The sequence below is a fragment of the Lactococcus sp. S64 genome (genome assembly GCF_016516525.1).
Taxonomy (GTDB): Bacteria; Bacillota; Bacilli; order Lactobacillales; family Streptococcaceae; genus Lactococcus; species Lactococcus lactis.
The window spans coordinates 1-57,671 of sequence record NZ_JACVUQ010000010.1 but is presented as its reverse complement, the minus strand read 5'-3'; the positions used below and the strand labels follow the sequence as shown (position 1 = coordinate 57,671).

Annotated in this window: 60 protein-coding genes, 1 pseudogene and 1 riboswitch (1 of these 62 running past the window's edge); of the genes and pseudogenes, 3 read left to right on the top strand and 58 right to left on the bottom strand. The window is 33.7% G+C overall.

What is annotated here, in order from left to right:
* From IAE51_RS10310 to IAE51_RS10190, 25 genes are all read right to left on the bottom strand, one after another.
* On the bottom strand, positions 1–144 hold the 5' end (the start) of the coding sequence (locus tag IAE51_RS10310) for a hypothetical protein (RefSeq protein WP_200095333.1). The gene continues 213 nt to the left of window position 1, outside the view; the window shows 144 of its 357 coding nt (coding positions 1–144); its start codon is at positions 142–144; its stop codon lies off the left edge, out of view.
* The gene (locus IAE51_RS10305; protein WP_200095332.1) at positions 144–422 is read right to left on the bottom strand and encodes a hypothetical protein; all 279 of its coding nucleotides are present in this window, start codon (positions 420–422) and stop codon (positions 144–146) included. The genes IAE51_RS10310 and IAE51_RS10305 overlap by 1 nt, the downstream gene beginning before the upstream one ends.
* A gap of 51 nt (positions 423–473) precedes the next feature.
* Entirely contained in the window at positions 474–764 is a 291-nt protein-coding gene (locus tag IAE51_RS10300) for a WXG100 family type VII secretion target (protein ID WP_200095331.1), read from the bottom strand.
* Positions 765–1,237: 473 nt separating this feature from the next.
* On the bottom strand, positions 1,238–1,600 hold the full coding sequence (locus tag IAE51_RS10295; RefSeq protein ID WP_200095330.1) for a hypothetical protein: 363 nt from the start codon (positions 1,598–1,600) through the stop codon (positions 1,238–1,240).
* A gap of 359 nt (positions 1,601–1,959) precedes the next feature.
* Positions 1,960–3,051 (bottom strand): hypothetical protein, encoded by a 1,092-nt coding sequence (locus IAE51_RS10290; protein ID WP_200095329.1) that lies wholly within the window; start codon positions 3,049–3,051, stop codon positions 1,960–1,962.
* 80 nt (positions 3,052–3,131) lie between these two features.
* Positions 3,132–4,031, bottom strand: a complete 900-nt coding sequence (locus IAE51_RS10285) for a DMT family transporter (RefSeq protein ID WP_003131418.1) — start codon at positions 4,029–4,031, stop codon at positions 3,132–3,134.
* A gap of 330 nt (positions 4,032–4,361) precedes the next feature.
* Positions 4,362–5,639, bottom strand: coding sequence for a citrate:cation symporter (locus tag IAE51_RS10280; protein ID WP_003131417.1), 1,278 nt, complete (start codon positions 5,637–5,639; stop codon positions 4,362–4,364).
* 14 nt (positions 5,640–5,653) lie between these two features.
* Complete coding sequence (locus IAE51_RS10275; protein ID WP_200095328.1) at positions 5,654–7,276, bottom strand: malolactic enzyme; 1,623 nt, start codon at positions 7,274–7,276, stop codon at positions 5,654–5,656.
* Between the two features lie 416 nt (positions 7,277–7,692).
* Complete coding sequence (gene abc-f, locus IAE51_RS10270) at positions 7,693–9,234, bottom strand: ribosomal protection-like ABC-F family protein (protein WP_200095327.1); 1,542 nt, start codon at positions 9,232–9,234, stop codon at positions 7,693–7,695.
* A gap of 85 nt (positions 9,235–9,319) precedes the next feature.
* Positions 9,320–9,481 carry a hypothetical protein gene (locus IAE51_RS10265; protein WP_003131412.1) on the bottom strand — a complete coding sequence of 54 codons (162 nt, stop codon included), beginning with the start codon at positions 9,479–9,481 and terminating at the stop codon, positions 9,320–9,322.
* A 273-nt stretch (positions 9,482–9,754) separates the two neighbouring features.
* Positions 9,755–10,516 carry a (S)-acetoin forming diacetyl reductase gene (locus tag IAE51_RS10260; RefSeq protein WP_012897548.1) on the bottom strand — a complete coding sequence of 254 codons (762 nt, stop codon included), beginning with the start codon at positions 10,514–10,516 and terminating at the stop codon, positions 9,755–9,757.
* A gap of 29 nt (positions 10,517–10,545) precedes the next feature.
* A complete protein-coding gene (locus tag IAE51_RS10255) occupies positions 10,546–11,616 on the bottom strand; it encodes a 2,3-butanediol dehydrogenase (protein WP_017864389.1) in 1,071 nt (356 codons plus the stop codon).
* A 224-nt stretch (positions 11,617–11,840) separates the two neighbouring features.
* Entirely contained in the window at positions 11,841–13,085 is a 1,245-nt protein-coding gene (locus IAE51_RS10250; RefSeq protein ID WP_200095325.1) for an FtsW/RodA/SpoVE family cell cycle protein, read from the bottom strand.
* A 220-nt stretch (positions 13,086–13,305) separates the two neighbouring features.
* Positions 13,306–13,911, bottom strand: a complete 606-nt coding sequence (locus tag IAE51_RS10245) for a TVP38/TMEM64 family protein (protein ID WP_003131406.1) — start codon at positions 13,909–13,911, stop codon at positions 13,306–13,308.
* Positions 13,908–14,339: a CvfD/Ygs/GSP13 family RNA-binding post-transcriptional regulator gene (locus tag IAE51_RS10240; protein ID WP_003131405.1), complete on the bottom strand. Its 432-nt coding sequence runs from the start codon at positions 14,337–14,339 to the stop codon at positions 13,908–13,910. The genes IAE51_RS10245 and IAE51_RS10240 overlap by 4 nt, the downstream gene beginning before the upstream one ends.
* 1 nt (position 14,340) lies before the next feature.
* A complete protein-coding gene (locus tag IAE51_RS10235) occupies positions 14,341–14,931 on the bottom strand; it encodes a peptidylprolyl isomerase (protein ID WP_012897543.1) in 591 nt (196 codons plus the stop codon).
* Between the two features lie 102 nt (positions 14,932–15,033).
* A complete protein-coding gene (locus IAE51_RS10230) occupies positions 15,034–15,840 on the bottom strand; it encodes a Cof-type HAD-IIB family hydrolase (protein ID WP_058204557.1) in 807 nt (268 codons plus the stop codon).
* Between the two features lie 70 nt (positions 15,841–15,910).
* Entirely contained in the window at positions 15,911–16,540 is a 630-nt protein-coding gene (locus tag IAE51_RS10225) for a response regulator transcription factor (RefSeq protein WP_003131402.1), read from the bottom strand.
* Between the two features lie 27 nt (positions 16,541–16,567).
* Positions 16,568–17,566: a sensor histidine kinase gene (locus IAE51_RS10220; protein WP_012897540.1), complete on the bottom strand. Its 999-nt coding sequence runs from the start codon at positions 17,564–17,566 to the stop codon at positions 16,568–16,570.
* Positions 17,563–18,192: a cell wall-active antibiotics response protein LiaF gene (gene liaF, locus IAE51_RS10215; protein WP_012897539.1), complete on the bottom strand. Its 630-nt coding sequence runs from the start codon at positions 18,190–18,192 to the stop codon at positions 17,563–17,565. The genes IAE51_RS10220 and liaF overlap by 4 nt, the downstream gene beginning before the upstream one ends.
* 166 nt (positions 18,193–18,358) lie before the next feature.
* Positions 18,359–18,628 carry a 30S ribosomal protein S14 gene (rpsN, locus tag IAE51_RS10210; RefSeq protein WP_033900110.1) on the bottom strand — a complete coding sequence of 90 codons (270 nt, stop codon included), beginning with the start codon at positions 18,626–18,628 and terminating at the stop codon, positions 18,359–18,361.
* A 97-nt stretch (positions 18,629–18,725) separates the two neighbouring features.
* A complete protein-coding gene (locus tag IAE51_RS10205; RefSeq protein WP_200095323.1) occupies positions 18,726–20,024 on the bottom strand; it encodes an LCP family protein in 1,299 nt (432 codons plus the stop codon).
* A gap of 30 nt (positions 20,025–20,054) precedes the next feature.
* Positions 20,055–21,254: an FtsW/RodA/SpoVE family cell cycle protein gene (locus tag IAE51_RS10200; protein WP_058203638.1), complete on the bottom strand. Its 1,200-nt coding sequence runs from the start codon at positions 21,252–21,254 to the stop codon at positions 20,055–20,057.
* A gap of 380 nt (positions 21,255–21,634) precedes the next feature.
* A riboswitch (M-box (ykoK) riboswitch) is annotated at positions 21,635–21,796 on the bottom strand.
* A gap of 307 nt (positions 21,797–22,103) precedes the next feature.
* Positions 22,104–22,436, bottom strand: a complete 333-nt coding sequence (locus IAE51_RS10195; RefSeq protein ID WP_200095321.1) for a metal-sulfur cluster assembly factor — start codon at positions 22,434–22,436, stop codon at positions 22,104–22,106.
* A 185-nt stretch (positions 22,437–22,621) separates the two neighbouring features.
* Entirely contained in the window at positions 22,622–25,021 is a 2,400-nt protein-coding gene (locus IAE51_RS10190; protein WP_200095319.1) for a YhgE/Pip domain-containing protein, read from the bottom strand.
* 164 nt (positions 25,022–25,185) lie between these two features.
* Between IAE51_RS10190 and IAE51_RS10185 the strand changes: the two genes are divergently transcribed.
* Positions 25,186–25,719, top strand: a complete 534-nt coding sequence (locus IAE51_RS10185; RefSeq protein ID WP_003131387.1) for a TetR/AcrR family transcriptional regulator — start codon at positions 25,186–25,188, stop codon at positions 25,717–25,719.
* A gap of 70 nt (positions 25,720–25,789) precedes the next feature.
* Here IAE51_RS10185 and IAE51_RS10180 read toward each other — a convergent pair whose 3' ends face one another.
* On the bottom strand, positions 25,790–26,137 hold the full coding sequence (locus IAE51_RS10180; protein ID WP_015426175.1) for an HU family DNA-binding protein: 348 nt from the start codon (positions 26,135–26,137) through the stop codon (positions 25,790–25,792).
* 121 nt (positions 26,138–26,258) lie between these two features.
* Entirely contained in the window at positions 26,259–26,684 is a 426-nt protein-coding gene (locus IAE51_RS10175) for a universal stress protein (protein ID WP_200095317.1), read from the bottom strand.
* A gap of 257 nt (positions 26,685–26,941) precedes the next feature.
* On the opposite strand from IAE51_RS10175, the gene IAE51_RS10170 reads away from it, so the two are divergent.
* Complete coding sequence (locus IAE51_RS10170; protein WP_003131383.1) at positions 26,942–27,097, top strand: hypothetical protein; 156 nt, start codon at positions 26,942–26,944, stop codon at positions 27,095–27,097.
* A 115-nt stretch (positions 27,098–27,212) separates the two neighbouring features.
* Here IAE51_RS10170 and pnuC read toward each other — a convergent pair whose 3' ends face one another.
* The 26 genes from pnuC to IAE51_RS10040 form a co-directional block, all read right to left on the bottom strand.
* Positions 27,213–27,944, bottom strand: coding sequence for a nicotinamide riboside transporter PnuC (pnuC, locus tag IAE51_RS10165; RefSeq protein WP_021722038.1), 732 nt, complete (start codon positions 27,942–27,944; stop codon positions 27,213–27,215).
* Between the two features lie 196 nt (positions 27,945–28,140).
* Complete coding sequence (locus IAE51_RS10160) at positions 28,141–28,677, bottom strand: HdeD family acid-resistance protein (protein ID WP_010905603.1); 537 nt, start codon at positions 28,675–28,677, stop codon at positions 28,141–28,143.
* A gap of 226 nt (positions 28,678–28,903) precedes the next feature.
* Positions 28,904–30,232 carry a glycosyltransferase gene (locus IAE51_RS10155; protein WP_200095315.1) on the bottom strand — a complete coding sequence of 443 codons (1,329 nt, stop codon included), beginning with the start codon at positions 30,230–30,232 and terminating at the stop codon, positions 28,904–28,906.
* Positions 30,225–30,734, bottom strand: coding sequence for a hypothetical protein (locus IAE51_RS10150; RefSeq protein ID WP_033900119.1), 510 nt, complete (start codon positions 30,732–30,734; stop codon positions 30,225–30,227). Before IAE51_RS10150 ends, IAE51_RS10155 begins: the two co-directional genes overlap by 8 nt.
* A 297-nt stretch (positions 30,735–31,031) precedes the next feature.
* On the bottom strand, positions 31,032–31,376 hold the full coding sequence (rplS, locus tag IAE51_RS10145; RefSeq protein ID WP_012897519.1) for a 50S ribosomal protein L19: 345 nt from the start codon (positions 31,374–31,376) through the stop codon (positions 31,032–31,034).
* Positions 31,377–31,515: 139 nt separating this feature from the next.
* Positions 31,516–32,190, bottom strand: coding sequence for a GTP pyrophosphokinase family protein (locus tag IAE51_RS10140; protein ID WP_003131377.1), 675 nt, complete (start codon positions 32,188–32,190; stop codon positions 31,516–31,518).
* 239 nt (positions 32,191–32,429) lie between these two features.
* Positions 32,430–33,305: a LysR family transcriptional regulator gene (locus IAE51_RS10135; protein WP_012897518.1), complete on the bottom strand. Its 876-nt coding sequence runs from the start codon at positions 33,303–33,305 to the stop codon at positions 32,430–32,432.
* A gap of 157 nt (positions 33,306–33,462) precedes the next feature.
* The gene (locus tag IAE51_RS10130; protein ID WP_042230209.1) at positions 33,463–34,125 is read right to left on the bottom strand and encodes an ABC transporter ATP-binding protein; all 663 of its coding nucleotides are present in this window, start codon (positions 34,123–34,125) and stop codon (positions 33,463–33,465) included.
* 104 nt (positions 34,126–34,229) lie between these two features.
* Positions 34,230–35,750: an ABC transporter permease gene (locus IAE51_RS10125; protein ID WP_033899230.1), complete on the bottom strand. Its 1,521-nt coding sequence runs from the start codon at positions 35,748–35,750 to the stop codon at positions 34,230–34,232.
* Between the two features lie 132 nt (positions 35,751–35,882).
* Entirely contained in the window at positions 35,883–36,161 is a 279-nt protein-coding gene (locus IAE51_RS10120; RefSeq protein ID WP_003131365.1) for a hypothetical protein, read from the bottom strand.
* Positions 36,162–36,359: 198 nt separating this feature from the next.
* Positions 36,360–37,349, bottom strand: a complete 990-nt coding sequence (gene mraY / locus IAE51_RS10115; protein WP_010905599.1) for a phospho-N-acetylmuramoyl-pentapeptide-transferase — start codon at positions 37,347–37,349, stop codon at positions 36,360–36,362.
* A gap of 64 nt (positions 37,350–37,413) precedes the next feature.
* Entirely contained in the window at positions 37,414–39,705 is a 2,292-nt protein-coding gene (locus IAE51_RS10110) for a penicillin-binding protein (protein ID WP_058203632.1), read from the bottom strand.
* Positions 39,702–40,082 (bottom strand): cell division protein FtsL, encoded by a 381-nt coding sequence (locus tag IAE51_RS10105; RefSeq protein WP_003131357.1) that lies wholly within the window; start codon positions 40,080–40,082, stop codon positions 39,702–39,704. Before IAE51_RS10105 ends, IAE51_RS10110 begins: the two co-directional genes overlap by 4 nt.
* A gap of 157 nt (positions 40,083–40,239) precedes the next feature.
* Complete coding sequence (gene rsmH, locus IAE51_RS10100; RefSeq protein WP_010905597.1) at positions 40,240–41,193, bottom strand: 16S rRNA (cytosine(1402)-N(4))-methyltransferase RsmH; 954 nt, start codon at positions 41,191–41,193, stop codon at positions 40,240–40,242.
* Positions 41,194–41,412: 219 nt separating this feature from the next.
* A complete protein-coding gene (locus tag IAE51_RS10095) occupies positions 41,413–42,351 on the bottom strand; it encodes a DUF805 domain-containing protein (protein WP_200095314.1) in 939 nt (312 codons plus the stop codon).
* Between the two features lie 23 nt (positions 42,352–42,374).
* A complete protein-coding gene (locus IAE51_RS10090; protein WP_033899225.1) occupies positions 42,375–42,896 on the bottom strand; it encodes a DUF805 domain-containing protein in 522 nt (173 codons plus the stop codon).
* Positions 42,897–42,993: 97 nt separating this feature from the next.
* Positions 42,994–43,560 carry a TMEM175 family protein gene (locus IAE51_RS10085; protein WP_003131353.1) on the bottom strand — a complete coding sequence of 189 codons (567 nt, stop codon included), beginning with the start codon at positions 43,558–43,560 and terminating at the stop codon, positions 42,994–42,996.
* Between the two features lie 724 nt (positions 43,561–44,284).
* A complete protein-coding gene (gene recN, locus IAE51_RS10080) occupies positions 44,285–45,952 on the bottom strand; it encodes a DNA repair protein RecN (RefSeq protein ID WP_200095313.1) in 1,668 nt (555 codons plus the stop codon).
* Positions 45,953–46,082: 130 nt separating this feature from the next.
* On the bottom strand, positions 46,083–46,529 hold the full coding sequence (locus IAE51_RS10075; RefSeq protein WP_058206774.1) for an arginine repressor: 447 nt from the start codon (positions 46,527–46,529) through the stop codon (positions 46,083–46,085).
* A complete protein-coding gene (locus IAE51_RS10070) occupies positions 46,526–47,332 on the bottom strand; it encodes a TlyA family RNA methyltransferase (protein ID WP_015426159.1) in 807 nt (268 codons plus the stop codon). Before IAE51_RS10070 ends, IAE51_RS10075 begins: the two co-directional genes overlap by 4 nt.
* 77 nt (positions 47,333–47,409) lie before the next feature.
* Positions 47,410–48,267 (bottom strand): polyprenyl synthetase family protein, encoded by an 858-nt coding sequence (locus tag IAE51_RS10065; RefSeq protein ID WP_012897509.1) that lies wholly within the window; start codon positions 48,265–48,267, stop codon positions 47,410–47,412.
* An 81-nt stretch (positions 48,268–48,348) separates the two neighbouring features.
* Entirely contained in the window at positions 48,349–49,506 is a 1,158-nt protein-coding gene (locus IAE51_RS10060) for a glycerate kinase (RefSeq protein WP_200095312.1), read from the bottom strand.
* Positions 49,507–49,654: 148 nt separating this feature from the next.
* Positions 49,655–49,894 carry an exodeoxyribonuclease VII small subunit gene (locus tag IAE51_RS10055; protein ID WP_003131346.1) on the bottom strand — a complete coding sequence of 80 codons (240 nt, stop codon included), beginning with the start codon at positions 49,892–49,894 and terminating at the stop codon, positions 49,655–49,657.
* Positions 49,894–51,147, bottom strand: a complete 1,254-nt coding sequence (gene xseA / locus IAE51_RS10050; protein ID WP_200095311.1) for an exodeoxyribonuclease VII large subunit — start codon at positions 51,145–51,147, stop codon at positions 49,894–49,896. Before xseA ends, IAE51_RS10055 begins: the two co-directional genes overlap by 1 nt.
* A gap of 166 nt (positions 51,148–51,313) precedes the next feature.
* A complete protein-coding gene (locus tag IAE51_RS10045) occupies positions 51,314–52,168 on the bottom strand; it encodes a bifunctional methylenetetrahydrofolate dehydrogenase/methenyltetrahydrofolate cyclohydrolase (RefSeq protein WP_058203626.1) in 855 nt (284 codons plus the stop codon).
* A gap of 159 nt (positions 52,169–52,327) precedes the next feature.
* A complete protein-coding gene (locus tag IAE51_RS10040; RefSeq protein ID WP_233611059.1) occupies positions 52,328–52,642 on the bottom strand; it encodes an LPXTG cell wall anchor domain-containing protein in 315 nt (104 codons plus the stop codon).
* Between the two features lie 145 nt (positions 52,643–52,787).
* Between IAE51_RS10040 and IAE51_RS10035 the strand changes: the two genes are divergently transcribed.
* Positions 52,788–54,875 carry a heavy metal translocating P-type ATPase gene (locus IAE51_RS10035; RefSeq protein WP_200095310.1) on the top strand — a complete coding sequence of 696 codons (2,088 nt, stop codon included), beginning with the start codon at positions 52,788–52,790 and terminating at the stop codon, positions 54,873–54,875.
* A gap of 52 nt (positions 54,876–54,927) precedes the next feature.
* Here the strand turns inward: IAE51_RS10035 and IAE51_RS10030 are convergent, their stop codons facing one another.
* The 5 genes and pseudogenes from IAE51_RS10030 to IAE51_RS10010 all read right to left on the bottom strand — a co-directional run.
* A complete protein-coding gene (locus IAE51_RS10030; RefSeq protein WP_233611058.1) occupies positions 54,928–55,491 on the bottom strand; it encodes a DNA repair protein in 564 nt (187 codons plus the stop codon).
* A gap of 21 nt (positions 55,492–55,512) precedes the next feature.
* A complete protein-coding gene (locus IAE51_RS10025) occupies positions 55,513–56,022 on the bottom strand; it encodes a hypothetical protein (RefSeq protein ID WP_058206780.1) in 510 nt (169 codons plus the stop codon).
* A gap of 22 nt (positions 56,023–56,044) precedes the next feature.
* Positions 56,045–56,542: a hypothetical protein gene (locus IAE51_RS10020; protein WP_058206781.1), complete on the bottom strand. Its 498-nt coding sequence runs from the start codon at positions 56,540–56,542 to the stop codon at positions 56,045–56,047.
* A gap of 10 nt (positions 56,543–56,552) precedes the next feature.
* Positions 56,553–57,062 (bottom strand): hypothetical protein, encoded by a 510-nt coding sequence (locus IAE51_RS10015; RefSeq protein WP_058206782.1) that lies wholly within the window; start codon positions 57,060–57,062, stop codon positions 56,553–56,555.
* Positions 57,063–57,064: 2 nt separating this feature from the next.
* Positions 57,065–57,671: pseudogene (locus IAE51_RS10010) on the bottom strand (cell wall anchor protein); the annotation flags it as partial.

Genomic DNA, 57,671 nt, shown 5'->3' with positions numbered 1-57,671 from the left:
ACCTTGCATAATCACAGTTTCAAAGCTCTCAATTTGTTTTTTAGCTTGCCGTTCTTCAAGATAGAGTTCGTCAGTTTCTTGCTCTTTTAAGGCAATCTTGCGGTTATATTCTAAACGTTTGTCCGCATTTTTATCTCTCTGCATTAGAACCCCCAATTCATTCCACTTAAATCTACCGCATCTTGTTTATCTCGTGCTTCAATCACTTCAGATAACTTTGGAAATTTATCCACCTGTTTTTTTACGCTTGTTTCCAATTGAGTTAAATCTCCAATGATTGAATTAGAGAGCTTAACCGCACTTTTCATGCCTGTAATATTACTCTCTCCAAGTGAAAACTGTTGACTAGAAGCTTGGCCTTTATTAAACTGTGAGACGGCTGCTTGGGCTGAACCCAAATCTGAACTTACTTTTCCTGACATCTATCTCTCCTTTCTTACAAAAATAAAAGTAGCCCTCTAGGCTACTTCCCTTTAGAACCCAAAGCTTTGAGCGTCTTGTGCGTCACGTTCGGCTACTGTATCCGCATATTTGTTCAATTGTTGATTAATGCTTTCAAGCAATTCTTCAAACTTACAAACGTTTTGTTCCAATTGATTGTATTGCTCCAAATAAGCTTGGAAAGCTTGACCTTTCCATTCTTCAGCGATTGTGCTATTCATAGAATTAACACGTTGAATCGCTTGTTCAATTTGATCTTTTGACTGAAGATATACTTGAGACTGGCTTTTGAGTTCTTCGGGTGTGACAGAGATTTGTGACATTTTGCATTTTCCTTTTTATTTGATAAGCTTATTTTACTTATTTTTCATTTGAATGTCAATAGGTTATTCCTTTTACAAATAATTCTTCATTTATGAGTTTGCTTTATCAAATTGCATTTTATCTATATAAGTTACCTTAACAATAAAGCATACTCTGGTTTCCTAATTTTAAATCAAGATATGAAAAAGTACCTGAGGAATCAAAAGACGCAGATACTTCTTTTATTTCTGATATGATTTGTTGAAAAGTATCCTCTATTTTATTACTCTTTGAAAAATTGGAGTTTTTCAGAAACAAACCTTTTGTGTTCTTCTTCAGTAAATATTTTTGATTTTAAAACTATATCATAGAACATTTTATTTCTCAGAATGTATTATAATCAGTCTTAAAATTTGCAATCTTATTTAGCTTAAAATTTTTTAATGTAATAATACTTGAAGAGCCTGAATCATCTCCAAGTACAATTCTAATTTCATGTTCCATAGCATAATTTCACACCCATATATTCTTTCAGAATATCTATAAGTATTGGAAAGCCTTTGTCAAAGTCATTATTATCTAATTCAGTTACTCGGTCAACTTTATTTGATATTTTCCTAAACCGTTCACTTGATGTTAAATAGTATTCATCAACGTATTCAACTTTAAAATGCGAAAAATATCCTAAACATCCATTTTTTAATTTGATATTATTCAAAGACTTTAACAAATCTTCTACACAAAAAACAGAAAAATACTCTCCATAATTTTTTCTAAAATAATCTAAAATTTCTTTGGGTATTTTAAATGAAATATTATTTTCACTGAAGGTCAGCCACTCTTTTTCTAATAACATAAAGCTAAAAATATGCTGATTTTCAAAATATTTTTGATTGATTAAAATAATATTTCCTGAAAATCTCTTCCCACTTTCTGTTTGTAATGTGACTTTACTATTCTCACGAAAACGTTGTTCTAAAATACCTTCGTTGTCATCTCCTCTTCCTGTTCATAATTTTTTTGCATTATGATGCAGAAAAGTATGAAAGGATTCTAAGAGTATTATGATTTTTTTAAAAACGTAATGAAAAGCGTAGTTAAAAACCCCTACTAGTACTCTCACCCCTTATAAACAAAGGGTTGAGAGTTTTCATTCTCACATGTTAATATTATAACACACTTTAGTAGCTAACATTTTGTCAGAAATGGATATTTTTAGTTTGCTTTCAAAATTTTAACTGGAAATTTTTTACCTTTAAATTGATTCTGAGTTAGTTCCATCTGTGCTGTTAAATAATTCTTTAAAAGTGGTTTTTTTATACTCGTTAATGTAATTTTTTGAAGTTGATTTTTCTTAACATATCTACTGAAATCAAAGGTTTGTTTCCACCAAGTTGGATGTTTACCATCTACAATTGCATAACCTTCTCCTGCTAATAATTGATGATCATAATATCTATTCTCAATATCCTTAAAATCATCTTTAGAGTAAATGCTAGATTCATGCATTACTCTATCAGTCACAACAATTGCTTTTTGATTATTTTTGGTCCCATATGTTTCAAATGCAAATTCTACTTTATTTGTTTTTGAATCTAAAACATAGTAAACTTGTGAATCTACTAAGCTATAAGTATCTTTAATTTTATCTTTGAATATCCACCCTCCTAAGGTGAATACAAAAATCCCAATATAAATTACAACTTTTTTCCATGGATTCACTTTTTTTGCTCGAACAGATCTATCGATTTTTTCAAAAGGGTTTTCTGTAAAAAGGTCATCTTGTTCAAAGCCACTTTTTTTAAACCATACTTCTTCACAAATAATAGAAAGCTCATTTATATCCATTGAAATTATAGAACCGTGAATCGTCAATTTAATATTTAAATTGTGACCTGGTTCAAAATAATTTTGATAAAATTTTAAACGTTTGTACCAAGCTTTTTTTTCAATATGAATAGAATCAAAAGAATTTTGTTCGCAAATATACAAGGTATTTGACCGAACATAGATTCCCCGAATATTTCTCCATTCAATCTTAACATTACGAAATAATAATCGTAATAAAATTCCTTCTTGATCAATGACAGCTAATTTGCGACGTGAATGATTTAATAAAAAAAACAAAAGATAAATAAATAGTATTCCAATAACCAGACTCAATAAAACAAATTGGTGCACATTGAAATCTATTGATTGCCAAACCAAAAAATACTCAATAGAAGGTAAAAATAGACAAAGTGACCATAACCCTCCTAATGTCCAAGTGTCAGTTCTTATTTCCAATGGTAAATAATACTCTTCCATAAAAATTCTCTCCTAATAAAAATATTATATCAGAATTTTCTAATAAAACAGTTTTAAAAAAAGAAACCCCTAGGTTTCTTTTAAGCTTGTTCTGATTTCGATAGAAGAATAACAGACACGATGACCATAACAATCCCTAGTAATTCGAGTGGGGTTAACTTCAAGCCAAATAATGGAATACTTAAAAAAACAGAAGTCAATGGTTCAGTAGCTGTTGCAACAGAAACAACAAGCGGTGAAATCAATTGAAAGGCCCTTAAAAGCAACAAAAAAGCCAGTGCTGTTCCAACAATAGAGATTGTTAAAACATAAAAAATTGACAAGGGTTCAATTCGAAAATCAATACGCCAAACTGGATAGAAGATATTACAGGCAATCCCCGCAAGCATCATTCCCCACCCGGTCATATTGAGTGCGCCATATTTATCTAATAATGGCCGAGGGATGATTGAGTAAATAACAACAGCTACACCAGCGAGAAGTCCTGTTACAAGGGCTAGGGGACTGATTGATAAATGTTTGATATTTCCGTCCGTAATCAACAAAAAAACACCTATCATTGCTAAAATGACGAATAAGACCGATTTGGGTTTTGGTACTTGGCGTTGAAAAATGAGTAAATAAAGCATAATAAAAACGGGTGCTGTATATTGTAAAATTGTCGCTGTAGCACTATTTGAAAGTTGAATGGCCACATAATAAAAATATTGAACAGAAAATACCCCACCAAAAACATACAAAAAGAGGGTTGGCATATTCTTTTTTGATTTCCAGACATCAAAAAAACGCTTATGGTCTCGCGAAAAAGACATGGCCAATAAAATAATACCAGCAATCGTTAAACGTGTTGATGTAATCCAAAGCGGGCTACCATGATAATCACGGAAAAAAAGCTGACCAAAAATGCCAGAAATTCCCCACATACAGCCGGCAACTACTGCATAAAGTGTGCCTTTAAAAATTTGTTTTTTTACATTCATTTTTATATTATACCATACATCAAGAGGGTTCATTAGGGTTCAATCATCATTATATTTTTATATATTACGTTCTCGATTATTAGTGAGTTTAAGACATAATGGAGTTAAAAGAATAGCTTAATATTTTATCAAACAAGGAGTGGTATCTTAAAGATTTGCAGAAAATTTGTTAAATCTTTACATTATTTTACTATCAATATGGCTCCAAAATTTTATATTTACTTGAACTACTTCATGCGAGAGGCGGTATAGTCCCAACTATTTTATTTCCTTAATCAGTTAATTTTGTAAAAAAAAAAACATTTTATATAAAATGTTTTTTTGGTTATTTTAATAAAAGAATCGGATAAGAATTCCACCGAAGATAAGGACAATTGCACCACAGAGTCTATTAGCCATCTGTGCAAAAGCAATCATTTCCATTCTATCTGATGCAGACAACACAGCAATGTTACCTGTTCCACCCATAGAATTATTGATCATCCCTGCACCAATGGCAGTTTCGACTGGATAAAGTCCAAAGAGGCGAGCCAAGAACCAGCTAGCAAGTCCCATTACAACAACACTTGTCAAGCAAAGTACAACAAATTGCCATGTAAATGCTGAAGCAAGAGTATTCAAGTCAATCAAAGCAAGACCAATACCTGCCAAAACAGCATGAGTAAGGTTTGTCATAATCACTTGGTTAAACATTACAACAGATTCTTCTAAATCTTTAGGAACAGTATTTGTTGCTTTCAAGATAAATACAATAATAATCATAAATGCATATTGATGAATATTAGGGAAGAATTTGTTCAAGATGTCACCAGCCATCAAAAGAGCAAAGGCAAAGAGCATTCCTGTTCCGATTTGTTGAGCATCTAATTTTATTTTAGGTTTAGCCAACTCTTCTTTAGTTGCTGCAACAAGAGTCCCATGTCCATTATATTTAGATTTGTTGAATACTTTAGCGATAGATAAGGCACCAATAATCGCAAGAATATTACCAAAAGTAACTGCTGGGGCAAGTTGAGAGAAGATAGCTGCTTGGTTTCCATGAGCCAATCCGGCTGCATAGATTTGAGAGAGTGGAGTAATTCCGGCTCCCATACCACCTGACATCATTGGCATAGAAACATACATTACAGAATCAGCAAATCCATTACCAATAAGCATTCCTACAAGACCTACTGAGAAGAAACCAATAACCATAGTGATTAAAGCAATCGGAATAAATTTCTTGGAAGCTTTAACCAAAAGATTTCTGTTCATTCCTAAAATAGATCCACAGATAAGTGCAGCTATATAAAAATCAAGAAATCCAAATTTCCCTCCCATAAAATTGGAAACTGCTCCAATAACATTTGAAGGAACAATGTGGAAGAAAGATAATAGAGTAGCACCAATTAAAGTGAAAACAGATCCCCCACCTAAGTATGAATTCATAATAGGGAGTTTTTCTCCTATGAAGTATAATAGGTGACCTAATGTTACAAGTAGGAGAGTTAACCCTACCATATCAAGTGGAAGTTTTCCTAATAGTGTTACAACTATGATGACAGCTACGAAAAAGGCATATAAGGGAAGACTAATTCCCGATATTTTCGTTTCTTTAAGTTTTTTCATTTAAGATATTCCCCTTAGTACTCTGGATACCATTTAAGATCACGAACTGCTTTAGCCATATCAGTTTCTTTAGATTCAGTAAGACCTTGTTCTTGAGCTTTCTTAGCAACTGCTTCTGCAACTTTAATTGATACATCAGCAACAAATTCAAATGGAGGAAGAACAGGAGCACCTGGTTTACCTGGATCTACTAAACCGCTCAATGAATGTGCAGCTGCACCGATCATTTCATCTGTCAAAAGTTTTGCTTCAGATGCCAACATTCCTAAGCCCAAACCTGGGTAGATAAGTGAGTTATTTGCTTGACCAATTTGATAATCAACACCTTTGTAGTTGATTGTTCCTGAAGGAACACCAGTAGCGACAAAAGCTTTTCCATCAGACCACTCAATAACTTGTTCAGCTGTAGCTTCCATTTTTTTAGTTGGATTTGAGATAGGGAAGATTACTGGGCGTTCTGTATTAGCACACATTGCTTCAACAACTTCTTTTGTAAAGGCACCTGGATTAGTTGAAGTTCCTACTAAAATAGTTGGTTTTACTGTCTTAATAACGTTAAGAAGGTCAGTCATATCTCCAGCATCTTTATAATCAGCACGTTTTTTAGCAAATGGTTTTTGAGCTGGTGTAAGGTCTTCCATATCATCAAAAAGTAAACCTTGTTGATCAATCATGAAGAAATACTTGTAAGCTTCTTCTTCAGAAAGACCTTCACTAACCATTTCAGCATGAACACGACCAGCAATCCCTGCACCGGCTGAACCACCACCATAGCAAAGGTATACTTGATCAGTTAATTTTTCACCTGTAATGTCAAGTGATCCGAAAATACCACCTAAAACAACAATACCAGTTCCTTGAATGTCATCATTAAATGTTGGGATTTTTGTTTTGTAGTTATTTAAAATTGTTGCAGCATTTGAACGTCCGAAATCTTCCCAGTGAAGGTACAATTTAGGGAAAATTGATTCTGCAGTTTCTACAAATTGATCGACGAAACTGTAGTATTGGTCACCGTAAATACGTTCTTGATGGTTTCCAAGATACAAATGATCTTCTAAAAGTTCTTTTCTATTTGTTCCTGCATCAATAACAACTGGAAGTACAGACGCTGGATCAATACCTGCTGCGGCTGTATAAATCATTAATTTACCAACTGAGATATCAACACCTTGAGTTCCCCAGTCTCCGATACCAAGGATTCCTTCAGCATCAGTTACAACAATAAGACGAATTTCTCTGTCACCTGCAGCATTTTTTAATGTTTCAGTAATGTTTTCAGGGTGGTTAATATCAAGATAAGCAGCATATTGTGGATCTACGAACAAATGACTGTAGTTTTCAATTGTATCAGCAATTGTTGGATCATAAACAACTGGATTAAATTCTACAATATGTTTGTTAAATAAGTAGTAAAACAAAGTACGGTTTGTATTAAAAATTTCCATCAAGAAATGACGTTTTTCTAAATCAGATGGTTTTGTCAAATATTGTTCGTAAGTTTGTTCAGCTTGTTCTTCAATTGTTTGAACAGTTGGTGGAAGAAGACCAATCAACCCCAATTCTTGACGTTCTTTCATAGTAAAAGCTGTTCCTTTATTTAAAAAAGGATTGTTTAAAATTTCATGTGCACGCATCGTACAACCTCCATAAAAATTATAATTAATGTTATTACTTTATTACTATAAACTTCTTTTATCGTTATAGTCAAATCCCTTGGTGTTGATAAATTTTATTTATAACGCATAAATAATGTCAATGTTTATCTAAAAAGCTTGATATAAAAATAGATGATATTAATCAAAGAAATGATAGTAATAATTAGCTTATAACTATTAAATGATGAACTACTCTTCTCCTATTACTATTCCTAATTTATCGGGCTTTCAAACAATTTAAGATTAATATTTTTTGTCAATGCTGGTTGGGTATCTAAAGTATACATTTTTTTAAATAAAAACAAAATTGTGCGCTTTGCTTTATTCATATTTTCTATTATATGAAAGTATTCTAAAAAAGTAGAGTAAAATCACTCTACTTTTATTTTTTAAATTTATGTATCTTTTAGGTTAATAATTTGATTAGAAATTTTTTCAACAAAAGCTTGATCATGTTCGACCAGAAGAATTGTTGGATGATAAGTTTCTAGAAGTTGAATTATTTGTTCACGATTAAACACGTCAAGATAATTAAGCGGCTCATCCCAGAGATAAAGCTCTGCTTCTTGCGATAAACTACGAGCTAATTCAACCTTTTTTTGTTGTCCTTGACTCATCGTTTCTATCTTTTGGCTAAATTGCTTGCGCTCCATCCCCAGTTTTCTGAGATTAGCTAAAAATAATTCATAATCTAATTGATATTCGGTAGCAAAGTCTTTCAGATAACCACGATTATCATAAATCTGACGAACAAATGATAGCCTTATCCCCTGAGGAAATTGAAGAAATCCACTGTGCTCACCAGAAAAATCACCAGATAAATATTTAATAATACTTGATTTCCCTTGACCATTTGGTCCGACAATTGCTGCAATCTCTCCCACTTTCAAAGAAAAATCAATCGGCTGGAAAAGTAATTTTTCGGTAAATCCAAGAGAAAAATTTTCAAACTGAATCAGTCTTTTATGATGTGAAGGTTGAAAATTCATGATAAGAGGTTCAGTTTTTTCGATATTTTTGAGTAATTTCTCTTTATTCTCAACTTCCTGTCCCATTCGTTTTTCAATTGATTTTGCTCGTTGATTCTGTTTTTTGGCAACTTTTTTATCCACAAAGGTTGCTCCGGCAACATTTTCTCGTTGATTAGACCAATCTCTTTTTTCTAACGAAGTCTTTTTCAGCCTTGAAATATCTTTACGTAATTTTTCGTCTTTAGCAAGTTCAAAGTCATCACGCAACTGTTTTTCTCGTTCATAAGTTGAGAAATTTCCCTGATAGAGAACTATTTGCTGACGTTCAATTGCCAAGGTGTGGTCACAGACTTCGTCAAGAAAATTTCGGTCATGTGATACAACGATAAATCCTGATTTCTTTTGAAGATAGTCAGCAACTATTTTTCTACTTTCCAGATCCAAATGATTTGTTGGTTCATCAATTAGTTGAAAATTGTCCTCATCTAAAAATAAAATTGCCAAGAGACACTTGGTTTGTTCCCCACCTGATAAACTTCCAAAAGGACGCCAAAGAATTTCTAAATCAACTTTCAATAAAGATAATTCACGTTCTAATTTCCATTGTTCAAATTCGGCTAATTCATTTAGCACATAATAAGTTAATTGTGAATTTCTGTCAGTAATTTTTACTGACAGACTTTCTACAGAATATTTATCAGCAGTATTTTGTTTTTTAGATTTATCTTTATCATTAAAATCTTCTTCTGTCAGTAATTGGGGGAAGTAAACAAAGTTTTTGCCAGTAATTATCGAGCTGTCAGTAGTTATTTTACCTTGTAGTAAGTTTAAAAGAGTTGATTTTCCACGGCCATTTCGCCCTACTAATCCTAATTTCCAACGGTCATCAATATTTATTTGGGCATGATTGAAAATCAGGTTATCCCCGTAGCCAAAGGTTAAGTCTTTAAATTCAATATTTGACATTTAATTCTCCTCTCATTTGTGAGAATTAAGAAATCTAATTTGAGTAGAAAAACTCAGAGTGAGTTCCTCTGAATGTTCATAAATCTCAAATTCCCGCTTTTCTTGGAGCATTAATTTTTGCTCCGTGTTGATTTTGCTTGGTTGCTTTTACTGCTGTCATCCCATTAGTATTTTTCCCTGCAAATTGCGGTTTATTCTTCTTAATTTGTTCTAGTTTAGCTTGCATTTCTTTTTGTTTTTGATTCATTATTTTCTCCTTAAATTAAAAAACTCTTTTCACAACTTAGGTGAAAAGAGCTTTAAAAGATACAAATTCTGACAAATTGCCCAATCTGTAAACATAATAAAAGTCTATTCTCTCTAAGTTATGAAGACAACAAAAACACTCGATTTTTACGAATATTTTTAAAGTTCAAAACTTAGATTTTCAATAGACCTTACCTCGTTCATTTATTTAAGACAATTATAGCACAAAATAAAATGAACTGTCAAGATAAAAACTTGACAGTTCATTTTTAGATTAATGGAATTGCATTCCTCCATCAACAATAATTGTTTGACCAGTAATATAGTTTGAATCAGGGCCAGCTAAGAATGAAACAACATTTGCCACATCTTCAGGCTCAGATAAACGTTTCATGGCAATATCTTTTGCGAAAGTTTGCATTCCCCATTCATCATCTTTACCAGCATTTTTACCAACTTGATGCGCAATATCAAACATCATTGGTGTTTTTACAATCCCTGGTGCATAAGCATTAACTGTGATTCCTTCTTCTGCTAAATCACGAGCAGCAATTTGAGTCATCCCACGAACAGCAAATTTTGAAGAAGAATAGAGCATTAGATTTGGATTTCCAACAACTCCAGCTTGTGAGGTTGCGTTGATAATTTTACCTCCATGACCTAATTTTCTAAAAAGTGCTGTTGCTGTTTGTGTCCCCCACAAAACTCCACCAACATTAATATTATAGACCTGATGAAATTGTTCAGGTGTAATTGTTTCAATTGGTGTTGTTGGGGCAATTCCAGCATTATTAACTACAACATTTAAATCACCAAATTTGTCGACAACAGCATTCAAAGCTGAAATAACTTGTTCACGGTCGGAAACATCAGCTTTAACCGCAAATGAGTTTTCTCCAAGCTCTTTTGCTGCTTTTTGAGCTGTTTCTTCGTTGTAATCAATAATAGCTACTTTAAAACCATCATTATAGAGACGTTTTGCGATTGCAAAACCGATTCCTTGACCTGCTCCAGTAACTGCTGCAATTTTAGACATCTTATTTCTCCTTTATTTATTTATTTATTTTATAGACCTTTACCAGTGGGTGAAACTAAAATTTTAACAGCTGTTTCATTATGATGAATCAGCGTATCAAATCCTTTATCAATCAAATCATCCAAACCGATTTTAGCTGTGATGAATTGGTCCAATTTTATTTTACCTGTTGATACTAGGTCAATTGTTTTTGGATGAGTGTTATTATAAGCAATCGTTCCTAAAAGGTTAGCTTCTTTGATTACTAATTTTGCCATATCAACACTAGCAGGCTTGCCCCAAATTGCAACAATGACAACTGTTCCACCCATACGAATCGCATCTAGACAAGCGTCAAAGCCCGGTTGGACAGAGGTACATTCAAAGGCTGCGTCCACTCCTTTTTCATTAATTTCATGAACTTTAGCTTGAATGTCATCTTCAATTGGATTGAAGAAATAATCAGCAACTTGTGCTTCTTGTGCTTTTTTGCGGCGAAGTCCACTAGGTTCACTGATGATAACAGTATGTCCTTGCGCTTTTGCAACGGCAGCAGTTAAAAGTCCAATTGGTCCAGCACCAACAACTAATACCGTACTCTTTTCACTTAAATTTGCTCGTTCAACAGCGTGATAGCCGACTGATAGTGGCTCAATTAGAGCAGCTTCATCCAATGGTAAGTTATCAGGAATTTTGTGAACCCAACGTTCATCAACAGAAATTTTTTCAGCCAAACCTCCACCATTTCCGCCCAAACCAATAAAGTTTGAACCTTCTGAGAGGTTATAATGTCCAGTTTCACTTGTATCAGTCCCTTCGGGAACGATATAAGGTTCGACAACGACATGGTCACCTACTTTAAGTCCGCTTACTCCTTCACCTATAAAATTTACAACCCCAGACATTTCATGTCCAAGAGTGACTGGTGGTACTTCTCCAGTAATTGGATTAGGATGTTCTGCTGACGGACAAAAAATTGGGCCATCTAAAAATTCATGAAGATCTGTTCCACAAATTCCACACCAAGCCACATCAATGCCAACTTGGCCAGCTTTTACTATTGGTTCATTAATTTCATCAACGCGGATATCCCCGCGGTCGTAAAAACGTGCTGCGCGCATAAAAACGCCTCCTCTATATAGGATGGTTGTCGTTTCAGGCAATCAATTAAATTTAGTATTTGAGATTTCTCTCACGAGTTTATTCTATCATTATTTCTAATAATTTACAAAAATTTAAAGCGTTTTCTTCCTTGATATATATAGACTTTTAAATGATTTATTGTAATAAAAAAGCTACTGAATTTTCTGTCAGTAACTTTTACTTTTTGTATTATTATTAATTGTTAACGTCTATTTCTTCGACGATTTTTTCGACTATCACCCTTAACTGGGATTTGTCTTTGTTCCTTGACAAATTCTGGTAATTGATTATATTTCATTGATAAAACGAGCCCTAAGCCGATGATATTTGCCATTAAGGCCGATCCCCCTTGAGAAATGAAGGGTAAGGGAATACCTGTTAAAGGAACAACACCAATAGCTGCTCCAATATTTTCAAAGACATGGAAGAGAATCATCATAATAATACCCGTTGAAATATAGGTATAAAACTGATTATTTGATTTGAAAGTTACTCGAATCATTCGATAAATCAGCATAAAGTAAAGGAAAATCAAAAAGGCTGATCCAACAAATCCGAAATCTTCAGCAATGACAGTGAAAATCATATCTGATTCTCGAACGGGAACATTGACATTAGCTACACCAATTCCTTTACCCCAAAGACCACCAACACCAACTGAAATCAATGAGCGTGCTTGTTGAAGACTGAAAGTCTGAGAATATTCAAAAGGATGTAACCATGCGATAAAACGATTGACCTGATACTGTGCAAAACTGGTACTTTCAAGAAATTTTTGTCCTTCTGGTGAAGCAACTAGAGCAACAATTCCTCCAGCTACTGCTGCTACGAAAAGAAAAGCTGGCGCAAGTATTTTCCAAGAAATACCCGAAACTAAAATAACTCCTGCTAAAATAGCTATAAATACTAAAAAGGTACCAAAATCTTTTTGAAATACCGAAATTATAGCTACTGGCATTGTTTCCAGTATCAAAAGTCCGATTAATCGGAAATCATCTTTGAGCACTCTTTTCTTTAAATTATTTTGGAAGGTAACTACAATTCTTGCCGAAAATAAAATATAAGAAAGTTTCATAAACTCTGATGGTTGAAAAAGATTACGTCCACCAAAAGCAAGCCAGTTTTTTGCACCTGTTGAAGCATAGGTTGCTTTATCATAGAAAAAGATTGGTAGAATCATTAATATAAGACCTAGCACGTAAAAAAACGGTGTTAAGTTCCATAAAAACCTTGAGTCCATATGCATAACGATTAAAGCAACAAAGAGGCCAACAATAACCCATGTCCCTTGTTGAACAACCATTGTTGTTGCTTGTGTGGGGTGGTCATGACTTACTGCAACATAAAGTGCGTAAAGACCAATCAATATTAACATAAAGGCTGGTAAAATTAGCCCATAATCAATTCGTGAATCAAATGTAAATCTATTTGCTTTCTTGTTTTTCAAAACTAGCTCCAGTCAGTTTAATCTTGTTTTGGCAATTCATTTGGGCAATTTGCTATCACTGAGTTCTAACTTTTGCTTCAAATTTACAAAAACAATTTTATTATTGAGGTGACTTCTGTTTAAAATCATAAATCCATTCTATTATACAATTTTTTTGGATGATTTGGGCATTCTTTCTCAAAAATTCCAATAAAAAAATACTGAAAGCACTTTCAGCATTTTATAAAATGTGCCCTAGAAGGTCTCCTCCAAAAATCAAAAGATAAGAATAGAGGAGAATTGGCAATGGTTTACATAATAAGATACTCCAAGTGAAGAATTTCCAACTCATTTTTGTTTGACTTGCTATTAAAACAAGGGCATCATCTGGGGCAATAGGAGATAAAATGAGGAGCGCGAAAACAATATTAAAGCGCTTTTGCCCCTTATCCAACCAAGCCATGTATTTATTATATGTTTTTTCTTTGACAAAAGTTTTGGCTAATGAAGAACCATATTTTTTACCAAAGTGAAAAAGTAAAAAAGAGCCCGCAACAATTCCAAAGTAATTATAAACAAAACCCCAAACTGGTCCAAAAATCATGACCCCTGCTGCCATTGTAATCCCACCTGGTATGATTGGAACAATGACTTGCAAAATTTGCATACAAAGGAAGATTAATGGTCCTAAAAAACGATGTGCCACAATCAATTGTTGTAAGACCGCTTGATTTTGAAATGCGCCAAGGCGCCATAAATAAATGCCACCAACAATTGTCGCAACAAAGCCTAGAATAGTAATTAAATTAAAAACTCGTTTGATATATCTTAATACGTTATCATTCAAAGAAAATCCTCACTTTGGGCATTTTTTTTGGCTTTAAGGTAGGCTTCATTTTCTTCAATCCAACCTGGCAAATAATTAGCAAGGGTTTTAAAGCCAATTTTATCCCGAGAATCAGTAAAATGTTTTTTTCGGTAAATATGGTGAACTTGCGGATTTTTTTCCAGACTGCGAATTGACAGGCTAATTTTGCCATTATATTCGTCAATATCAATGATTTGTGCCATCACTTTTTGGCCAATTTTAGCAATATCATGAATACTTTTGACATAACCAGATTGAATTTCAGAAATATGAATCAATCCTTTTTGTTCAATTTTTTCTTTATTCGATGAATTATCCAGGTAAAATTTTACAAATGCACCATAATCTTGCATTCCAATAATTTCAACCTCAACAATATCACCGATTTTAGGACTTTTCTTTTCCATATTATGGCTCGATAATCTCAACTGATTCAATAACGACATCATCGACTGGTTTATCTTGCGCACCTACACGAACAGCTGCAATTTCATCGAGTACTTTATAGCTTTCTTCATCAACCAATTGACCAAAGACAGTGTGACGGCCATCAAGATGAGGAGTTCCGCCGCCAGTATATGTTTCAGCTACTTCTTCAGGCCACCCTCCTTGGATAAGTGAATCTTTAGGATAAGGCAAGTTTTTATTTTGAACAATGAAAAATTGACTTCCGTTTGTATTAGGTCCAGCATTGGCCATTGACAAAGCTCCCCGAAGATTAAAGAGGTCCATTGAGAACTCATCTTCAAATTTTTCTCCGTAGATTGAAGAACCTCCCATACCAGTTCCTGTTGGGTCTCCTCCTTGAACCATGAAATCTTTGATGATACGGTGGAAAATTACTCCATCATAATACCCCTCTTTGCTAAGTTCAATAAAGTTTTTTACGGTTTTTGGAGCAAGACTATCAAATAATTTTACAGTCATTTTTCCATGATTTGTATTGATAATTGCTGTAGTACCTTTGTAGTTTTCAAGTTCAAGTTGTGGGTAAGTCATATTTTTTAGTTAGTATTTTTATTTCTAAAAATACCTTCCTTTCTTTTTATAAATTAATAAATTTCTGTCAGTAATTTTTACTGACAGTTTTTACTGATAGCTTTAATCAATAATTTTTAAGGCTTGTAAGGCTTTTAGAATTCCATCATTTTCAACAGAATCAGTAATGTAATCTGCTTTTTCTAAAATTTCAGGATGTGAAACCTTCATAGCTACTGACAGACCGGCAAAATCAAAGAGTTCACGGTCATTAAGTCCATCACCAAAGTTCATCATGTTCTCAGCTTTCAGACCAAGTTCTTGTAAAACTTTTTGACAGCCGATTGCTTTAGAACCTTCCATTGGAACAATATCTGAACTGTTTGGATGCCAACGAACCAAACGAATTTTATCGGATAAAGTTTCTGGTAATTCTAATTGGTCATCATGGTCAGAAATTGTCAACATTTGATAAATTTCATTTGTTTTATAATAATTGGGATTTTCTTCCAATTCCGAATAAACTGGACCAATTGCATCACTAGCAATTTTATCCCATTTTGAAATTTTCAAACTATCCGCAGCTACAAAAGAATATCCACTTTGTTCATTTTTCAGCCAAGTGATAATTTCTTCAATTAATTCCTTCGAAAAAGTATTTTTATATAATACTTCTCCTGTTTGTGCATTTTCAACATAGGCACCATTGATTGCTACATAGAAATCTGGTTTTAATGCCCGAACTTCTGGAACAACTCCGAAAAGATTTCTTCCCGTTGCAATTCCTGTCATAATTCCTTTTTCACGAAGTTTATAAAAAACTTCAGTAATTGATTCAGGCATGAAAGCTGAATCTTTGACCCTCAAAGTATCATCAATATCAAAAAAAATGATTTTTATTTTTGGGGCTTTTTCTAATATTTTTTCCATCTTTTTTTCACTTTAATTTTATTTGTACAAACTTAATTATATCATATTTCTAACTTGTTTTTCCTCAGGTTTAAACTAAGTGATGTTGAATGGCATAAATTGTTGCTTGAGTTCGGTCTGACACTTCAAGCTTATTAAAAATATTAGAAACATGAGTTTTGACTGTTTTTAAACTGATAAAAAGTTCATCAGCAATTTCTTGATTAGAAAGTCCCGTCGCAAGTACTTTTAATACTTCTAATTCTCTTTTTGATAAATCATCATATAATTCATGTTTTCGATGTTTTTGTTGAGCAATCTTTTCCTTGACAGCATCGGAAAGGACATCTTCTCCATTGGCAACTTTTCTGATTGCAGATGCAATATCAGCGGCTTGTGATGTTTTAAGAATATAACCTTTAGCTCCAGCAGCTAAAGCTGGAAAAACTTTTTCGTCATCAATAAAACTGGTTAGAATTAAAATTTTTCGTTCTGGATTTTTGGCTAAAATCTTTTGCGTTGCTCCAATTCCATCAAGTCGATCCATCACTAAATCCATGAGAATAACATCAGGGTCAAGCATTTCAGTTTTTAAAAATCCTGACTCGCCATCGGCAGCTTCACCAACCACTTCGATATCGGGTTGAATATTCATGAAACTTGATAAACCTAGTCGCACCATCTGGTGGTCATCAACAATTAAAAGTTTAATTTTTTCCATTTTGTTCTTTCTAAATACGCATCATTTTTAAAGGCTCGGCTTCGCTTTAGGGATAATGATTTCAACAGTTGTCCCCGCACCTGGTGCCGAGATTACTTTGGCATCTCCGCCGATTAATAAAGCACGTTCTTTGATATTGGCTAAACCGTAACTGGCTGTCTTATCACTAGTAGAAACATCAAAACCAACTCCATCATCAGCAATTTTCAAGAAAATGTTTCCAAGTGATTCTCTTAAAGAAACTTCAATGTGCTCGGCTTGCGAATGACGCAAAGTATTCGATAAAATCTCTTGAGCCATTCGAAATAAATTGTCCTCAACATTACTCGTCGCTTCAATGTCAGCCAATTTAACCGTAATATTTGCTGAAATTTTCGCTTGGAGCTCGTCTGTCAGTGCTGACAGCCCTTCTGCTAAACTCTTACCATCTAATTCTACTGGTCTAAGATGTAGTAAGAGTGCTCGCATTTCATTTTGTGCAGAATGGAGCACTTTTAAAACCAATTGTGTCTGTGTTTCGATTTGTTCTTTAGTCAAATTTTGTGTCGAACCAGCAACAGAAGATAAAATCATTGTCGCTGCAAAAAGTTCTTGACTGACAGAATCATGAAGTTCACGTGAAATTCTTTTACGCTCTAATTCAATAATTTCAGCTTTGTCAGCAGATTTTTGCTTAGATAATTCTTGGAGTTCAGCTGACATATTCATAATTTTATCATGAACAGCTTGTAATTCAGGAGATTCAGGTTGTTGATTTTCTTCTAAAAGTTTAATATCATCTTGAAATTTTTGTTGAATAGCCATATTTTCAATATGATTAAAAAGGGTAAAAATCAGCGCAAGTAATCCTGCAACTGATATAAATATCCATAAACCATAGAAATTATCTCGAAGTTCCCTAATAATATTAGCGGTATTTAGTCCCCCTAAAGGTTGACCACTATTCATCATTATAAATAGAAGAAGATACATAATAAGGATGATACTAAAAACTGCTAAAAAGGTTGTGAAAAGTGATTTTTTCATCCTCTAATCACCTCAATATTTCCTGAATCAACACGGATATTGATTTTAATTCGTTTTTCCGCCTGATCTAAATTTTCACTAAAATAACGAACATTTCCCGCATTAATTTGTGCTGCCTCATTGAAAATCTTTACAAGCCCAGCATTTGTTGTTAAATCAAGCGAAACTCCTACGTCCTCAGGAACAATAATTTTTGTATTACCTGTCATTTTTTTAATAGAAAGACTATTTCCAGAAGGTTTAAAAGTAACATCATCAAGATCAATGATATCATTTTGATTTTCATTCATGATTGACTCAGATTCATCTTGAGAAATATCTTCGTAAGAAAAATTTCTTACTCCTCCTTCTCGTGGATTATTTTTCCAAAAAACGATGCAAGCAATCGTAGGGAAGATAATTGCTAACCAGAACCATCCAACTGTGAAGAGAATCATTACCGATATTGCCCAAAAAATGAAACTGATGATACGTAACACACGCGCACGCGAACGAGTCGCCAAGATAGTAAAGAGAATAGCTAAAGCTAGAACTACCCACATACGCGGTGTACTAATCACATGAAAAATCAATCCTAATACAATAAAAATTTCTATAATAAAGATTGCTTTCAATTTTTTATTCATAAATCTATTGTACCAAAAAAAAGCTTACTTTTTCTCGGACTTAAGACTTAAATTTTACTTAAGCAAAATAGAGAAAAAATACTCCATTCATTAAGACGAAGTATTCTTTAAATTACTTAATAAAAAATATTTTTATCATATCCCATAAGATTGTTCAAAAAGATTTCTACCAGCTTGACTTCTTAACCCCTGGAATCTTACCTTCATGCGCCAATTTTCTAAAATTAACTCGTGACATACCAAATTTTCGCATGTAGGCTCTGGGTCTTCCGTCAATTCGATCTCGCATTTTCATTCGATTGGGATGAGAATCTTTAGGAAGTTTTCGGAGAGCTTCATAATTTTTTGCTTTCTTAAGTTCCTGTCTAAGCTCTTGATATTGAGCAACTAATTTTTGTTGCTTTTTAAATTTAGCAATTTTTGATTTCTTCGCCAAAATATTATCCTTTCATTTATTAATTTAGTTAACCAGTTAAGTATATCCTATAAATAAAATAATGTCAACTGGTTAACATTATTTTATTATCTCTATTTTAATTAGCGGCTAAAGCTCCTCCTTGACTTGAAACATAATCTTGGGCATTCTCCTTATTTATTTTTACTAGACTCCCTTTAGTATCCACTCCATAAGTCTCACTTTTTTCACCTTTGATAGTTACCGTCGCAGAAGGCATATAATATTGGTCAATTTGACTTCCAAAATAGTTTTCATAAGTAATGACACTTTGATCAAGCTTATCAGTGACAGACTCATCATTTGCTTGTCTCATTATATTTTGAATAGCCAAATCCACATTTTCTGGTATGAATTCATAACTTCCACCATCCACCATTTGACTTACCCCTTGATATTGAACAGAAACTACCTTATTAAGACAATCTTTATAAGCCATAAGTGCGGTCAAATTAGCAAGATTTATAGAAATGTTAGTTTTAAAATCTGATGAAATATCATTTAAAAATGATTGATATTTAAAAACACTATTAAGACTAAGCATCTTGTTCATTAATTCAGTCATAACTTCTCGTTGATGAGCGGCGCGTCCATAATTCCCATTGGCTAACGTATCTCTATCTCGAGCAAAAACTAAAGCTTGTTCTCCGTTAATGAGCTGCTTAGGATTTCCTGAAAGATAAGGAACATAAGCTTTATATTCAGGTTCTGTATTTGAGATATAAATCGCTCCACTATCTACAATTTTATCTGAACCAGGCAAAGTTATTTTACCTGAATCAGTCCCTTGATAGACATCTGAGCCATTAGTATCATTGACAACTTCTACTCCCCCAACATCATTCACAAGATTTACTAAACCGTCCATATTAACAATCATAAAATTATTAAGATTAAGCCCTACTTGATTACCAATGGTTTTCATGGCATAAGTGACAGCAGATGATAACCCACCATTATTAAATCCTAAAGGATAAGCAGCATTCATTTTTTGAGTAGATTGAATTTTTTCAGATGCATCTTCAATATTCGTCATCGTATCTCGTTCCACTGAAATAATAGTGGTTGTTTTTGTCCGAGGATTCAATGTTAAAATAATTTGAGAATCTGAATTTCCATTCCATGAATCTGCACCCCCCCGACTATTATCACCAGTATCCACTCCCATGAGCAAGATAGTTAGTGGTTTTTTTGCAGATATACTAGAACTTTTTATTTTTGTATTTACATGAGTTTTCGTTAATGTTTTCTCTGCTTGAACATAGATAACCGCACTAACTGCCACGACTAAAATAACAAAAAGGGACATAAAACGAACAAAATATACTTTTTTAGACCTTTTTATTTTTTTCTTTTGTCTAATTTCTTTTCTTTTCATATCAAGAATACTTCTTTCTTTTATTAAAAATTATAACTTACTTAAACTCTTTAATTTTTCGTCAGCCGAGCTATTCAAAACCAGTCCTACTGCCAAAGTTGAAATTAAAAATGATGATCCACCTTGTGATAAAAAGGGAAAGGTGACACCTGTTTCTGGAACCAAACCAATTGCTCCACCTAAATTGACAAAAACTTGTATCAACAAAAAAGATGAACAACCAATTGAAATCATTGAATTAAATGGATCTTTTGCCCGCATCCCCACCAAAAGCATTCGGGTAATCATGAAAAAAATGACAGCTAGGATTATAATTCCACCAATGATTCCCAATTCTTCTACTATTACTGAAAATATAAAATCTGTATGAGCTTCAGGCAAAAATCCTTGTTTTTCAATCGAATTCCCCAGTCCTCTTCCAAACCAGCCACCATCTACAATCGCATAATATGAATTAGCAAGTTGATGACCCGAAGAAGCCAAGTCAGTAAAAGGATTAACGAATGCTTTAAATCGAGCATTAATATAAGATCCTGGAATCAAATCGCCTCCACTGATAAAAAGAAAGAGCAAAAAACTAAGACTAATCGTAAGCAACATCTTCCCATAACCTGAAAACCATCGCCAAGAAATTCCACTTGCACCAATCATTATCAAGGCTAAGAGCCCAATAATTGCTGTATTTCCTAAATTAGGCATACTGAGTTCCACTATCATTAGTAAGATAATCGGAAATCGCCACCCCCCTACAACTTTTTTTATGAGATTGTTACCCTTAAAAATTGCTTGAATATCATTTTTCTCAATCTCTTCTTGTCTGTTAGAAAAGATAGAAGCAAGAAACCAAACTGTAAAAAGTTTTGCAAATTCAACCGGCTGAATAGTTCCAATCCCTGGTAAGGGAATCCATCCATGCGCTCCATTCGCTGATGTATTAGGACCCACCCTTGAATAAATCATCAGCAAGATAATAATTAGAAAAATTATTTTTAAAATCTTTTCATTTTTTATAATTCTTAATTTTACTCGATAAATAATAATTAAAGCCACAAAACTTATAATTATAAAGACTCCTTGAGAAATTGCCAATCGATAAGGAGATAGTCCTCGGTTAATTTGATAGGGGACAGTTGCTGAAAACACCATGAGTAAGCCAACAGCTGAAAGAATCAAATAAGGAATCAAAATAGATAAATCTAAAAAACTATTTTTTGTAATTTTTTTTTCCATAAATGAATCCCCCTTCGTTAATTTTCCAAATGAACGACAAGAGTATTTCTAGTTGCAAATCAATGAATAACTTTTTCTTTCTTATTTTCTTATTTTTTATTGTTGTATGAATTAATATTTTTGTCATCGGCTTGTACCTCAATTTCTGATTTATAGTAGATTTTGATTGTACAGCTCTAACTCAGAGAACTAGATTAGATTGAAGTGATAAAAATGCTTGTCCATTTTTATGCTATCTTTCTTCCTATAGCTCCCAGGGTCTGAGCCACTGTTATTCTGTGCTTCCATTTTCACCACCTCCTTTTTTATAAAAAAATTGCCTACGCCGGTTGAACGTAGACAAGGTATGATTTCAAAAAGATACACTATCAAGTGAACTAAAGTACCCAGTATCGTTCAAGCTTTAGCTCCGCAGGGCGATGTTGTTGCACTATTTCACGCCTTCTTTTTTCGACGTGAACTGTTGGCCCTCTCATCGTGTCTCCACGACTCTGCGGCAGCAACCCGTATCCCTGTGGTAGCCTCACCTACCGATGGTTAGAAAATCTCTAACCAAAATTGCTTAAATTAAATTTTCAAAATATTTCCTAAGCAAAAAAATTATAACACGACCTATACTTTTAGTCAAATAACAAATGTATTACCTAAATTAAATGTTTTTTTATTGGTTTAAACCTCTTGTTATGACTAAGTTTTTAGAAATTAGAACTAAGAAAAAAATATTATTTTTTAAAATAAAATACCAAAGATTAAAATATACAGACAAAAAGCTTATAATTGAATAATGAATTTCGTTAATAAATAAAAAAACTCCCTAGTCAATGCTGACTAAGGAGTTTTTTATTATATTTATCGAATTCCTAAAGCAATACGGGCATAACGACTCATTTTATCAACTGTCCATGCTGGATACCAAACCAAGTTCACCTTGATTTCACCAACTTCTGGCACTGCTTTCAAAGCATCATGAATTTGTTCAGTCAAAAGGTCCGCCAAAGGGCAACCCATTGTTGTCAATGTCATTTTAATTTCTGTAAATCCGTTATCTTCAAAGCTAATTTCATAAACTAATCCGAGGTTGATAATATCAATCCCAAGCTCTGGGTCAATGACGTTTTCAAGGGCAGAGAGAATTTTGTCCTTGATTTCATTCACTTGCTCTTCTGTGTATTTATCTGCCATTTTATCTCCTTAGGCTGTCATAAAAAGCAAAACTTTAAAAGTTGAACGAATGTGCTTTCTAGGACAAATCCAAATTGTCAAATTCTTTTTACAGCTTTATTTTACCAAATTTATTTTAAAATTTCTAGATAAAAAATTACTGACAGAAAAAATTTATTCATAAAATTTTCTGTCAGTAATTTATTTTATGCAAAACGTGAGAATTTCTTGAAGAAACTCAACATGAAAGTAAAGAGAGCGATAATAACCACAAATAGGATTGCTTCTGGTAAAATTGCTCCATTCAAACCAATGGTTTCGCGTAACATTTTTAAACCATAAGTCATTGGTAACCAAGGACTGATGACTTGATATATTTTAGGCGCAAGTTGTAAGGGGTAAGTTCCTGCACTCGTCGCCAGTTGTAGAACTAAGACTACAATCATAAGGAATTCACCAATCTTACCTAGAGCCGTTAAGAAGAAAGTATTGATTGCCATGTAAGCGAAGCTGATTAAAAGTACTGACAACAACATTTCCCACAAATGATTTGGTCTCAATCCAAGAAGAGCAACTGCTCCCCAGACGATGATTCCTTGTAAAAGTGCTACCAAACCATTTGTACCAATTTTCGCCAACATAAATTCGCGACCAGATTTCCATTTTTCACCTGAGAAACCAATTCCAATCACAACATTTGTCGCAAGGGCACCAATAAAGAGAGCAACATTAATCATGTATGGTGTCATTCCTGCACCATTTTCTGGTACATTGTCATGGTCAGTATGTTTAAGTTTCAACGGTGCAGCTACTTTTTTAGCATTTTCATTAGAATTATTAGTTGCTGAGAGAGTATCATCTGCTTTGGTTAACGCTGTTGACAAGTTATTAGCCCCTGTATTTAGCGTTCCCAAACCACTTGTTAAACTTGAACCTCCATTTGCCAATTGTTGTGAACCAGAGGAAATTTGTTGAGCACCCCCTGCCAATTGATTTGAACCTGAAGTTAAAGTTGAACCATTCGCTTGTAATTGTGACAATCCAGAAACTAATTGCATTGTCCCGCTTTGTAAATCTTTTGATTTACTTGCTAATTGTTGAGCGCCAGCGTTTGCTTGATTAACTCCGTCAGCATATTGGGCAAAACCAGAACTTAATTTTTGACTTCCAGAAGTTAACTGGTCATTAAAATTCGTCAAACCAGCATTTAACTGATTGATACCAGGAATAAATTTTGTGTTTACATTAGTGTTTACTTCGTTCAGACCACCTGAAAGGTCAGCAATTATTTGACTTGCGCCTGGAACTAATGTTTTAAGATCAGCAATTTTTCCAAACATTGGTAGTAGACTTGTAAGACTGTCTTGGACTCCTTTAATATTCTTATTTAAAGATAGTAAATCGGTTTGAACTGCTCCAGCACCAACAGAATTATCTAGTGCATTTCTTATATCTGTTTTCTGACTTTCGCTTAAAGTTTTAAAAGTCTCAGTACTTTCAACTGCTGCCTTAGAGGCTACCACTTGATCATTAGCTAGATTTGTGACCGTAGCTCCAAGACCTTCCAAGTTATTTTGGATATTGGCAGCCAAATTTGGGTCAATCGTATTTTTTTGTAACTCCTGATTTAATTCAGTAAGACCATTTTGTACAGCACTAATTTTTTGCTGTTGAGTTTCGGATAAAGTTGTTTTTTGAGCCATTTGACTTAAGCCTTCGGATAGTTGTTGCACACCCGATTGTAATTGACTCACCGCTTCTGACCCTTGAGAAATTTGTGAAATTCCTGCTGACAGCTCTTTTGATTTATCAGCCAGCGTTTGTGTACCTGTTGCTAATTGTTGCGTTCCACTGACAAATTGGTCAGCACCAGAAGAAAGTTGTTGCACACCATCGGCAGCTTGATTCACTCCTGATACATATTTATTTAAGCCTGAATTCAAATTATTTGCGCCGTCAGTAAAAGTTAAACTTGATGAAGATAAAGTATTCAAATTACTACTTAATTCTTTTGAACCATTCAATGCTGACGAAGTTCCATCAGCCAATTTATTTGAACCGTCAGAAGCTTCTTTCATTCCTGACTTCATATCACCAAGTTTAGCGAAAATTTCTTTGGTGTAAGTTTCTGTGATATTTTTAGAAACCTCTGATTTCAGCTGATTCATCGCACTTTCGCTCATTTTTGATGAAATATAGTTATGACCACGTGTCGTTTGATAATCTAACTGAACCGTTTTTGGTTTCTTATTCATTAAGGTTGTTGCATTTTCTGAAAAGTTTTCTGGAAAAGTGATAACCATGTAATAATCACCTTTTTTTATCCCTTTAGAAGCTTTATACTCCGAAACAAAATGATAATCTAAATCCTTTGATTTTTTCATTTCAGCAATGACATCATCACCAAGTTTGAATTTTTTTCCGTTCAATTCAGACGTCTTGTCCAAATTTACAACCGCTACTGGTAAGTCATTCAATTTACCGTAAGGATCCCACATAGAACCTAAGAAAATATAGTTATAAATTGCTGGTACAAGTGCCAAAGCGATAATAACAATAATAAAAAATTTGTGCTTTAAAATGGCTTGCCATTCTTTTTTTAACATCTTTTCCCCTTTCTTTATAGACAACACGTCCAAAAACTGTTACAATACGTATTATAAACTTTTTAGAAAATTTGACAATTATTATCCATTCGGTTTTGGACAGATTTTTAAATCTGTCTAAATAAAGCACTTACATTCTAAAAAGGACGGAGGTCCCCCTTTAAATGTCTAATGACAGCAGAAAAGATCGTACAAAACTTCAACTACGAGATGCCATGATTCAACTTTTAGGCGAGAAATCTTTTGACCAAATTTCAACGACTGAACTTGTGAAATTAGCTAAAGTTAGTCGTAGTAGTTTTTATACTCATTATCAAGATAAATATGACATGATTGAAGCCTATCAGCGTCGACTTTTTGAGACTATTCAATATGTCTTTGAAAAAAATAACGGAAATATTCATGCAACAATGCTTGAAACTTTTGAATTTCTAAAAGGAAATCAAATATATGCCGCTCTTCTTTCGGAAAATGGTAGCAAAGAAATCCACCAGTTTATGTTGCAAAAACTCAAAGAACTTATTCAAAGTTCCTTTTTCCCTCAATCTAAACATCTTAAATTAGGAAAATTAGGGGAAATTTATGCGACAACCTACTATGCTAATGCTATTTTTGGAACTACTCAATCATGGATTCGTCGAAAACAAAAGGAAACACCTACTCAAATTGCTAATCTATTAGTTGAGCTCATAAATTAAAAAAAAACGGTTCTTTTAGAAGAATCGTTTTTTATCATTCTATTTGGAAAATAATAGCCATTAACAGGTGTTAATCATGATGCTGAACTTCCAAAATCATATTGCTCAATGTTTCAATCACCATATCTTCATCAGATAGTTCTTGTTTCGTAGCCAATTTTAAAGCTTTTCCAGCTCTAAATACCGGAATATTTTGTTCGCCTACTAAAATTTTTTCTCTTGAATGAACATCATGACTGACTCTGGCTGCACGTTTACGAACCTCAAAAGTTCCAAAATTTGAAATATGTACGGGAGTCCCTTCAGAAATATAGTAAGTGATTGCCTCGACAAAGGCATTGATTGCCTTTGCTGCATTTACTTTTGAAAGTTCTGTACGGTCTGCTACATAATCAATTAACTCCTGTTTCGACGCCATTAACTCATTCCTCCTATTTTCTACATTCCCCTATCATCCTTTTCTTCACTAACTCTAGTGAATTCTTTTGTCATCATATAAATCTTCATAAAAAATCCTAGCTTACGCCAAGATTTTTTGGTTATTTTACAACCATAACATTGCAAGGCGCATGATTAACAACATAACTTGTCGTCGAACCTACTAGCATCCTGTCTAATAATCCCTTACCATTTGAACCGACTACAATCAAATCCAATTCAAATTGCTTTGCAAAATTAATGATTTCTTTCTTTGGATTTCCTGTAAAGGCATGGACTTCAAACTCAACTTCATCATTAATCAGAACCTCAACTTCAGCAATAATTTCTTTAGATTCTGTTTCTAAATCATCCAAATTAATTGCCAAGGCATACGGAGTTCCCCGAAGTCTTGTTTCGTCTTTAACATGTAAAACAAATAATGAAGTTTTATTTCTTTTGGCAATGGCGACTGCTTCGTGAATTGCTTCTTTCGATTGTTCAGAGCCATCAACTGCAACTAAAATTTTCTTGTATTCATCTCTCATTGTAAACGCCTCCTTTACTATATTCTATGATAAAATATTTAAGAAGTCCAACTAAACACTCACTATATTTTTAGAAGAAACTTTTATTTTTAAGACTTTTTTTCCAATTTTATTTAGAAGTAAAAATATAATTTTATGAAAATATTAAATCACTTTTTTTGATATTCTGATTTCTTTATGCTACAATTTAGTTGGAATTTCGTTATGAACCAATTTGGTTCCCTTTCGTATAATAAATAAAGAAAGGAGAATGTACTATGACATTCACTAACAAAAATAAATTTTTCCAATATACAGTAACTCTAGATACTTCTCATAATATCTTCAGAGCATCACTTGTAAATGATTCAAATATTTATGGTGCTGGAGATACTATTGAAGAAGCTGTACAAAACTTAGAACAATTAGTTTAAGGAGAAAAAAATGGGCGAGTATCCCAATCGATAAAGGCATCTACTTTAATTTTGAGAGTAGGTGCTTTTGTTATACTTTAAATAAAAAAAAGTTGCTCAATGAGCAACTCCCTTTTTAGTTTCTCTCAGTTACTACTTCTCCACTTGCCTTCTTGTCATTCTTCCAAATAGAAAAGAATTTTCCATATAAAGAAGTAACCAAATAGAAAGTAATAGTTAGAAGCATTGCTAAAGAACTTGCAGAATAGCCATCCATAAGTGCTGTTGCCCATAAAATAATCATGACCACATCAGATAAGAGCCAAAGTGAGTAACTATCCCCATAACCTCTAACAACCAAGATTGAAGCCGCAGCTCCAATAATTAAAGTAATAGCATCCCATAAAGGATTGGTGTCTCCAAGTTTTGTATAAATGACTGTAATTGGCCACCAAAGAACCAACATACTGATGATTGTCAAAATCCATCCTTTTGTCTTCATGAATTTGACCCCATTTTCAATTCGATGTCCCCAAGTTTTCCAAGTGAAAATCAATGGCAAGTCAATCAGCAAAACAAAAACAATTTGATCTAAAACAGAGGCATAGTGACCAGCAGTCCAGTTAATATAGATATAACCAAAAGCACTAATCAGCCCCAAAAGACCATTAATTGGTTTTCCAATCATCATGTAAACTGTACATGCCGACCCCATTAAGGTAGCAATCAAAGTGATAATTGATAAGACCGTAATTGTTGACGTTAAAAAGAAAGCCAACTGTACTCCTATGATAAACGAAAGCATGATGCTTCCGGCTGTATTAATTGATTTTAGCTCATCTTTGAGCCATTTGAGATAATTTTTCATTCTCATCCCCAATCTAAGAACGTCAAAAACGTCCACTAAAAATTATATCACGAATAAAAAATTGTCAGACGCTTCCAAATATATTCTTTAGATTTTTTTGAGACCAATCATTATCAATTTTGTTCCATAAAAATTTTATTTATCTCTAATAAAGTTGCATAAATAAAAAAGCCGATATTCATCGGCCTTTTCGTTTCTATTTATCCCATCTGTAATAGTGAATCATTTTGATGAACCCAACAATTAAAAATTCGATTCCAAGAAGTAACCACAAAGTTACCCCTCCCCAAAGCGGAGAAAATACTAAAGTAAAACCAGCAATGATACTAATTACACTTAAGAAAATCCCCCAAAATTTACTATTGAAATTAGTCAAAACTGTAAGAGTTACAATTCCATCTACAATCCAACTAATCCCTACAAAAATACCAATAAGGACAAAAAGCGATTCTGCGGCTGCATTCAAATCTGAAAAAACAAAAATTCCTGCAAATAGGTAGATAAATCCCAACAAGAGATGAGAAATTCTCCAGAAATTTCCTTTTTCTTCACTTCTTTTGACTAGATTTGCTCCAATATAAATGACCCCCATAATTACGAGTGCTACCCCTACAAGAGCTGCGACAATAGCTGCTGTTTTTGTAGGTAAGAATAATATCAATAAACCAATAATAATTGAAATTATCCCACTAAATCCGACTCCGCGTCGAAGTTTTTCAAAATCTGTTAACATAACTTTACCTCCAAAAAATATTCTTCAATTCTCATTTAATTATAACATAATGAATACAATATTTTATTTATGATGATTAAAAATTACGCTTAGTTGTCTTTATACAAGTCATTATTTTTATTATTAGTCTTCTTAAAAAAAAGTTAATTCAAAAAAAGGAGTACTTTAACTCCTCAAAAATTTTCAAATGATAAGATATAAAATCAAACTTTTATCGTTAGTAATTTCAATTATCTTTTTTATTTGTCACTTTTATCCCTTTACGCTCCGGACTTTTCCAGGTTCCAGACCCTAAACCTAGAATAGTTTTTACTGCTGGAATAAAAGTCGTTACAATGGTTAATGCATTCATTACCCAGTAAAAAAGCATATAAAGTGGAGCAAATAATAGATATTTTACTTTTCTTCCACGGTCATCAACTATTAATGAAGCGACTAATTGAAAAGTTCCCGAAATCATTTCAAAGCAAACAAAGAGAAAGGCCATCGTTAACATGTGATAAATCCGTTCTAAGTTTCCGGTAATGGCAAATTGAAATAAAGACCAGATAAAAATTGCTGACGAAATCCAGAAAAAGAATGACCAGATAATGCTGAAACTTTGGTCAATAAACATAATTGTTCGGCCAACGTTGTCAAAAGGGTGTAAAAATACTTTTTTAAAATTAGTCAGCCAAACCTCTGTTCCACCTTTGGCCCACCGTTTCCTTTGACGATAGAGCATTTTCAGAGATTCTGGAACCTCCATAAAAAACATAATACGAGGCGCAAACAATGATAACCAACCGTCCATTTGATGGTCCCAAGCAATACTAATATCTTCTGTGGCTCTATCTTGTCGAAACAAACCGACATCAATTAAGGCATCTTTTCGATACATCGTATTTGCACCACTATAGGCATAAATACTCCCTAGCACACCAAGTTGAGTCCGTTTAATAATTCCTACAATACTAGAAAATTCAACTGTTTGAGATTTCGCAATCAATTTTGCACGATTCTGAACATCCATATTAGCTGTTACTGCTGAGATGTTAGTAGAATCTTGTCGAATAAAATAATTGATATAGCGATTTAAAGAGTCAGGTTCTGGAACAGTATCTGCATCGTTGCTTAAAACTAGTTCTCCTTTTGCAAATCCTAAACCAATATTAAAGGCATGCGCTTTTCCTTTATTTTTTTCAATTCTAATCACGCGCAATTTATCATATTTTTCTTGTAATTCTTTTAAAATTTCGAGAGTTCTATCAGTTGAACCATCATCAGTAACTAGAACCTCATAATTTTCATAATTAATTTTTGTCATTAAATAATTAAGTGTATCTTCAATGACTATTTCTTCATTATGAGCTGGAACCATTATAGTAACAAAAGGTTCAACTTCTACTGGAATATCATCCCAATTCTTTTGCTTATATTTGAACAAAAAGCTATAACATAAGACTCCAATAAACCAGGCGAATCCGCCTAAAATTGGGTAAGTAATTAACACCAGAAATATCAGTGTCAGAATAAAGTCAACAATGCCATTTCCCGTTTGAACAAAACTAATCATTGTTTTCTCCCTTCTGATAAAGCTTTTTCACAAAATCTGTTTCCAAATTTTGCTCTTCTTTGACCGAATAAAAACAAACATTATGGCGAAAATCTTTTGTGCCAAATCGTTCATCATAAGCTTGATTTATTAACTTTCGTCTTACATCGACACGTTCAGCATCGTACTGCTTTTCTTTTTGTAGAAAATGTTTAAAACGATAATTATTCCAAAAAGTTAGGATAATATACAAGATAGATAGGAAAATAAAAGATATAGAAAGAAAAATGAAAAGAAATAAAAGTGTAGTTTTTTCTTCTCTATAAATTATGATATGATCAAAACGTGCTCGATTTGGAAAAACAAAAGGAAAGATAATCCATAAAAATGGAATGATAACACCACACCATCCTAAAAGGGCAATTATAGTTTGAAAAATTTTACTCCCATAATGGCCTTTTTCAAAATAAGGGTCATAGACTAAAGATTTCTTTGCTTCTTCTCGACTGATATTTTTTTTCATTTCAGTCCTTTCTGATCTTTTTTAATTGGGTCGTAGTCTATAAACTACATTTAAACAATTATCGCATTTTTTTTCCTTAAAATCCATCATCGATGTCATTATTTAACTACAAAAAAAGTCGTCTTGATAAATTACCAAACGGCTCTTATTATTCAACTTCTTCTATTTTAAATTATGAACTACTTCATTAACCTAGCTCAGTAGATTCAATAAAACAATATCCTTAAATCTTTGAGCATAACCATAAATCTTTCCAAATAAAAAAACCGCTCAATAGAGCGGTTAAACTGGTGTATCTTAACGACGACGTTCAGCGATACGAGCTTTTTTACCTGTGAGTGCACGGAGGTAGTAAAGTTTCGCACGACGTACTTTACCGTGACGGATAACTTCGATTTGTTCAACACGTGGAGTGTGAACTGGGAAGATACGTTCTACACCAACACCGTTTGAAATTTTACGAACAGTGTAAGTTTCGTTAATTCCTGAGTTTTTACGAGCGATAACAACGCCTTCGAACATTTGGATACGTTCGCGAGTTCCTTCGACAACTTTTGCGTGAACACGTACAGTGTCACCAGGACGGAAGTCAGGAATATCAGTGCGGAGTTGCGCAGCGTTGATAGATTCGATAAGGTTCATTTTTTTCTCCTCTTGCCCATCATTAAGCAGCATCTAGCAAATTAAGCTCAGCGGATGAACAGTTTTATTAGTATGCAAAAACATACTCAATAAGTATAACAGATTATCCATCCTTTGACAAGTTCTTATTTTTGTTTTATTAGTAACCAATTTGTTCAATATCAACTTCAGACTGATTAATCATATCCACAACTTTATGAATAAGATACATTCTCTCATCAAGCGCATGAATTTGCTCTGCACAATTTTGTAGTTCACCACTGAGTTGCTCAGGAATTTGTCCATCATATTTATAACGAACTTTATGTTCCAACGTTGCCCAAAAATCCATTGCCGAAGTTCGTAACTGAATTTCAACTCGACAGGTTTGTTCACTAAATAGATGTCCTAAATTAACTTCGACAATCATATGATAACTACGATAACCTGTTTTTTTAACGTTTCTTAAATAATCTTTTTCGCTAACAACTGTAAAAGCTTCTTGGCTTTTGATAATTTCAACAATCTCATAGATATTTTTAGCATAAGAACAAATAATACGAATTCCTGCAATATCTGATAAATGTTCATCAGCAGCATCGGCGGTCACAGGCAAATCTTTCTTTTTCAGCTTTCCTGCAATACTTTCCGGTGATTTTAAACGATGTTTGATATGCTCAATTGGGTTGATTGCCTCAAAATTATTATAATAGGTATTTAGATTAGAAAGTTGAGTTCTGACAACATCTAAAGCACACTCATATCTGACAAGTTTCTTTTTTAATTTTTCAAATTCTTCTGGTTCAAATCTTGTTTTTAAATAATCTTTTTCCATTTTACTTTAATTCCTATCTAGTCTTATCTTCTTATTAATTTCTTCTCAAATATTTAGTGATTAATAAATTATAATATAATTTCCTTATATTTTTCTTTGACTGGATAATGCTATTTGCTCTAAAAACGATTCACATCATACTTCTAATTATAACATTTCCTGAAAGTTTTTTGTGCGCTTTCTACTGTAAATAATTACTATCAAAAAAGCACCAAATCATTGATGCTCTTATGCAATATTTATTTTAATGTTTTCAATATTTCTAAAAAGTTTTTTTCACTTTCAGAGAGAATAGAATTTTTTTGATAGGCATAATTAATATGAAAGAATTGTTTATCTTCTTCAATAAATGGTACTTTAACTAGATTTTTAAAGTCTTCTGATAAGCGGATATCTGCCATAAGACTGATTCCTAAATTTTTCCTGACAAGTTCTTTTATGGTATGAGCATCATCTAATTTCAAAACTACATTAGCTGATTGATTATATTTTTCATTTAAACGATTAAAGGCATTAAAGTGGATATTATGCTCTCCCAATAAGATAAAGTCTTCATTAAGTAAATCTTTAAATCCTAATTCTTTTTCATTGGCTAGTGGATGACTATCCGACATAATGATAAAAAATTCTTTTTGAAAGAGTTCTTCTATTTCTAATTGGGGATGTTTAATCTTTTCTAGACTTCCTAAAAGGCTCGAATCTATTTCTTCATTTAAAAGTAGGCTCAAGAGTTCATTAGAACCACCATAAATCATATGTAAGGCATTCAAAAAGTTCAAATTATCTTGCTTTGATAGAAGATATGAACTTATAATTGGCGGAAAACCAACTTTAAAATCTTTCATACTCGAACGATGAATAGCTTTTTTCGTGTGATTTAGTTCAGAGAGAATTTCATTGGTTCTCATTGCCAAAAGTTCGCCCTCAGGAGTTAAATCAACTACCTGATGCGAGGAATCCTTATAAAATAAATCACAGTCATAGTAGGTTTCTAAACGTTTGATTGCGTAAGAAATAGTGGGTTGACTAACCCTGAAATGCTTGGCAACATTGGTGAACGAACGCAATTTTGACAATTGATAAAAATATTCAAGATCTCTTAAATTTAAACTCATGGCTATACTCCTAGAAGCTATTTTAACATAATTTTGTAATTATTCTTAGTGCCATAAGTATTATTGAGCAACTCTAGTTTAATTGTCCATAAACCTTGAGTTTATCTGTTTTGGCTGGATAAAAAACCATTACAATTATTGTAATGGTTTTTATATTCTATGCTGTCTTTTCAAATTTACGATGTTTAAGGGTAAATACAACATCTGATGCTTTGGCAACTTCATTTTCGTGAGTAACCAGAATCACAATTTTATTATCTTTATGAGCAATTTCTTTAAAGAGTTCAACAATTTGGGCTGTTGTTTCTTCATCGAGATTCCCTGTGGGTTCGTCAGCAATAATTATCTCATGATTTAAAACTAATGCTCTAGCGATGGCCACTCTTTGTTGCTGACCACCTGAAAGTTTACTGACAGGTTTATAAATTAGGTCTGTGCTCAATCCTACTTTATTCAACGCTTCTTCTATTGCTGCTTTTTCATTTTCAAATTTTACTGACGAGATTTTTACGGCTGTTTTGACGTTGTCATAAGCACTCATGTAGGTCAGTAAGTTATAAGCTTGAAAAACGGTACTTACTGTTTTTTTACGATAATTTGTTAAATTACTTGATTTGATTGCTTTATTATCAAAAGACATACTTCCAGATTTTGGTGTATCAAGTCCGGCAAGCAGGGAAAGAAAAGTAGTTTTTCCTGAGCCGGATTGTCCTAGAATGGCATACATCGTGCCTTTTTCAAAACTTTCTGTGACATCTTTAAATAGATAGTCATCGGGGTTGCTATAATAATAAGTTAAATTTTCAACTTTTAGAGTCATCTTTGCTCCTCTCATTTTAAAAATTTACTGACAAAATCTGGTGATTAATTTTTGATAAAAATTGAAGGCTGTCAGTAAATTATTAGACTGGTTCTTCTTAGAAATCAATTTGTTAAAACTTGTTTAGGATTCAATCTGAGAATTCCAATACTTGCTAGACCGACAGCGATTAGTGTAATCAAAATCGCAATAGCAACAAGAAGTAAAATTTCACTGACAGAAGTTTTAATATTCAATTTTTCAAGTGCTTTTGCTTCAGAAGCTGATTGTCCAAAGCCAATTGCTCCACCTGCACGCCCCATAAATCCGCCAGCATTTCCTGATGGTCTTTGACCTTCGGTTTTGCCTCCATTTGCTCCTGGAGCTCCTTGCATGGTGCTTGTGCTTGCCGTTGTCTGCGTTGTTTCTTGTTTTAAAAGTTGTTGTCCAACGACATTTCCTACTACATTTCCAGCAGCTGATGCAATACCAACCGAAACAATCATAACCATGAAGAGTTCAAAGAAAAATTGACCAATAATTTTGAGTTTTGATTCTCCAAGACTCATCAGAACACCAATTTCAAAACGACGTTCGCGAACCATGAGCATCACGATAAGCGCTAAGATAATTGCTCCAGCAATTGCTACAATGAGTACAATATTTCTAGCAAAACTTGCAACATTATTCAATGATGATTTTACATTTTGATAAGCTTGGTCATTTTTAGAAACTTGGAAATTACTGTCATTAACTAATTTATTAGCAGCTTTTACAAAAGTATCTGCTTGTGCAGGATTTTCCATGCTGTAAGTTGCATTTGATACTTTGCCAGTCGTACCTTTGATAGAATTTGCTACAGAAAGTGCAGTATACATTGTATTCATGTATTGAATTGAGCTTTCTGTCGAGCTACTTGTTGTTGTATAGATACCAACAACAGTCATTTTATATGTTTTGTCATTACTATCTTTGATTGTGAAAGTTGAACCCACTTTTAATGAGTTTTGGCTAGCAAGGGTTGATTCAATGACAACATTGTTCGTCCCCTCATCTGAAGCCTTAATTGCGCGTCCAGAACTAATCTTATAAGAATCTGTGAAGCTTGTACTTGCTGCTAAATCATTTGTCCCACTGATTGTGAAATCCTCTTGGGAAGCTCCGCCCATTCCTCCTTCACGTCCACCAAATCCACCAGCTGCTTGCGTATCTGTTGATGAACTTGAAGAACTACTACTTGTTGAAACTTTTTCAATACCAGAACTTGCTGATGCTTGAGCCTGATAAGTGAAACTTGCTGATTTTACACCATCAAGTTTGGCAATTTTTTCAGCAGTTGTTTCTGAAATCGTTGGTAAATCAATATTAAACCGTTTACCTGCTTCAGCAGTATCACTTGAACTGCTACTACTTGAACTTGATGTTGCACTATTTTGTGCTTCTTTGATAACATTTTGCATGTTAACAGAGAGTGACACGGTTGCTCCAGCTGATTTTTTAGCATTATCAATAGAAACATTAGCTGCACTATTAATAATTAATCCTGAAAGTACAAAAATTAAAATTGCTGAAAAGGCAACAATTAAAAGTATTGTCCGTCCAATTTTGGCTTTAGTGAAAAGCCATGCACGTCTTATAAAATCCATATTTTCCTCATTTCTGAGTCTTCTTCTGATAGACTCTTTTTTGTAAGTCGATTTTAAGCACGTCAGTCAATTTATTAAAAATAAAGACGGAAAGAATGATTGGCTCAACGTCCTTAAAAACCACTTGGTCCTTTATGCTGATGCAGTTCCACTTTCGTCACTACTTTCTTGTGTCGTTCCTGAATTACCTGACTGACTGTTAGAACCACCCGTAGTCGCACCGCTATTAGTGTCTGGACTACGTCCATTTTGTCCAAAGCGATTTTGCATTTGTTCTTGAAAATTATTTTGCTGTGATTGATTACTTTGGCCCTTACCAATGAAAAAGCCACCTACTCCACCAACAATTAATGTTAGTAATGAAACAAAAATAATTTCTTTCCCTTTTAAAAGTTTAAGAACTTTTTTCATTTTGGAATCCTTTCTTTTCTTGATAAATTGATTATAATTGTTAAAACTTAATTTCAACCCAAGTAAAACTTAAGCTTTTCTAAAAGTTAAATAATATTTTCTTGAGTATTCTGTCAGTAAAATATTAACTTTAAAAAATAAAAAAAGTCGCTCACAAGAGCGACTTTTCACTGACCATTCTGTCAGTAAATTTATTAATTAAAAAGCAAAGTAAATACAAAGCGCAATTACTGACAGCACTGCTGTAAATAACCAGAAGACAATGTCAATTTTCCATTCTGACCAACCAGCTGCTTTTCCAGAAAATCCACCGAGTTCAAAATGATGATGAATAGGAGTCATTCTAAAAATACGTTTACCACCTGTTTTCTTGAAATAAGCAACTTGTAGCATCACTGAAAGTGTTTCAATGACATAAACCGCACCAATTAAAAGCAAAGTCCATTCGGCATGAAGTAAGATTGAAACAATTGCAAGAAACCCCCCCAAAGCCAAGGAACCAACATCACCCATGAAAATTTTTGCTGGTTTGTGATTGAAGACAAAGAATCCAAGCAAACCACCAATGACTGACAAGATAATCAACAAAACATCGTACTGTTGATGTGCTACTGCGATAACTGCATAAGCTGTCAGTGAAATCGCAACAGTGATTGAAGCAAGACCGTCGATTCCGTCAGTAAGATTGACCGCATTTGACCAACCCACAAGCCAAATAATAATGAAAATTGAAAAGAAAATCCCAATATTAAATTCCCAACTTAAAAGATGAATAATATGTGATTTTTCGCCATGACTGTAAATGAAATAGGAAACAATCCCAATTAAAATTTGAGCCAACATTTTTTGTTTGGCAGTCAAACCTTCATTAATTTGTTTGAATACTTTCAAAAAGTCATCTAAGAAGCCAATGACAGCATACATGGCAAAGACCCACCACGCAGTAATGAAAGCTGGACTAAATTTGCCAAAAACCAAAGCGGCAATTAATGAAACTACTAAACTCACAACAACGAAGACAAAACCGCCCATTGTAGGAGTCCCAGCTTTACTAGCATGCTGTTTTACATCTTCAAGGGTTGGTTGCCCACCCAATTTTTTCTTGTGGAAGAACATAATGAAGCGAGGAATACCAATGATTGTTATAATCATTGTAATTACCGCCGCCACTATTCCATTCAATAACATTTTCTTCTCCTAATTTTTGAAGCTCCACATAGACTAGTGTCTGTGGAGCCTCAATTAATAATTTTTAATTTCCCATTTTAACAGTTAGAGTTTGACCTTTTTTAACATTGGTAGAAGTTTCGATACTTTGAGTCAAGACTTTATTTCCTGACCCTTCATAAGTTACTTTAATTCCAAACCAATTAGCCAATTGCTCAACTTCTTTTTTCGACCAATCATACATATCAGGCATCACCTGATCTTTATCATTCGTCAAAAGTAAAATTCGTGAATTTGCTGAAACTTTTTCACCTTCAGCAATCGATTGAGCAGTTACTTTTGCCCCTGTCCCAATAATAACCGGACTAAGGACAGTACGGCGTAAGCTATCAGCGGTATCTCCTGAATCTTTGCCTTTATAATTCTCAATGGTCACTTTGCCAGCTTTAGTATCAGTATCAGCACTAACTGATAAATCATTTTTCATTGCTTCAGCACTTGTTAACAATGGATTTGCCACTCGAGCAATATATTTAAGTGTCCAACTTTCTGTAGGAATTTTTACATTCATATAGAAAATAAAATCAGGATTCTTAGCAGGATACATCACAACAGCAGAGTAAAGGTAATCTTGAGAACCTGTCATATAACCACCCGTTGTTGAGGCAATTTGGGCCGTCCCCGTTTTAACCGCAGCCGGTTCACCATTGACCATAAATAAAGGACCAGCAGCAAGATTTTGCTCAGAATCGCCACTTGTTGAATAAGATGTTCCGTAAACAGGGTCAGTATTTACTGTTAACATCAAATCACGCACACCACTTGCTGCATCATTAGAGACCGGATGTCCAACAACTTCTGCTTTAGAAGTCAAACTTGTTTTTGTATTCGGATCTACTACTTTACTGACAATATGTGGCTCAAGCATTGTTCCATTTCCAGCAATAGCCGTCCAACCTCTAATCAATTGAAGTGGAGTAACCGCAACCCCTTGACCAAATGAAGATTGAATTTGCGAAACGGCATTTGACGAAGGAAGGGCTCCCGGATTTTCACCATCTAAACCGGCTCTTACTTTAAGACCAAATTTAAATTTATTAAGATAACTTCCCCATAAAGCATCTCCCATATTCATTTCAATTTTACTCATCCCAATATTTGAAGATAAAGCAAAACCTTGAGCATAGGTTACTGTTTCTGGCAAAGTATAGCTTTTATTTTCTGTTACATCCCAGTCATTAATCGTTGTATCATAAACTTGAAGTTTCCGTTGGTAAGTTTCATTAAGATTTACTTTTCCACTATCAAGCGCTCCAGCCATCAAGAAAGTTTTAAATGTTGAACCCGGTTCAAAGGCTGATTGTGAGAGCAAACTGTTCCAAGTGAAATACTTTTGTTTCTCAGCATCATTGATCGTTGTTGCCGTATAGGTTGGACGTTGACTTGTTGCTAAAATCTCACCGGTATGAGCATCAACTAAAGTTCCTGAAAGTTGTTGTGCTCCAGTATCCGTAGCCGCCTTGTCCATATATCCTTCAAGATTTCTTTGAAGTTGTGCATCAAGTGTAGTATAAACGTCTTGACCATTTTTAACAGGTTCAATGACTTTAGTTGTTCCTGGAATTGGGCGACCATAGATATCTTTTTGATAAGTTTCTTTACCATTTTCACCGCTCAAAACATTATTGAAGGCTTTTTCCAAGCCCATATCACCCTTGAGAGCTTGAGTACCATTTTCATCTTTAGGACGAGCAATACCAATAAATTGAGAAGCAAAATTTCCAAAAGGATAAGAACGAGAAATATTTGCCGTGAAACCAAGTCCAACAATTTTTTCATTCTCAGCCGCTTTTTGAATCTCTTTCATTTTTTCAAGAGAGATATCACTACCTTTAGGGCCAAATTGAACTTGTTTCAATTTAGAATTGAGCTGCTTTTTAATTAAATCGCGGTCAATTCCAAGTTTACTATTCAAGAAATCTTCAACTTTGGTAAAATCTTTCTTATCAATATAAAGAGGATTTCCATTTGAATCAACCTGTGTTTTATCAATTACAGCATAAATTGTATAGGTACTTGAGTCTACCGCAATGGCCGCACCTGTACGGTCATATATTGTTCCACGCTTCGCCTGAACCGTTACTGTGCTTTGATAGTTGCTCTTGGCCATCGTTGTAAGATTGGTTCCACCGACATGATTGACGGTAATTAGCCAGACAAAACGAAATATAAAAACCGTAAACAGCGCAATAGCTAGGAAAAACAGGCTCTTACCTACTCGTTTACGATTTCTTTCTGTACTCCAATTCGTTTTTCGGGCATTTCGTGATACTTTTCTAAAAGGAAAGAAAATTAGTTTTTTTAAAAATTTTATCATTTCGTTGCTTTCAATACATTAGAAGGATTTTGTTTTAAATCAGCTTTATTCGCCGTATCAAGCACTTTAGTACCTGATGTTAAATCTAAAATTTGTTGATCATACTCAGTTTTTCGGGTTGTTTCTTGAGAAATTTTTGAACGTAAGTCCATTGTATTCCCTTGAACTTCAAGTGTCTTAGTCTTAACATAAAGTAGACCAACAGCCAACACTAAAGCAGCAACTACCATTGTCAGATAGAATACCTTTTCAACACCAGAAAACTTTTTAAACTTACTTGCTAGAACTTCTGGCGCTAAAGTTTCCGTATCAATGAGATAACTATCTTTTTTCGCCGCAGTTTCTATATCGAAGTATTCTTTAGGCTGTGCTGCCATCTTTGCCTCCACTCGTTTATCTTACTAAAGAAATTCAACTTACTCTCTTCACTGTTAAAAAGAGAAAAGCTAAATATTGTTATTTCATTTATATAAGACATCCAAAAACAATCCTCAAGTGGGAAAACCCTCTTTATTAGACCAACTTGTTATTTGATTAATCTCTTTGTTTTTGCGCTACTCTTAATTTTGCACTATGAGCTCGATTATTAAATTCGAGTTCTTCTTCGCTTGCAAGAACTGGTTTGCGATTAATCAATTTTAGTTTAGCTTCCATATCTTTAGGAAGCATCGGTAATCCCTTGGGAACATTAACTGTACTATATTCTTTGAAAATTGTTTTTGTTAAACGATCTTCTAAAGAATGGAAAGTAATTACCGAGATTCGACCATCAACTTTTAATAAATCAATGGCTTGTTCGATTGATTCTTCCGCTGCTCCAAGTTCATCATTTACTTCAATACGAATCGCTTGGAAAATGCGTTTGGCTGGATGCCCTTTTTTCTTGAGTTCTTTTTGAGGCAATGCAGATTTTATTAAATCTGCAAGCTCAATTGTTGTCTCAATAGGTTTAATTTTTCTTGCTTGTTCAATCTTACGAGCAATTTGTTTAGAGAATTTATCTTCGCCGTAGCGGAAAAAAATGCGAACTAATGCTTCGTAAGGATAATCATTTACAACTTCATAAGCAGAAAGAGTTTGATTTTGGTCCATCCGCATGTCTAATCTTGCCTCTTTTTTATAAGAGAAACCTCGTTGACTATCATCGAATTGTGGGCTGGAAACTCCTAAATCATAAAGAATTCCATCAATTTTCGTGACTCCTAATTCAGCTAAAGCTGATTTAAGATAGCGAAAATTACTTTTAATCAATGTTACTTTATCTTCTGCAAGTTGCTCACTTAAGCGTACTTTTGCGTTTTCATGAGCAGTTTCATCCTGGTCAAATGAATAAAGATGACCATTAGTCAGTTTACTAAGAAGATACTCACTATGTCCTGCGCCACCTAGTGTCGCATCAACATAAATTCCATTTGGCTTTACTTCAAGCATATCTACGGTTTCATGTAGTAAGACTGTATCATGCTTAAATGCTATTGTTTTTGGCAAGAGCGCCGTCCTCCTTGTATACTTACAGTTTATTATATCACTTTTTTTCTATTTTTGTAGTAGTTTACATGATTATGTAAAGATTTTTTTAATAAAAAGGCTTACATGAACTGCATTTGCATCTATTACTGGCTTCTTTGATGTCAATTCAATTTACAAGTTGTGTAAACATGACTTTTTATAGTTTAACAATTAATACTAAAAATAGACTGAAATTAATCAGTCTATTTTTTCAAATAAAGAATTTTTTTTATTCGTTTTTAATTCTCCTGTCGCCATTACTTCTACAAGAATTAAACTCAATACTGCAATCATTACTAGTAAAAATAAGAGATATTGAACTAATTGATAGTGACCGGTTGTATATGTTATTTTTAATGTCTTCGTGAACATTTGATAGAAAATTAATATTCCACTTGTTCCACCTAACAAAAGTGATGATCCTAAATTACTCAAACCAGCATCTCTTAAGCGTCTTACATGAATCGTAAGTTGTGGGAAAAATGTTCCTAAGATAAATAGGAAAAAGAATAAACGCAAGACCATACTACCAATAAAATTATAGCCAAACATTATTTGTTCAAATTGATTGAAAAGATAGATTAAAAACAGAAAAAGAATAACGGTCAGTCCCCAAAACAGTTGCACCCACCAAAAATTTCTTCTTGTCGTTCTTCCGCGAAATTCAAAGTAATTTTTAAAATAGTCCTTGAATATACCTGATAATGTCTCTGTCTCTGGTAAATTATTAAATTCTTGAGAAGAACTAATCTCGTATTCCTTGAATTTTAAAGCTCTAGGCGAACTTGGAAATAGGTTAAGTATCAAGAGCACAAGAGTTCCTAGACCAAGGATAAAATTAAGAAAAATAAGTCCCCAAGGCAAATCTGCATCATTCAATCTCCGAACAGTTAGAGCAATGAAGGACAATAAACTTCCAAAGAAATATAGATTAAATATTAATTGAAAGAATGAAGCAAAAGTTTGCCATAAAGTCGTTAGTTGATAAAAATCTAGTAGATTAAAGAAATGATAAGCTTTAAACAAGATGACAAATATTATGATATGAGTTAATAAGGCTGACCAAAAATCTTTACGACTAGTTTTTTTATTGAAAGTGAAAGCTCCCAGCCAAAATTTTTTATAAGCTTGAACCATATTTTTCCTCTCTATTTTTAAAATTATTCATAAGTTCTTGAATCATCTTCTTCGTCAATGCCATATTTGGTTGGAAAAAGGCAAAGAATATAAATAATGAAATTGATAAATCCAACAAAATAACCCATTTTTGCTAGAAAATCTTGATGAATAAACATTGTAACTAGCCCATAAATTGCAGCTACTCCAAAAACAAGAGCAATCCACCAAGGAAACCTAGCATCACGTAAACGACGAGCTGTCAAACTGATATTAGGAACAAGAATAGCTAGACCAATGAGAGCTGTAACAATAACTATTACTAATGCTCCACCCGTGGGGTTGGCATATAAGTCTGTCACCTGTTGAATAATTTCTTTTTGTGATAAAGTTGCAGATTGGCTCATTATTTTCCCAGCTTTAGGGATTGTCACCATAAAGTTTAAAATGCTGAGAATCGCAAATATGATTGAATTAGTCAAGAAAACCCACCAATAATCCGAACGATTTGAATAAGATTTTAAATCTCCTGCTTTTTTCCAATATTTGATGTATGCTTTAATCATTGTTATTCCTCTTTACTTATAATATTATTTACTGACAGAAGGTCAGTTATTTATTCCAAACTTTTTTATTAAGTAAACTCATATTTTTATTAAAAGATTATTTAAACATTTTTTCAATATTTTTATCTGGAATCACCCACATTGAAAAAATTAAGGCTGAACCAACAAGCATGATTACTGGAGCTATAAAATAACCTAATAAAATGCTGACAATATTGAGCACAACACTTAGGATATTTTTTCTAATCGTTGTCTCAGAAGTTTTACGATGTCCATTGATTTTTAATAATTCTCTTGTCAAAAGTAGATAAATAAAATTCCCGAAGAAAAAGATAATCACATAGCCTAATTCTGGGATAAATGAATTAGGATAGATTGATACCCAGTTAGAAAAAATAGGAATAAGTGATAAGACAAAAAGAAAACTAATATTTATCCATAGAACTTTTCCATTAATTCTTTTGATGCTTTGAAAAAGATGATGGTGATTGACCCAGTAAATAGCCAGTATAAAAAAACTTACAAAATAGACACCCAGATGCGGAAGTAAAGCAATAAAACTTTGTAAGCTATCTGAATCTGGACGGACCAATTCTAAAACTAAGACAGTCATGATAATTGCGATGACAGCATCCGTAAATGCTTCTAAACGTGTTTTACTCATTTTCAACTCCTAAATTATAAAATACGACTTCAGTTTTTAAATTACAAACCTCTCCTTTCAGTACTATGATTGATATCTCATTATAACATATTGAGTTTAATTCATAAAAGAACTTTAACAGAAGTTCTTAATGGTAAAAAATCTAATTTTACTTCATAATATCTCCTTTGGAGATAAAAAGCCCCAATAAATGAGGCTTCGAATTTATAATAAAAACGCCCTTATCTTATATAGGAGAAGGCGTTTTTATCTATGGCTCTCTGACTTGGAAGTTGGCACATAGCTTATGAATATATTTTAGCCCTTTTTAAAAGGTTTGTCAGTAACATTTGCTAACAAATCAAAGAAATTTATCTAAAACTAGCTTTTTAAAATTTATTTTTTTATCTTTTGATTTCTAAGAATTTGAATCAGCATTTCACATAACATACAGATTATTCCCGCACAGGCACCAACAATACCTACGAACAAGAAAAAATAATTTTGATTATAATGCCCATAAATTGAAAAAAACAAACAGACCAAAATGATTAAAATCCAAATTTTATTTACTTTCACATATACTCCAATATTTTTAATAGTGTAACTACAATTTAATTTTAACATTTATTATTTTCGGTATATACACATTTGTGGTTGCAATTTTACACTAATTATGATTTTGTCATCTAAAAGATAAAAAGCCCTGATTAAAAATCAAGACTTTTTCTTAATAATATTCGATTTATTTGCTCAATAAACGTTTAGCCTGAGCTAAGGCTTCTTTAGTTAAATCTTCACCAGCAAGCATTTTCGCAATTTCATTTACTCTTTCTTCAGCGTTTAATTTTCTAACTGTGGAAGTAGTAATGTCATCGGTTGAAGCTTTTTCAATATAAAATTGTCTGTCGGCAATGGCCACAACTTGCGGAAGGTGAGAAATTGCAAGAACTTGCCCATGTCTAGCAATTTTATATATTTTATTAGCAATCGCTTGAGCAACACGGCCAGAAACACCAGTATCGACCTCATCAAAAACAATGGCTGTTTTATTTTCACGTCTTGAAAAGCTTGATTTTATAGCGAGCATTAAACGTGAAAGTTCACCACCCGAAGCTGTTTTTGCCAGCGGTTTAAATCCTTCTCCCGGATTGGTTTGAATAAAGAATTCAACATGCTCATTCCCGTTTGCTGAAAATTTTGCCCCTTCAAAACTAACTTTGAAATCAGCTTTTTCCATATAAAGCTCAGAAAGTTCGTGTTTAATATCTTTTTCAACTTCTTTGGCAATTTTATGGCGCGCTTCATTAAGTTTTTTACTTGCTTCAATGAGTTGAACTTGTGCAACTTTAACTGAATTTTCTAGATTTTCTGAGTCATTTTCTGAACCCGTCAGTTCTGAGAGTTCAAGTTGGACTTTCTCTAAATAGTTCATCACATCGGACAGTTCTGGGCCATATTTTTTCTTCAAAGTGGTCAAGGTCATAATCCGGTCTTCAATTTGTAAAAGTTCAGCTGGATTAAATTCTAAATCACTCATGATTCTTTGAATTTGATTAGCAACTTCTTCTAATACATAATAACTTTCAGCTGTCTTGTCAGCAAGCTCTTGGTAGTCATTATCAAAGTTACTAATTTTATCCAATTCTGTCATTGTTGTTCGGATATTATTAAGACTTGAATAATCATTATCTTCATCATCAAGCGCTAGATAAGCACTACTAAGCGAATCAGCAATATTTTTAATATTATTTAACTTTTCTCGGCGATTAATTAATTGTTCATCTTCTTCAAGATTAATTTCCGCCGCTTCAATTTCTTCAGCCTGAAATTGAAGAATTTCAATTCTTTGAGCAAATTCTTGCTCATTTTTTTGTCGTAAATTGAGCTGTTGACGCAAATTTTTGAAGTTTTCAAATTTGAGTTTGTAATTATTTTTTATCTGTTCAAAGGCTTCGTCACCAAATTCATCAAGTAAACGAAGATGGCTTTTCGGATTCATCAATTCTTGGCTATCGTGTTGACCATGAATATCAACTAATAATTCACCCACTTGTCTTAGCGTAGCTAAATTAACCATTTGACCATTGATTCGACAAACGGAACGACCATTAGCAAAAATCTCACGTCTTAAAATAATTTCAGAATCTACTTCTTCAAAGCCAAGTTCTAATAATACCGCCTTCAATTCTGGAGTTTTATCAAAGAAAAAGAGACCTTCTATTTCGGCTTTGTTTGCCCCATGCCGCACAAAATCACTCGAAGCACGCCCACCTAATAATAAAGACATTGCATCAATAATTATTGATTTTCCCGCACCAGTTTCCCCAGTTAAAATCGTCATTCCACTCTCAAAGGATAGATGAATTTCTTCAATAATTGCAAAATTTTTGATTGAAATCTCTTGTAACATCAAAATTTCCTTTCTCAAAAATAAATGACAAGGCTATTAGTAACCCAATAACCTTATCTTTTTTACTGACAGCTATTAATTCGCTCAAAATATTCAGCAGAATTTTGTCACAATATTCTTGTCAGTAAATTTAAAATTCTGTCAGTAAATTATAAAGATTTTTAGCATCATCTTCCGTTTCAAAAATAACTAAAGCACTATCATCATCAATAATGATTGAAAAAATATCATCGCTATATTCTTCCAAAAGATAATTTTTCACAAGACTTGTTGTCCCTGGATTAGCAAGAATCCAGAGCATATTATCTTTGATTTTTGTTCCCGTAATTGCATCAAAAGCTAAGGCTTTATGAAGGCTTGACTGTAAAACTTCCTTGTTTTTTGGTAAATCATAACGATAACCACCAGATTCAGCTGGCACCTTGATTAGGGCAAGTGATTTAATATCGCGGGAAACGGTCGCTTGAGTAACGTCAATTCCATGAGTTAAGAGGGTATTCACAAGTTCTTCTTGCGTTTTAATTTCGTTTTCACGGATAAATTGAGCAATAAAGTTTAATCGGTCTTCTCTTTTCATAGTTCTTCACTTTCTTTTTGTAAAACTGATTCAATATTAACCTGCTGAGCAATTTCTGCTTTTCCATCTTTAAGTAAATGGACAAGAAATTCAACGTTTCCAGCCCCACCCTTGATTGGCGAAAAGGTCAAACCTTTTACTGAAAAACCAAGTTGAGTGGCTGTTTTTAAAACTTTTTCAATAGTCATTTGGTGAACTTTAGGGTCACGAATAATTCCATTTTTTCCGACTTGTTCACGTCCCGCTTCAAACTGCGGTTTAATAAGAGCTGCTACTTCGCCATTTTCTTCCAAAATTTCATAAAGTGGCGGTAGAATTAAATCTAAAGAAATAAAACTAACATCTATACTAGTAAATGACGGTCTTCCTTGTTCAAAGTCAGCTAAAACAGCATTTCGGAAATTAAATTGTTCCATAACGACAACCCGTTCATCTGAACGAATTTTCCAAGCCAATTGATTGGTTCCAACATCTAAAGCATAGACTAATTTGGCACCATTTTGAAGCATTACATCAGTAAAACCACCAGTTGAAGAACCAATATCAAGACAAGTTTTTCCATTAATTTCTAAATGGAATTCTTTAAGAGCCTTTTCTAATTTTAACCCTCCTCGACTAACATATCTTAACTTTTCACCTTTAAGACGAAGTTCTGTTCCATCATCAATTTTCTGACCAGGTTTATCGTAACGCTCTCCTGATTTACTATCAACAACTAGACCAGCCATTACTCCTCTTTTGGCCTGCTCTCGTGTTTCAAACAAACCTTGATTCGTGGCAAGTACGTCAATTCTTTCTTTCATGTAGATCTTTCTTTATAGTAATTATACGTATTTTTCTTAGAAATGTAACTAATAATTTCTTTTTATATTTCTATTTTTTATTTCACTTCCAATTGCTCAATAATTTTAAAAATTTCAGAGCTGTCAGTAACTGATAAGTCTGTCAGTAATTTTTTAACTTCTGACAAATTTCCTGTCAGTGATTTTTTTGCTTCCTCAAGTCCTAAATGAGCAACATATGTTGATTTCTCTTCTAAAATATCCTTACCTGGTGTTTTTCCAAGCTCAGCAAAAGTTGCTGTGACATCTAAAATATCATCTCGAATTTGAAAAGCCAATCCTAATATTTGCCCCACTTGACGAAGTTTTTCAACTTCATCAGTTGATTTTTGAGCAACAATTCCAGCAGCTACAAAAGGAAAAGTTAAAAGTCGCCCAGTTTTCAAGCGATGAATCTGCTCAATTTCAGCTAATGTCAACTCTTTTCCTTCACCAGCCATATCCAAGATTTGACCCGCAACCATTCCATAAGAACCTGAAGCAAAGGCCAATTCACGCGTCAACGCTACTATTATTTCTGCGGATAAATCAGCAGTTGAAAGGATAAAGAAAGGGTCAAAAAATAAAGTATCACCAGCTAAAATTGCAGTTGCCTCGTCAAATTTCTTGTGATTAGTTAACTGCCCTCGACGATAATCATCATTATCCATTGCTGGTAAGTCATCATGGATTAAAGAACCCGTATGAATCATCTCAAGTGCGGCTGCCACATGATAATGAGCCTTACTCAATTCTAAATCAAAAGCCTCTAATAGGTTTAAAAAAAGGAGAGGGCGAATTCGTTTACCGCCTGCCAATAAAGAATATTTTGCTGATTCGGCTAAGCCAGTTGGAAATTCAGCGCTTTCATAAAATTCAGTTAAAAAGTCTTCTAACTTTAGTATCTTCGTATCCATTACCCTAATTATACCAAAATTCACGGCTAAAAACCGTGATGATTTGTGGAAATTTTTTTATTTTTTAAATCCATTCCATTTTTATAAGTGAGCCTTTTGCTCATTCATTGCTAATACTCTTGTAATATTTTCACTCGTTCGCTCAACGTTCTTTGCGCCGTCAGCCAAGGCATCTGACAAAGATTGTGCTTGACTCAAAACACCAAAAATAGCGGTCATTCCTTCGTCATAAAGAACATCTGCTCCATCCCCAATATATCCTGCCAAAGCAAAGCAAGGTTTCTTGTATTTTTTAGCAATTTTACAGACGCCATAGGGTGCTTTACCAAATTTTGTCTGATAATCCATTCCACCTTCACCTGTAAATACATAATCAGCTTCTTTAATTTTATCTTCTAAGTATATTGTTTGTGCAACAAGCTCAATTCCTAATTGCATTTTTGCATTGGTAAAAGCAAGCAAACCTGCTCCCAAACCACCTGCTGCACCAGCTCCCGGTTTATTTTTAACATCTTTCCCAAAATCATTATGAACAATTTCTGCATAATGCTTCAAGTTTTCATCCAATACTTTGACCATTTCCTCAGTTGCTCCCTTTTGTGGTCCAAAAACATAAGAAGCGCCATTATTTCCGGTTAAAGGATTGGTGACATCAGTAGCAATTAATATTTCAATTTCTTCCACTCTTGGGTCAAAATCACTCATATCAATTGTTCTAACTTCTTTAAGGAAACCTCCACCAAGTGGAATCTCTTCTTGGTCTTTATTTAAAAATTTAGCTCCCAAAGCACGAGCCATTCCAGAGCCACCGTCATTAGTCGCACTTCCACCAATGCCAATGATGATTTTATCTACTCCTTCATCCATTGCAGCCTTAATTAATTGTCCTGTTCCATAGGTTGATGTAATCAATGGATTTCTATCTTCCAAAGCAACCAATTCCAGACCATTTGCCTTTGCCATCTCAATGACCGCCGTATTTGAGTTTCCCAAAATACCAAAATAGGCCTCTACATTTGTATTTGCAAATGAACCTTGTACTTTTTTATATACCCGTCGTCCACCCGTTGCATCAATCAAAGCATCTGTTGTTCCCTCACCACCATCAGCCATTGGCATAGAAATTATTTCAGCCTTAGGAAATACTTTTTTAATTCCTTTTTCCATTGCTTGACAAACTTCCAGCGCACTCAAACTTTCTTTGAAAGAATCTGGCGCTAATACAAATTTTTTCTTCATTTAATCTACTCTTTCTATAAAAGACTTGACCATAACTCTATCTACTATTAGTATATAATAAATAAGATTGATATTAGAATAATAGGCTTTTTTGTCAGTAAAATTTTGTCTAAAATAAAAAACCTTGAAAAATCAAAGGTTTTTTATTTTAGTAGTCTTTCTGTTCCGGAGAGAAATCACTCTCCTGATCATTTTTTCCAACTATTTTTACTAATGTTTCTTCCGCTTCATTGAGTGTTTTTTTCAAAGTTTCCGAAATTTTCATTCCTTTTTGAAATTCAGCAATAGCATCTTCCAACGCTACATCACCAGATTCCAACTTACGAACAATATTTTCTAACTCTGCCAAATTATCTTCAAATTTTACATCTTCTTTTTTGGTTGCCATTATTTTACCTCCACTATTACTTTTCCGTCAGTCAATTCAACATCTAAAGTCTGACCTTTTTTCACATCACTTACGGATTTAATAATCTTTCCCTTTTCGTCAGTAACGAGGGAAAAACCACGCGCTTTTATTTTCGAAATATCTAATAAAAGTAAAGACTGATAAAGTTGCTCCGTCTTATTCTTTTTAGCTTCAACTATCTTTCCGTAAGTCGGAATTAATTTCCCAGCTGACAGCTCATAACGGTGTTTCATATTTGCAACTTTATTTTCCGTCAGCACTGACAAACGTTCACACAAACGGTCAAGTTTTTGTAAGTGTCCATCGTACAAGCGTTCTGGCTGTCTAAAAACGACTGACTGGCTTAATTTATCTACTCGTTCACGCCTTATTTTAATTAAATGTGTTAAGCGGTTAAAAAGTCGTTTTTCCTGCTCATTCGCCCAATTTATTAAATCAACCTTTGTATTTGGTGTTGCTAATTCGGCTGCCGCTGTTGGAGTCGCTGCACGACTATCAGCAACAAAATCAGCTAAAGTCACATCTGTTTCATGTCCAACCGATGAAATAATTGGAATACGTGATTCAAAAATCGCTCGAACCACAATTTCTTCATTAAATCCCCATAAATCTTCGATAGACCCACCACCACGACCAATAATCATGACATCAAAATCACCACGTTGATTAGCTCGACGGATATTTCCAGCAATTTCTTCAGCCGAACCTTGTCCTTGAACTTTTGTCGGATAAAGAACGATTTGACTCATCGGAAAACGACGTTGAACCGTCGTAATAATATCTCGAATGACCGCTCCTGACGGGCTAGTTACCACAGCTATTTTTTTAGAAAATTGTGGCAAAGTTTGTTTCCAATGTTGTTCAAATAGCCCTTCAGCAGTCAGCTTTTTCTTCAACTGTTCAAACTTAACCGCAAGAGCTCCAACGCCATCTGGAACTAAACTTTCAATATTTATAGAATAAGAGCCAGAAGGTGGATAAATACTGATTCGACCAACAGCCAAAACTTTCATCCCTTCTTCTAATTCAAAGTCTAATTTGCGAAATTGTCCAGCCCACATCGTAGCTTGAATCACAGCGCCCTCATCTTTAAGTGCAAAATATTGATGATTTGGTCTTCTTCTAAAATTTGAAATTTCTCCTGTCAAATAAACCCGTTCAAGATATGGATCACGGTCAAATTTCGCTTTTAAATATTTTGTTAAGGTTGATACTGATAAATATTCTGTCATTCCCTCACTCTTTAGTTCTCAATTAATCTTTTTACTAATCATTCTGTTAGTAAAATTTCTACTGCTAAAATCGAAAAAAAGTAAAAAGTTTATCTTCAAAAAACTTCTAACTTAAAAATAAGTCCTTAGAAATTACTATAAACTTAGTTACTCTTTTATTAATTAACTATTTATTTTCATTCATTTTTCTACTTGCTGCACGAACTGTCTGTTCCATAAGCATTGTAATCGTCATCGGACCAACTCCACCAGGAACGGGGGTAATCAAACTTGCAACATCTTTTACTTCATCAAAATCAACATCGCCATGAAGTTTTCCATCTTCATCACGGTTCATCCCAACATCAATTACAACTGCACCTTCTTTGACATCCTCAGCTTTAATCATCCGGTCACGGCCAATAGCAACCACCAAAACATCAGCTTCCTTAGTCAATTCGCGCAAGTTCTCTGTTTTTGAATGAGCAATTGTCACAGTAGCATCAGCCATCATTAATAATTGCGCCATTGGTTTTCCGACGATATTTGAACGACCAATCACAACTGCACGTTTACCAGAAAGTTCCACATTATATTCACGGAACATTTCCATAATACCGGCTGGAGTTGAGGGAATCATCAAAGGATTCCCAGACCACAAACGCCCCATATTCATTGGGTGAAAACCATCCACATCTTTTTCTGGATCAATAGCTAGTAAAACCTTTTCTTCAGAAATATGTTCTGGCAATGGCAATTGTACCAAAATACCATGCCATTGTTCTGACTGATTATACTGTTCAATTAAATCTAACAGTTCTTGTTCTGACACAGTTTCTGGTAGACGAACCACACTAGAATTTAAACCAATTGCTGTGGCTTGTCGTGCTTTATTTCGGACATAAATTTGACTCGCAGGATCTTCGCCCACAAGAATAACGGCAAGACCTGGAACATTGTCCGCTTCTTTTAATTTATCGACTTTAACTTTCAACTCAGCTTGCATTTTAGCAGCAAGTGCTTTTCCATCTATCAAGTTCATAGAACTATTATACCATAAGCTAACATTCATCCTCTAATCATCATCATTCCTTTTTCTTTATTTATTTTAAATTGTTCGTAATTTTTAATAAAGGAATAATTCCAAATTAAAAAGAAACTTCTTTCCAAAGAAAAGAAGTCCTTAATTAAAATATACTACTCAAAACCTTTTTTTATATTTAACTTTTCCAATAGTTAACGTTGCCACTAAGCCTAATCCCAATTCTGCTAATACTAAACTTAAATCGTCATCAGCACCTGTTTTGGGAAGTTCTTCTTTCGTTACAGTTGGTACAAGTTGTAAGATTGTTGCGCTTAATGAATTTGAAAGACTCGGACTACTTGATACCTTAGAAATTAAGGTCGAAACTTTTGCTTCATTTGAAGATAAATTTGGATTAGTCAATATACTTGAAGATGTTGTTGAACCATCTGACTCAGCGGAAGCCAAAATAGCATAGCATGAATCTAGCAAATCTGAATTGCTTTTATCACTCCACTCATACTAAAACTTGAATTCTTAGTATCTCTTTGCTGTTACCTTTCCCTTGACTTTGATGGTTTACAATTGTAAACTATATATAGATAGAAAATTCAAAGCATTCATTTAGGAGGAAAATATGTCAAATAAAACTCATTCGTCTAATCACGATGAAATGATGTCTGAGCATCATCATAATCATGAAATGATGGATATGGAGCACGAAAACCATGAGATGCACAACATGCACAATATGGATAATATGCATGATATGGACAATATGGATATGATGAATCATGGAGGACACATGATGCATATGGGTGATATGAGTAAAAAGCTCAAAGTGGCTATCATTCTTATGATTCCGCTTCTACTCATTTCACCAATCGCGGGCTTTACTATCCTTAAATTCCCCGGAAGTGAAATTTTGCAACTCATCCTTGGTACAATTATCTTCTTTTACTCTGGGACTCCTTTTTTTAGCGGAGCAAAAGGTGAATTAAAAAGCCGTAAGCCAGCCATGATGATGCTGATTACAATGGGAATTACCGTTGCCTATGCTTATTCTGTTTACGCCACAATCATGAGTCTTAACGGACATATGGGCATGAACTTCTGGTTTGAACTGGCAACTTTAATTGTCATTATGTTGATTGGTCACCTGATTGAGATGAAAGCAATCATGGGTGCTGGCGATGCATTGAAAGATTTAGCAAGCCTTGTTCCCAAAAAAGCTCACTTAAAAAGTGGGAAGGATGTGGAGCTTTCAGAACTAAAAGTTGGCGATTTACTTTTAGTGAAAGAAAATGAGAAAATACCTGCAGATGGCCTTATATTAAGTGAAGCGCTCGTTGATGAGTCAATGATTACTGGTGAAAGCCGAGCAGTCAATAAAAAAACAAATGACCTTGTTTATGGTGGTTCCCTCAATCAAAACCAACCATTTGAGATGAAAGTCACAACCCTTGGAAAAGATTCATTTCTCAATCAAGTGGCCGAATTAGTCAAGAAAGCCCAAGCTCAAAAATCTAATTTGGAAAATATGGCAGATAGAGTGGCTGGTTACCTTTTCTATGCCGCACTTATTGTTGGTATCTTCTCATTAGTTTTTTGGACAATTAGTTCTAACTTTAGTTTTGCTCTACTTCTTGCGGTTTCTGTTTTTGTAATTGCATGTCCACACGCTTTAGGTCTTGCGGTTCCACTTGTTGTTTCTCGCTTAACCAGTATTTCTGCTAAAAATGGTTTATTAATTCAAAACAGAACTTCTCTAGAAAAAATAAATACAATTAAATATGCCTTAATGGATAAAACGGGAACATTAACTGACGGTAAGTTTATTGTTCGTAATGTTATTGATTTTACTGATGAAACAGACATTCTCCAAATCATGGCAGCACTTGAAGGAAGTTCCACCCACCCGATTGCTCAATCAATCGTTTCAGCTGCTAAACCTCTTGAAAATCTAAAAGTTGAAGCGGTTGAAAATATTCCAGGAGTTGGGATTAAAGGGCAAGTTAATCAAAACTTTTATCAAATTGTTAACTATAAATATCTTCGTGAAAATCAACTTTCTTATGATGAAAAAAAGATTGCTCAATATTTAGATTTAGGTTTAACTGTATCTTTCCTAATCAATGAACAACAAGATGTTTTAGGATTTATTGCCTTAGGAGATTCTCCTAAATCAGACGCGAAAGCCTTTATTAATGGTTTATTAGCCCAAGGAATTACCCCTGTTATGCTCACGGGTGATAATAAAGAAACTGCTCAAAAAATTGCTAGTGCACTAAATATTCCCGAATTTAGAGCGGAATTAAAACCTGAAGATAAAGCAGAAATTGTGAAAGAGTACCAAAAGAAAGCCGGCGTGCTTTTCATTGGTGATGGTGTCAATGATTCCCCAGCTCTTGCAACTGCTACGATTGGTTTTGCGATTGGAGCAGGAACTTCGGTTGCTATCAGTACCGCTGATGTCGTCCTAGTTAACTCCAATCCAAGTGACGTCTTGGATATGATTAATATCTCCAAACGCATGCTTAGAAAAATGAAACAAAACCTCTGGTTTGGAGCAGGCTATAACATTATTGCTATTCCTGTTGCAGCGGGTATTCTTTATCCATTTACAGGGATTTATATTGACCCTCTCATTGCAGCAGTCCTGATGTCAATCTCAACCGTGATTGTCTCAATCAACGCGATGGGATTGAGGTATGATAAAAAATAGAAGAGCACATGCTCTTCTGTTTTTTTCATACTAATTATGAAACTTTTATCACTTAAATATACTTAAAGATTAAGCATGATATCACACAAATACTAATGATTGTAATGATATTTTTAAATGATTTTAGAAACTTTCGTTCATAATCATTTAATTGACTCCCTTGATGAACTAGAAAATAAATATTACCTCTAAGATAACGATTAGCATCAAGAACATCAAAGATTCCTTGAAGTAAATAATCTTTAGTATCTTGAAGCAGTTTTTTTATTTCTAATCTAACCTCATTAGTATCAAGATAAATATCTATATTTTCCATAAACACTTGATAGCTTTTTCCTCTTTTAATTTTTCTTGGATTTTGCTTAGTAATACTCTCAAATCTAACGAATCCATTTCTTTCATAGTGAACTTCATTCTTCTGTTCTTCGTTCAATCTCTTTCCAGGACCTTGCATCTTTTTAAGATTATCCACAATTTGCTTAGTTTCCCTTGCTTTTTCTTCACTGCTTCTTTCTTTATTTGTTTTAGGTTTATTCTTATCTTTGATTAAAAATATATCGTCTAAATTTTCTAGGCTATCATTGTACGTAATTTTCTCATTTTTTCTATCCTTCATTTATTTTTTTAGAAACTCCTTTCAAATTCTTTTCATGTGTCTATTCTTTTTTTCTTTCTTCTTACCCTTATTTTTTGCCCGCTTTCTTTTTTCTCTTTTTCTTCTATCCTCTGATTCAAAGCTAATTTTTTTAAAATCTATATATTCATAAATCATTTTATCTGCTAAGTCATTGTTTAATTCACTATTGAACTCCCTATCTTCTTGCCAATCTACATAATCATAGAGAAAGAGCGTTAAATATTGTAGCCAATCACAGACCGCATTTTCTTTTCCTCTACGAGATATTGTCCTAAAAATATCTCCAAGCGGAAAATAAAGTGACGGAATAATTGATTTATCAAAAGGTCCGAAAAAGTTTCCTTCTCTTTTTCTAGCACTAGAATCGTAAACAAATTTAGCATTTGTAAGAAAGATATTTATTTCTCCATCAAAAATTCCTTTTTTTATTATCCAATCCAAATATTGAGATATTTCTTTAACAAGCCACTTTGTATTTGTTGGTTTAATCCATAGTTTTGGTTTAAACATCTTTTATTTTCCCCCTGAATATTTACATTTTTTTCAAATACTGCCTCATTAAATATTCTTCAACTGAGACTATATCAACTTTCTCAAAATCACTAAACAAAACCTCAGAAAGTTCTTCACCAATAGAGTCATATAATGGGGAGTCTATTTTTCCTAAAAATAGACTCTCTTCTTTAACTTTTACAACTTTTGATATTTCTATCAAGTCTTTTTTCCCACGTGCATAAAGGATATTTTTATTAAGCAGGTGAGAAAATTTGAATTTTTTTGGTTCAAAATCTCTTGAAAGATTGAAAACATCAAAAAATTTGCCATTTGTTTTCACAAAATAACTCATTAAATCCAGATACTCGCTTGAATCTATTGTTTTATTAATAATATTTTTATGTATTAAAGATATAGAAAGAAAACGTCCTTTATCATCTATCAATTCATAAAGATAAAATTTTTCTTTCCTTCCAAGCTTTTTACCAACATAAAAATTCTCTTCATTATCTTTTGTATAAATTTCTTGAAACATTACCTATTTCTCACTTCTTTATTCTATTTGATTTACTATTTCTATATTTTCTAACTGCCGACATTCCCCAATGATGTATTTTTCTGTACATATCCCCTAGCAAAACGCCTCGTTCAATAGAATAGTCGATTGTTAGTTGGGTAGCCTTTTTATCTATTTCATCTTCATTAAAATCAGCTTTTTCTGTACTAAGTAAATCATAGTATTGCATAAGACCATACGATATATCATTTAAAATACTATAAACAGCATTTCTTCTCCCCCAGCGATGCATCTCAAAAAAATCTCCTACCGCTATTTTCATATAATAATCTTTTTGCTCTCCCCATGGCTTTCCGAATGTAGAAGTCACATGATTTCCAGTTTTATCACTAACAAGATAAGAAGCCCCAGTAATAATAATTGTCAATTGCTCTGGAAATGAATTTCTTTCTTTTAGCCAATCAATATATTTTATAATCTCCTTCGCAACTAATCTATTAACGGACGGAAGAATATTTAGTTTAATTTCATAGTTCATAATTATTTATTTCCTCTATGTCCCCTTCCAGGCGTATGTTTTTTTGTTGCACGATTTGGATCTTTATTAGAATTACTTTTAAACTTACCATTCTGACGATTTTTATTGTTAACCTCTCTATTTTGTTTTTTTCTGTTTGGTTTATTAATTGGTCCCTGTCTACTAAATAACCAAATTCCTCCTGCAACTACCAAAGATACCAGAGCAACGACTCCAAGTCCAATCGCTACTGGTGGCACTTCTATACTTTCTCCCGCATCTTCGGCTGTAAATAGTCCAAAACCTAGTGCTGGTGCCCAAGCTGCACTCTCATTCCCAGTTTTTGGTAGTGAGTATGTACTAGCTCCATCATATTCCCTATCTTCTGCTACAAGTTGAGCTTCTTTCGTATAATAAGCAGATTGTGGCACGTAATTTGGATAGTAAGCTCCACTAGAATTACTATATCCTCCTCCTGATGAATAACCATAACCACGAGAATAAGAAGTTCCTCCACCGTAATAGCCATAAGTCGACGCATAATAAACCACAGGCGCAATGTAATTCGGCACATATTCATAACCATTGGCATAATAAGTCGTCGCATAAGGATTGCTCGTGTTGTAATAA

Excerpts from the sequence above, each read along its gene's own strand:
- IAE51_RS10220 (WP_012897540.1), bottom strand. The coding sequence starts at position 17,566 with ATGAAAAAATCACTTTTCACAACCTTTTTAGCAGTTTTTAGTATCATC.
- IAE51_RS10025 (WP_058206780.1), bottom strand. The coding sequence starts at position 56,022 with ATGTTTAAACCAAAACTATGGATTAAACCAACAAATACAAAGTGGCTT.
- IAE51_RS10045 (WP_058203626.1), bottom strand. The coding sequence starts at position 52,168 with ATGAACTTGATAGATGGAAAAGCACTTGCTGCTAAAATGCAAGCTGAG.
- IAE51_RS10200 (WP_058203638.1), bottom strand. The coding sequence starts at position 21,254 with ATGGAAAAAAAAATTACAAAAAATAGTTTTTTAGATTTATCTATTTTG.
- IAE51_RS10265 (WP_003131412.1), bottom strand. The coding sequence starts at position 9,481 with ATGAATCAAAAACAAAAAGAAATGCAAGCTAAACTAGAACAAATTAAG.
- IAE51_RS10130 (WP_042230209.1), bottom strand. The coding sequence starts at position 34,125 with ATGACTCTAAAAGTTGAAAATTTAACTTATTATTATAGCAACCCCGAT.
- IAE51_RS10275 (WP_200095328.1), bottom strand. The coding sequence starts at position 7,276 with ATGCGTGCACATGAAATTTTAAACAATCCTTTTTTAAATAAAGGAACA.
- pnuC (WP_021722038.1), bottom strand. The coding sequence starts at position 27,944 with ATGAAAAATTATCTCAAATGGCTCAAAGATGAGCTAAAATCAATTAAT.
- IAE51_RS10170 (WP_003131383.1), top strand. The coding sequence starts at position 26,942 with ATGACATTCACTAACAAAAATAAATTTTTCCAATATACAGTAACTCTA.
- IAE51_RS10060 (WP_200095312.1), bottom strand. The coding sequence starts at position 49,506 with ATGAAGAAAAAATTTGTATTAGCGCCAGATTCTTTCAAAGAAAGTTTG.
- IAE51_RS10180 (WP_015426175.1), bottom strand. The coding sequence starts at position 26,137 with ATGGCGTCGAAACAGGAGTTAATTGATTATGTAGCAGACCGTACAGAA.
- recN (WP_200095313.1), bottom strand. The coding sequence starts at position 45,952 with ATGTTACAAGAGATTTCAATCAAAAATTTTGCAATTATTGAAGAAATT.
- IAE51_RS10070 (WP_015426159.1), bottom strand. The coding sequence starts at position 47,332 with ATGAAAGAAAGAATTGACGTACTTGCCACGAATCAAGGTTTGTTTGAA.
- IAE51_RS10195 (WP_200095321.1), bottom strand. The coding sequence starts at position 22,436 with ATGGCAGATAAATACACAGAAGAGCAAGTGAATGAAATCAAGGACAAA.
- IAE51_RS10015 (WP_058206782.1), bottom strand. The coding sequence starts at position 57,062 with ATGAACTATGAAATTAAACTAAATATTCTTCCGTCCGTTAATAGATTA.
- IAE51_RS10085 (WP_003131353.1), bottom strand. The coding sequence starts at position 43,560 with ATGAGTAAAACACGTTTAGAAGCATTTACGGATGCTGTCATCGCAATT.
- IAE51_RS10120 (WP_003131365.1), bottom strand. The coding sequence starts at position 36,161 with ATGAAAAAAGTTCTTAAACTTTTAAAAGGGAAAGAAATTATTTTTGTT.
- IAE51_RS10135 (WP_012897518.1), bottom strand. The coding sequence starts at position 33,305 with ATGAGTTTAAATTTAAGAGATCTTGAATATTTTTATCAATTGTCAAAA.
- IAE51_RS10175 (WP_200095317.1), bottom strand. The coding sequence starts at position 26,684 with ATGAGAGATGAATACAAGAAAATTTTAGTTGCAGTTGATGGCTCTGAA.
- IAE51_RS10300 (WP_200095331.1), bottom strand. The coding sequence starts at position 764 with ATGTCACAAATCTCTGTCACACCCGAAGAACTCAAAAGCCAGTCTCAA.
- xseA (WP_200095311.1), bottom strand. The coding sequence starts at position 51,147 with ATGACAGAATATTTATCAGTATCAACCTTAACAAAATATTTAAAAGCG.
- IAE51_RS10095 (WP_200095314.1), bottom strand. The coding sequence starts at position 42,351 with ATGGTTCAAGCTTATAAAAAATTTTGGCTGGGAGCTTTCACTTTCAAT.
- IAE51_RS10205 (WP_200095323.1), bottom strand. The coding sequence starts at position 20,024 with ATGAAAAGAAAAGAAATTAGACAAAAGAAAAAAATAAAAAGGTCTAAA.
- IAE51_RS10255 (WP_017864389.1), bottom strand. The coding sequence starts at position 11,616 with ATGCGCGCAGCACGTTTTTACGACCGCGGGGATATCCGCGTTGATGAA.
- IAE51_RS10030 (WP_233611058.1), bottom strand. The coding sequence starts at position 55,491 with ATGAAGGATAGAAAAAATGAGAAAATTACGTACAATGATAGCCTAGAA.
- IAE51_RS10150 (WP_033900119.1), bottom strand. The coding sequence starts at position 30,734 with ATGAAAAAAAATATCAGTCGAGAAGAAGCAAAGAAATCTTTAGTCTAT.
- IAE51_RS10155 (WP_200095315.1), bottom strand. The coding sequence starts at position 30,232 with ATGATTAGTTTTGTTCAAACGGGAAATGGCATTGTTGACTTTATTCTG.
- IAE51_RS10185 (WP_003131387.1), top strand. The coding sequence starts at position 25,186 with ATGTCTAATGACAGCAGAAAAGATCGTACAAAACTTCAACTACGAGAT.
- IAE51_RS10235 (WP_012897543.1), bottom strand. The coding sequence starts at position 14,931 with ATGACTTACCCACAACTTGAACTTGAAAACTACAAAGGTACTACAGCA.
- IAE51_RS10280 (WP_003131417.1), bottom strand. The coding sequence starts at position 5,639 with ATGAAAAAACTTAAAGAAACGAAAATATCGGGAATTAGTCTTCCCTTA.
- IAE51_RS10285 (WP_003131418.1), bottom strand. The coding sequence starts at position 4,031 with ATGAATGTAAAAAAACAAATTTTTAAAGGCACACTTTATGCAGTAGTT.
- mraY (WP_010905599.1), bottom strand. The coding sequence starts at position 37,349 with ATGTTATTGAATGGAATAGTGGCGGCGGTAATTACAATGATTATAACA.
- IAE51_RS10125 (WP_033899230.1), bottom strand. The coding sequence starts at position 35,750 with ATGGATTTTATAAGACGTGCATGGCTTTTCACTAAAGCCAAAATTGGA.
- IAE51_RS10160 (WP_010905603.1), bottom strand. The coding sequence starts at position 28,677 with ATGTTAACAGATTTTGAAAAACTTCGACGCGGAGTCGGATTTAGTGGG.
- IAE51_RS10035 (WP_200095310.1), top strand. The coding sequence starts at position 52,788 with ATGTCAAATAAAACTCATTCGTCTAATCACGATGAAATGATGTCTGAG.
- IAE51_RS10140 (WP_003131377.1), bottom strand. The coding sequence starts at position 32,190 with ATGGAAAAAGATTATTTAAAAACAAGATTTGAACCAGAAGAATTTGAA.
- IAE51_RS10225 (WP_003131402.1), bottom strand. The coding sequence starts at position 16,540 with ATGGAAAAAATTAAACTTTTAATTGTTGATGACCACCAGATGGTGCGA.
- IAE51_RS10240 (WP_003131405.1), bottom strand. The coding sequence starts at position 14,339 with ATGGAAAAGAAAAGTCCTAAAATCGGTGATATTGTTGAGGTTGAAATT.
- IAE51_RS10020 (WP_058206781.1), bottom strand. The coding sequence starts at position 56,542 with ATGTTTCAAGAAATTTATACAAAAGATAATGAAGAGAATTTTTATGTT.
- IAE51_RS10090 (WP_033899225.1), bottom strand. The coding sequence starts at position 42,896 with ATGATTAAAGCATACATCAAATATTGGAAAAAAGCAGGAGATTTAAAA.
- IAE51_RS10290 (WP_200095329.1), bottom strand. The coding sequence starts at position 3,051 with ATGGAAGAGTATTATTTACCATTGGAAATAAGAACTGACACTTGGACA.
- IAE51_RS10260 (WP_012897548.1), bottom strand. The coding sequence starts at position 10,516 with ATGTCTAAAATTGCAGCAGTTACTGGAGCAGGTCAAGGAATCGGTTTT.
- abc-f (WP_200095327.1), bottom strand. The coding sequence starts at position 9,234 with ATGTCAAATATTGAATTTAAAGACTTAACCTTTGGCTACGGGGATAAC.
- IAE51_RS10190 (WP_200095319.1), bottom strand. The coding sequence starts at position 25,021 with ATGTTAAAAAAAGAATGGCAAGCCATTTTAAAGCACAAATTTTTTATT.
- IAE51_RS10110 (WP_058203632.1), bottom strand. The coding sequence starts at position 39,705 with ATGATAAAATTTTTAAAAAAACTAATTTTCTTTCCTTTTAGAAAAGTA.
- IAE51_RS10230 (WP_058204557.1), bottom strand. The coding sequence starts at position 15,840 with ATGGAAAAAATATTAGAAAAAGCCCCAAAAATAAAAATCATTTTTTTT.
- IAE51_RS10295 (WP_200095330.1), bottom strand. The coding sequence starts at position 1,600 with ATGTTATTAGAAAAAGAGTGGCTGACCTTCAGTGAAAATAATATTTCA.
- IAE51_RS10065 (WP_012897509.1), bottom strand. The coding sequence starts at position 48,267 with ATGGATACGAAGATACTAAAGTTAGAAGACTTTTTAACTGAATTTTAT.
- IAE51_RS10305 (WP_200095332.1), bottom strand. The coding sequence starts at position 422 with ATGTCAGGAAAAGTAAGTTCAGATTTGGGTTCAGCCCAAGCAGCCGTC.
- IAE51_RS10055 (WP_003131346.1), bottom strand. The coding sequence starts at position 49,894 with ATGGCAACCAAAAAAGAAGATGTAAAATTTGAAGATAATTTGGCAGAG.
- liaF (WP_012897539.1), bottom strand. The coding sequence starts at position 18,192 with ATGAATAAAAAATTGAAAGCAATCTTTATTATAGAAATTTTTATTGTA.
- IAE51_RS10105 (WP_003131357.1), bottom strand. The coding sequence starts at position 40,082 with ATGGCAGCACAGCCTAAAGAATACTTCGATATAGAAACTGCGGCGAAA.
- rplS (WP_012897519.1), bottom strand. The coding sequence starts at position 31,376 with ATGAACCTTATCGAATCTATCAACGCTGCGCAACTCCGCACTGATATT.
- IAE51_RS10075 (WP_058206774.1), bottom strand. The coding sequence starts at position 46,529 with ATGAAAAGAGAAGACCGATTAAACTTTATTGCTCAATTTATCCGTGAA.